The sequence below is a fragment of the Pseudomonas fluorescens genome, assembly GCF_003732425.1.
GTDB classification, from domain to species: domain Bacteria; phylum Pseudomonadota; class Gammaproteobacteria; order Pseudomonadales; family Pseudomonadaceae; genus Aquipseudomonas; species Aquipseudomonas fluorescens_BE.
Genome location: NZ_MOBX01000002.1, coordinates 1 through 57671, shown reverse-complemented (window position 1 = coordinate 57671; position 57671 = coordinate 1). Strand labels below are relative to the sequence as shown.

43 protein-coding genes and 2 pseudogenes (1 of these 45 running past the window's edge) are annotated in these 57671 nt (G+C 60.0%); 15 read left to right on the top strand and 30 right to left on the bottom strand.

From position 1 onward, the window contains the following. Nucleotides 1-1062, bottom strand: the 5' portion of a protein-coding gene (gene waaA, locus BK670_RS01780) for a lipid IV(A) 3-deoxy-D-manno-octulosonic acid transferase (RefSeq protein ID WP_123448366.1). Its footprint begins 213 nt before the window's first position; 1062 of the gene's 1275 nt are visible here — the first part of the coding sequence; the start codon lies at nt 1060-1062; its stop codon lies beyond the left edge, outside the window. Between the two features lie 11 nt (nt 1063-1073). Then, nucleotides 1074-1970: a LysR family transcriptional regulator gene (locus BK670_RS01775; RefSeq protein ID WP_123448365.1), complete on the bottom strand. Its 897-nt coding sequence runs from the start codon at nt 1968-1970 to the stop codon at nt 1074-1076. 109 nt (nt 1971-2079) lie between these two features. Between BK670_RS01775 and BK670_RS01770 the strand changes: the two genes are divergently transcribed. The 4 genes from BK670_RS01770 to BK670_RS01755 all read left to right on the top strand — a co-directional run bounded on the left by BK670_RS01770 (nt 2080) and on the right by BK670_RS01755 (nt 5593). Next, complete coding sequence (locus BK670_RS01770) at nt 2080-2412, top strand: DMT family transporter (RefSeq protein ID WP_123448364.1); 333 nt, start codon at nt 2080-2082, stop codon at nt 2410-2412. Between the two features lie 202 nt (nt 2413-2614). Continuing rightward, entirely contained in the window at nt 2615-3790 is a 1176-nt protein-coding gene (locus BK670_RS01765) for an NAD(P)/FAD-dependent oxidoreductase (protein WP_123448363.1), read from the top strand. Next, nucleotides 3787-4599 (top strand): aldo/keto reductase, encoded by an 813-nt coding sequence (locus tag BK670_RS01760; RefSeq protein ID WP_123448362.1) that lies wholly within the window; start codon nt 3787-3789, stop codon nt 4597-4599. The genes BK670_RS01765 and BK670_RS01760 overlap by 4 nt, the downstream gene beginning before the upstream one ends. Nucleotides 4600-4630: 31 nt before the next feature. Continuing rightward, a complete protein-coding gene (locus BK670_RS01755) occupies nt 4631-5593 on the top strand; it encodes a metal ABC transporter ATPase (RefSeq protein WP_123448361.1) in 963 nt (320 codons plus the stop codon). Between the two features lie 4 nt (nt 5594-5597). Here BK670_RS01755 and BK670_RS01750 read toward each other — a convergent pair whose 3' ends face one another. From BK670_RS01750 to msbA, 7 genes are all read right to left on the bottom strand, one after another. Beyond that, the gene (locus BK670_RS01750; protein WP_123448360.1) at nt 5598-6398 is read right to left on the bottom strand and encodes a hypothetical protein; all 801 of its coding nucleotides are present in this window, start codon (nt 6396-6398) and stop codon (nt 5598-5600) included. 58 nt (nt 6399-6456) lie between these two features. Then, a complete protein-coding gene (locus BK670_RS01745; protein ID WP_123448359.1) occupies nt 6457-7164 on the bottom strand; it encodes a hypothetical protein in 708 nt (235 codons plus the stop codon). Beyond that, nucleotides 7165-8139: a glycosyltransferase family protein gene (locus BK670_RS01740; RefSeq protein ID WP_123448358.1), complete on the bottom strand. Its 975-nt coding sequence runs from the start codon at nt 8137-8139 to the stop codon at nt 7165-7167. 130 nt (nt 8140-8269) lie between these two features. Further along, nucleotides 8270-9691 carry a bifunctional D-glycero-beta-D-manno-heptose-7-phosphate kinase/D-glycero-beta-D-manno-heptose 1-phosphate adenylyltransferase HldE gene (gene hldE / locus BK670_RS01735; RefSeq protein WP_093430139.1) on the bottom strand — a complete coding sequence of 474 codons (1422 nt, stop codon included), beginning with the start codon at nt 9689-9691 and terminating at the stop codon, nt 8270-8272. A 64-nt stretch (nt 9692-9755) separates the two neighbouring features. Further along, on the bottom strand, nt 9756-11156 hold the full coding sequence (locus tag BK670_RS01730) for a PIG-L deacetylase family protein (protein WP_123448357.1): 1401 nt from the start codon (nt 11154-11156) through the stop codon (nt 9756-9758). Between the two features lie 4 nt (nt 11157-11160). Further along, nucleotides 11161-12057 carry a GNAT family N-acetyltransferase gene (locus tag BK670_RS01725; protein WP_123448356.1) on the bottom strand — a complete coding sequence of 299 codons (897 nt, stop codon included), beginning with the start codon at nt 12055-12057 and terminating at the stop codon, nt 11161-11163. Continuing rightward, the gene (gene msbA, locus BK670_RS01720) at nt 12051-13871 is read right to left on the bottom strand and encodes a lipid A export permease/ATP-binding protein MsbA (protein ID WP_123448355.1); all 1821 of its coding nucleotides are present in this window, start codon (nt 13869-13871) and stop codon (nt 12051-12053) included. Before msbA ends, BK670_RS01725 begins: the two co-directional genes overlap by 7 nt. A gap of 125 nt (nt 13872-13996) precedes the next feature. On the opposite strand from msbA, the gene BK670_RS01715 reads away from it, so the two are divergent. After that, nucleotides 13997-14650: a BUD32 family EKC/KEOPS complex subunit gene (locus BK670_RS01715; RefSeq protein WP_123448354.1), complete on the top strand. Its 654-nt coding sequence runs from the start codon at nt 13997-13999 to the stop codon at nt 14648-14650. A gap of 3 nt (nt 14651-14653) precedes the next feature. Here the strand turns inward: BK670_RS01715 and BK670_RS01710 are convergent, their stop codons facing one another. The 12 genes from BK670_RS01710 to glnE all read right to left on the bottom strand — a co-directional run bounded on the left by BK670_RS01710 (nt 14654) and on the right by glnE (nt 29658). After that, entirely contained in the window at nt 14654-16093 is a 1440-nt protein-coding gene (locus tag BK670_RS01710; protein ID WP_259697511.1) for a hypothetical protein, read from the bottom strand. Nucleotides 16094-16169: 76 nt separating this feature from the next. Further along, nucleotides 16170-17078, bottom strand: coding sequence for a glycosyltransferase family 2 protein (locus BK670_RS01705; RefSeq protein ID WP_123448352.1), 909 nt, complete (start codon nt 17076-17078; stop codon nt 16170-16172). Beyond that, nucleotides 17071-18825 (bottom strand): carbamoyltransferase family protein, encoded by a 1755-nt coding sequence (locus BK670_RS01700; protein ID WP_123448351.1) that lies wholly within the window; start codon nt 18823-18825, stop codon nt 17071-17073. The genes BK670_RS01705 and BK670_RS01700 overlap by 8 nt, the downstream gene beginning before the upstream one ends. A 171-nt stretch (nt 18826-18996) precedes the next feature. Then, complete coding sequence (locus BK670_RS01695; protein ID WP_123448350.1) at nt 18997-19332, bottom strand: YceK/YidQ family lipoprotein; 336 nt, start codon at nt 19330-19332, stop codon at nt 18997-18999. A 125-nt stretch (nt 19333-19457) separates the two neighbouring features. After that, a complete protein-coding gene (locus tag BK670_RS01690; RefSeq protein WP_123448349.1) occupies nt 19458-20909 on the bottom strand; it encodes a lipopolysaccharide kinase InaA family protein in 1452 nt (483 codons plus the stop codon). Then, on the bottom strand, nt 20909-21661 hold the full coding sequence (locus BK670_RS01685; protein ID WP_123448348.1) for a lipopolysaccharide kinase InaA family protein: 753 nt from the start codon (nt 21659-21661) through the stop codon (nt 20909-20911). The genes BK670_RS01690 and BK670_RS01685 overlap by 1 nt, the downstream gene beginning before the upstream one ends. Beyond that, nucleotides 21658-22392, bottom strand: coding sequence for a lipopolysaccharide kinase InaA family protein (locus BK670_RS01680; RefSeq protein ID WP_123448347.1), 735 nt, complete (start codon nt 22390-22392; stop codon nt 21658-21660). The genes BK670_RS01685 and BK670_RS01680 overlap by 4 nt, the downstream gene beginning before the upstream one ends. Beyond that, nucleotides 22392-23198, bottom strand: coding sequence for a lipopolysaccharide core heptose(I) kinase RfaP (gene rfaP, locus BK670_RS01675; RefSeq protein ID WP_123448346.1), 807 nt, complete (start codon nt 23196-23198; stop codon nt 22392-22394). Before rfaP ends, BK670_RS01680 begins: the two co-directional genes overlap by 1 nt. Beyond that, complete coding sequence (locus BK670_RS01670) at nt 23198-24319, bottom strand: glycosyltransferase family 4 protein (RefSeq protein ID WP_123448345.1); 1122 nt, start codon at nt 24317-24319, stop codon at nt 23198-23200. The genes rfaP and BK670_RS01670 overlap by 1 nt, the downstream gene beginning before the upstream one ends. Continuing rightward, nucleotides 24319-25380: a lipopolysaccharide heptosyltransferase I gene (waaC, locus tag BK670_RS01665; RefSeq protein WP_123448344.1), complete on the bottom strand. Its 1062-nt coding sequence runs from the start codon at nt 25378-25380 to the stop codon at nt 24319-24321. The genes BK670_RS01670 and waaC overlap by 1 nt, the downstream gene beginning before the upstream one ends. A 1-nt stretch (nt 25381) precedes the next feature. Beyond that, nucleotides 25382-26416: a lipopolysaccharide heptosyltransferase II gene (gene waaF, locus BK670_RS01660; protein ID WP_123448343.1), complete on the bottom strand. Its 1035-nt coding sequence runs from the start codon at nt 26414-26416 to the stop codon at nt 25382-25384. 302 nt (nt 26417-26718) lie between these two features. Continuing rightward, a complete protein-coding gene (gene glnE / locus BK670_RS01650; protein WP_123448341.1) occupies nt 26719-29658 on the bottom strand; it encodes a bifunctional [glutamate--ammonia ligase]-adenylyl-L-tyrosine phosphorylase/[glutamate--ammonia-ligase] adenylyltransferase in 2940 nt (979 codons plus the stop codon). 384 nt (nt 29659-30042) lie between these two features. On the opposite strand from glnE, the gene aceE reads away from it, so the two are divergent. The 5 genes from aceE (at nt 30043) to msrA (ending at nt 40164) form a co-directional block, all read left to right on the top strand. Then, nucleotides 30043-32688, top strand: coding sequence for a pyruvate dehydrogenase (acetyl-transferring), homodimeric type (gene aceE / locus BK670_RS01645; protein ID WP_123448340.1), 2646 nt, complete (start codon nt 30043-30045; stop codon nt 32686-32688). A gap of 11 nt (nt 32689-32699) precedes the next feature. Then, entirely contained in the window at nt 32700-34664 is a 1965-nt protein-coding gene (aceF, locus tag BK670_RS01640; RefSeq protein ID WP_102899482.1) for a dihydrolipoyllysine-residue acetyltransferase, read from the top strand. A gap of 275 nt (nt 34665-34939) precedes the next feature. Continuing rightward, on the top strand, nt 34940-36337 hold the full coding sequence (locus BK670_RS01635; protein WP_123448339.1) for an alkaline phosphatase D family protein: 1398 nt from the start codon (nt 34940-34942) through the stop codon (nt 36335-36337). A gap of 254 nt (nt 36338-36591) precedes the next feature. Further along, nucleotides 36592-39288: a putative bifunctional diguanylate cyclase/phosphodiesterase gene (locus BK670_RS01630; RefSeq protein ID WP_123448338.1), complete on the top strand. Its 2697-nt coding sequence runs from the start codon at nt 36592-36594 to the stop codon at nt 39286-39288. Nucleotides 39289-39498: 210 nt separating this feature from the next. Then, nucleotides 39499-40164, top strand: a complete 666-nt coding sequence (gene msrA, locus BK670_RS01620; protein ID WP_123448336.1) for a peptide-methionine (S)-S-oxide reductase MsrA — start codon at nt 39499-39501, stop codon at nt 40162-40164. Nucleotides 40165-40293: 129 nt separating this feature from the next. On the opposite strand, the gene BK670_RS01615 is transcribed toward msrA, so the two are convergent. The 4 genes from BK670_RS01615 to BK670_RS01600 form a co-directional block, all read right to left on the bottom strand. After that, entirely contained in the window at nt 40294-41133 is an 840-nt protein-coding gene (locus tag BK670_RS01615) for a 23S rRNA (adenine(2030)-N(6))-methyltransferase RlmJ (protein ID WP_007915674.1), read from the bottom strand. Nucleotides 41134-41302: 169 nt separating this feature from the next. Then, nucleotides 41303-41623 carry a hypothetical protein gene (locus BK670_RS01610; RefSeq protein ID WP_123448335.1) on the bottom strand — a complete coding sequence of 107 codons (321 nt, stop codon included), beginning with the start codon at nt 41621-41623 and terminating at the stop codon, nt 41303-41305. A 333-nt stretch (nt 41624-41956) separates the two neighbouring features. Further along, nucleotides 41957-42664, bottom strand: a complete 708-nt coding sequence (locus BK670_RS01605) for a DUF4123 domain-containing protein (protein ID WP_123448334.1) — start codon at nt 42662-42664, stop codon at nt 41957-41959. After that, nucleotides 42654-44669: a type VI secretion system Vgr family protein gene (locus BK670_RS01600; protein ID WP_123448333.1), complete on the bottom strand. Its 2016-nt coding sequence runs from the start codon at nt 44667-44669 to the stop codon at nt 42654-42656. The genes BK670_RS01605 and BK670_RS01600 overlap by 11 nt, the downstream gene beginning before the upstream one ends. A gap of 60 nt (nt 44670-44729) precedes the next feature. Here BK670_RS01600 and BK670_RS29535 point away from each other — a divergent pair, with 60 nt between their 5' ends. Then, nucleotides 44730-44891 carry a hypothetical protein gene (locus tag BK670_RS29535; protein WP_185036714.1) on the top strand — a complete coding sequence of 54 codons (162 nt, stop codon included), beginning with the start codon at nt 44730-44732 and terminating at the stop codon, nt 44889-44891. Between the two features lie 131 nt (nt 44892-45022). On the opposite strand, the gene putP is transcribed toward BK670_RS29535, so the two are convergent. Then, on the bottom strand, nt 45023-46507 hold the full coding sequence (gene putP / locus BK670_RS01590) for a sodium/proline symporter PutP (RefSeq protein ID WP_123448331.1): 1485 nt from the start codon (nt 46505-46507) through the stop codon (nt 45023-45025). Nucleotides 46508-46965: 458 nt separating this feature from the next. Here putP and putA point away from each other — a divergent pair, with 458 nt between their 5' ends. Together putA and BK670_RS01575 are read left to right on the top strand one after the other, a co-directional pair. After that, the gene (gene putA / locus BK670_RS01585) at nt 46966-50919 is read left to right on the top strand and encodes a trifunctional transcriptional regulator/proline dehydrogenase/L-glutamate gamma-semialdehyde dehydrogenase (RefSeq protein WP_123448330.1); all 3954 of its coding nucleotides are present in this window, start codon (nt 46966-46968) and stop codon (nt 50917-50919) included. Nucleotides 50920-51177: 258 nt separating this feature from the next. Further along, nucleotides 51178-52980: an acyl-CoA dehydrogenase gene (locus tag BK670_RS01575; RefSeq protein ID WP_123448328.1), complete on the top strand. Its 1803-nt coding sequence runs from the start codon at nt 51178-51180 to the stop codon at nt 52978-52980. Between the two features lie 146 nt (nt 52981-53126). On the opposite strand, the gene BK670_RS30125 is transcribed toward BK670_RS01575, so the two are convergent. The 4 genes and pseudogenes from BK670_RS30125 to BK670_RS01560 all read right to left on the bottom strand — a co-directional run bounded on the left by BK670_RS30125 (nt 53127) and on the right by BK670_RS01560 (nt 55693). Next, complete coding sequence (locus BK670_RS30125; RefSeq protein ID WP_473086923.1) at nt 53127-53858, bottom strand: methyl-accepting chemotaxis protein; 732 nt, start codon at nt 53856-53858, stop codon at nt 53127-53129. 135 nt (nt 53859-53993) lie between these two features. Next, nucleotides 53994-55019: pseudogene (locus BK670_RS30120) on the bottom strand (cache domain-containing protein); the annotation flags it as partial. A gap of 144 nt (nt 55020-55163) precedes the next feature. Further along, entirely contained in the window at nt 55164-55466 is a 303-nt protein-coding gene (locus tag BK670_RS01565) for a cell division protein ZapA (RefSeq protein ID WP_123448326.1), read from the bottom strand. Then, nucleotides 55463-55693, bottom strand: coding sequence for a hypothetical protein (locus tag BK670_RS01560; protein ID WP_007909525.1), 231 nt, complete (start codon nt 55691-55693; stop codon nt 55463-55465). Before BK670_RS01560 ends, BK670_RS01565 begins: the two co-directional genes overlap by 4 nt. Before the next feature lie 248 nt (nt 55694-55941). Between BK670_RS01560 and BK670_RS30115 the strand changes: the two are divergent. Next, nucleotides 55942-56694: pseudogene (locus tag BK670_RS30115) on the top strand (MCP four helix bundle domain-containing protein); the annotation flags it as partial. Nucleotides 56695-56724: 30 nt separating this feature from the next. Then, a complete protein-coding gene (locus tag BK670_RS30110; RefSeq protein WP_371042268.1) occupies nt 56725-57597 on the top strand; it encodes a methyl-accepting chemotaxis protein in 873 nt (290 codons plus the stop codon). The last annotated feature ends 74 nt before the right edge of the window (nt 57598-57671 follow it).

The window sequence follows — 57671 nt, the reverse complement described above, 5'->3', positions numbered from 1 at the left end:
GTGCGGGCCGCTGATCACCGGTTTCGCCAAGGCTGCCGGTTCCAGCAGATTGTGCCCACCGTTGGCTACCAGGCTGCCGCCGACAAACGCGCTGTCCGCCAAGGCATAGAGAAACAGCAACTCGCCCATGGTGTCGCCGAGCAGCACGCTCGTCTGCGCATCGACATTGGTCCCGGTCGAACGTCGCACCGTGGCAAAGCCTTCGCGCTGGCACAGCTCGAACACCGAGTTGAAGCGTTCCGGGTGACGTGGCACCAGAATCAGCAATGCATCCGGATGATTGGCCAGCAAGCGACGATGGGCATTGAGCACCACTTCGTCCTCGCCTTCGTGAGTGCTGGCAGCGATCCACACTGGACGTTCCAGTGCCTGCCATTGGCCGCGCAGTTCAGCGGCGCGTTGCAGCAGTTGCGGGTCGATGGTCAGGTCGAACTTGATCGAACCGGTGACTTCGACTGTTTCTGGGCGCGCGCCCAAATCGCGGAAGCGCTGTGCTTCAGCTTCTGTCTGCACGGCAAACAAACTCATCTCGGCAAGCATCGGCGCGGTCAGTTTGCTGAAGCGCCCGTAGCCCTTGGCGGAACGCTCGGACAAGCGTCCATTGGCCAGCGCTACCGGAATTCCGCGCTTGGCGCATTGGTGAATATGGTTGGGCCATAGCTCGGTTTCCATGATCACCGCGAGCTTCGGCTGCACGCGATCAAGAAAGCGCGCCGCCGCACACGGCAAATCGTAGGGCAGGTAGCAATGCTGGATGCGCGGCTCGTTGGCGAACAGCGCCTGAATCCGCTCCGAGCCGGTCGGGGTCATGCAGGTCACAGTGATCGGCAACTGTGGATAACGTTGCAGCAAGGCGCGAATCATCGGCGCGGCGGCGATGCTTTCGCCCACCGACACCGCGTGCACCCAGATGCCGCCGGGTTGCAGCGTCGGCAGGCCGTAGGTGAAACGTTCGCCAATCCGTTTGGCATACGCCGGCGCCTTGCGTGCGCGCAGCCATAGCCGAATCGCCACCAATGGCAGCCCCAAGTAAAACAGCGCGGTATAGAGAGTTCTATTCATGGCGGCGGAGTTTATCGACTTTTGTCGCCGATCGCCTGCAAGTGCACGGCAAAACGTTCCGCCAGCCACCTCGCGGCCGGGCCGAGCGGCTCGTCGCGGCGCCAGACCAGCTCCACCACCAGCGCCGGCGGGGTCCATTCGCTGTCGAGTTCGACCATCAAGCCCTGATAGGCCGAGTACTGCACCACATGCCGGGGCAACCAGGCCCAGCCGAGGTCGCGCACCAGCCACTCCGACATCACGTAAAAGCTGTCGGCACGCCACACCTGCGGGCTTGCCGGTTCGTTGCCGGGATAGACGCTGGTTTGCGTCGACATCAGCAATTGCCGGTGCTGCGCCAGTTGCTGGCAGGTCACGTAAGACTGCTTCGCCAACGGATGATTGATGCCGCAGACCGTGACCATTTCCACACTGCCCAACACGCGGCGCTCCAGCGCTTCGGGGATTTCATCGTGATAAAACAACAAGCCGAGGTCGGCACGACGTTCGACCAGTTTGCGCGCAACTTCGCCTTGGGCAGCGCTGGTCAACTGCACTTCCAGGCTGGGGAATTGCTCGGCCAGCGCAGCGAAACTTTCTACCAATGCCTGATAGGGCATCGCCTCATCCTGCGCCACGCGCAATTGCGCTTCCTGGCCACGCATCATCGCCATGGCTCGGCCGTTCAAACGTTCGCATTGGCGCAAGACTTCCCGAGCCTCTTCGAGCAGCGCCTCGCCCGCTTCAGTGAGACTTGGCTGACGGCCGCTGCTACGTTCGAACAGGCTGACGCCCAGATCGTCTTCGAGCATGGCGATAGCGCTGCTGATCGCCGACTGCGCCTTGCGCTGCCGGCGTGCGACGGCAGAGAACGAGCGTTGTTCGGCGACATCGACAAACACGCGCAACTGATCGAGATTCCACTGCATGCTGGCTGACCAACCCATCTTCAAAACAGATAGGTAATGACTTTACCCCATCTGGCGAATCTCTAAAATGCCGCCTCAGCAAGCAACGTTTTACATGAGGATTTGAACCATGAACGCCTACGCCTACCTGGCTATCGCCATTTGCGCCGAAGTGATCGCCACCGTCTCGATGAAAGCCGTCAAAGGTTTCAGCACTCCCCTGCCGCTGATTCTGGTGATCGTCGGCTACGGCATCGCGTTCTGGATGCTGACGCTGGTGGTGCGTACCGTTCCGGTCGGCGTGGCCTATGCGGTCTGGGCGGGGATGGGCATTGTGATGGTCAGCGTCGCCGCACTGTTTATCTATGGGCAGAAGCTGGATATCCCGGCGATGCTGGGGATGGCGTTGATCGTGCTGGGCGTGGTCGTGATTCAGCTGTTCTCCAAGACCGCCGGCCATTAACCGCCAGACCCAATCCCCTGTGGGAGCGAGCCTGCTCGCGAATGCGGTGTGCCAGTCAACACATATGTCGGCTGACATTCCCTCTTCGCGAGCAGGCTCGCTCCCACATTCGGCTCTCTGTTGCCTCTGTTGATCATCGACAAATCCGCCCCTTTCCCGAGTCTGTATACTGCGCCCTCGTCTTGAACACTGAGGTCGCTGCATGCCATCCGTTATTTCCACCGACGTTCTGATTGTCGGCGCTGGTGTCGCCGGCCTCTGGCTGAATGCGCGTCTGCGCCGCCAGGGTTTTTCGACCGTGCTGGTGGAAAGCGCCAGCCTCGGCGGCGGGCAGAGTGTGAAGTCCCAGGGCATCATCCACGGCGGCGCCAAGTACGCGCTGCACGGTGCGCTGACTGGCGCCTCGGAGGCCATCGCCGACATGCCGCGCCGCTGGCGTGAAGCGCTGGCCGGCAACGGCGAGCTGGATCTGTCCGGCGTGCGCCTGCTGTCCGAAGCTCACTACCTGTGGTCGCCGGGTACTCTGGCCGGCAACCTCACCAGTTTCTTCGCCAGTAAAGCCGTGCGTGGCCGGGTCGATCAGGTCAAGGGCGATCAATTGCCGCCAGCCCTGCAGGACAAGCGTTTCAAGGGCAAGGTCTACCGCCTCGCCGAACTCGTTGTGGACGTGCCGAGCCTGATTCAGCGCCTGGCCGATCTGGCCGGAGACGGCCTGCTCGCCGGGCAAACCATCGAGCCACTGCTGGAAGCAGGCGTGCTGATCGGCTTGAGAGTCGACGGTCGCGAGATTCGCGCCCAGCGCATCGTCCTCAGCGCCGGCGCCGGTACCGCCCAATTGCTCGAAGACCTGGGCCTGAGCCAACCGGCGATGCAACGCCGGCCGTTGCACATGATCATCGCTAAAGGCCCGGGCCTCAAACCGCTGTACGCCCACTGCCTGGGCGGCGGCACCAAACCGCGCATCACCGTGACCACGCACCCGGCCGCTGATGGCCAGTGGGTCTGGTACATGGGCGGCGACATTGCCGAAAGCGAAGGTGTGAACCGCGAGCCGGCCGAGCAGATTGCCACCGCGCAGAAAGAGATCGCGCAGTTGTTGCCGTGGATCGACCTCAGCACCACGCAATGGGCGACCCTGCGGGTTGACCGTGCCGAGCCGCTGCAAACCGGGCTGACGCGTCCGGACAACGCCTTCCTCGCCGAACAGGGCCGCTTGCTGGTCGGTTGGCCGACCAAACTGGCGCTGGCGCCGGACTTCGCTGACCGGGTCATCGCCTCCCTGGAGCGCGACGGCATCCAGCCACAATCCACCGAACCATTGCCGGCTCTGCCAAAACCACCGCTGGGCGTTCCTGCCTGGGAGCAACTGCTGCCATGACGATTGCCACCCTGCACGATCTGCATCGCCCGCTGGGCAGCACCGGCCTGACGGTTTCACCGCTGGGCCTGGGCACGGTCAAACTCGGCCGCGACCAAGGGGTGAAATACCCCAACGGTTTTCAGATTCCCGGCGACGATGAAGCGCGAATGCTGCTGCGTCAGGCGCGCGATCTCGGCATCAACCTGATCGACACTGCCCCCGCCTACGGTCGCAGCGAAGAACGCCTTGGCCCGCTGCTACGCGGCCAGCGTCAAGACTGGGTGATCGTCAGCAAGGTCGGCGAAGAGTTTGCCGATGGCCTCTCGCATCACGATTTCAGCGCAGTACACACACGGATGTCGGTGGAGCGTAGCCTGCAACGTCTTGAAACCGATTTTATCGACCTGGTACTGGTGCATTCCGACGGCAACGACATGGCGATCCTCGAGCACGAAGAGGTTTACGCGACACTCGCCGCGCTCAAGGCCGAAGGCAAGATTCGCGGCTTCGGCTTCTCCGGCAAAACCGTCGAAGGTGGCTTGAAAGCACTGGAGCAAGGCGACTGTGCGATGGTCACCTACAATCTGAACGAACAAAACGAGAAGGCTGTCATTGACTATGCTGCTGCCCATGGCAAAGCCATTCTGGTGAAAAAAGCCTTGGCCAGCGGTCACGTGTGTCTCAGCCCGGGCGTGGACCCGGTGCGCGCCAGCTTCGAATTGCTGTTCGCACAACCTGGCGTGGCCAGTGCTATTGTCGGGACGATCAATCCGCTGCACCTCGCCCACAACGTTGCGACCGTTGCCCAGGTCCTACGTGGTCACTGACGCCGCTTCGCGGCCTTAAGCAGGAGCCGATATGCCGCGCACGCTCATCAGAAAGAACCCGAGCAACTTCAAGACCCTGCCGCTGTTCGTCGAAGCCACCCCCGAAGGTCTGACCTACCAGAGCGTCGGCATGCCGCTGAACTTTGCGCAGACCTTGCAGCGGCGCAAACCGGTGAGCGTGGCCGACACCGAGCGCTTCTCGCTGGAGCTGGCCAATCTCGGGGTTTCCGTGCGCCTGACCCTGCATTGGCAGAATCGCGATTACTGGGTGCTGGTGCGCCAGCGCCGGCAGGATCGCGGCGACGTGGTGCTTAAATTGATTTCCGGTTACGTGCCGGCGCATGAACTGAATATTCCGCTGCACACGGCCATTCAGGAAATTGCCGAAGAATGTTTGCTGGAGACACCGGAAGGCTGGCTCGGCGGACGCTTCAACGACACCTGGCTGCCGGCACCCTACTCCGCTGCACTGCATTATCGCGAAGCGCTGCCGTTTCGCCTGACCCCATTGTCCGGCTCGGCGCGTCCGATACGTAGCGCCAATCTGCAATTGCTTGAGCGCCCGCGGGCCTACGTGCATCTGCCGACCGCATCGCTGCAATTGATCTACGACTTGCGCCTGGATGTGCCCAAGGAAGCCAAGTCCCTGAGCCTGTTCCACGTCGACGAGCGCTTGGAAGGCGATCAACTGGTGGCCCGACTCGACCGCAAACGGCCTGACCTGTACTTGATGCCCCTCAAGGACGGCGCGCCACTGGCCGAGTTGTACACGCTCAAGCGCGACAAACTGGTACCGGCCAGCACCCGGGGTCTTTATCTGGCCGAGAGCTTTGCGACCCAAGAGGGCTGGGTTGTGCGCGAAGAGCGGATTCGCTGGAAGGACTGGTTGGTGCAACAGGGCCTGCAACCGGCGAAAGCCCCGCGTCAGGGGCTTAAGCAATTGAGTATCAAGGCGCTGCGATTGGTCGGTCTGGGTAAAAAAACCGCCAAATAGCGGTTTAGCGGCGACGATCCCACCAGGTACGCAACGCAGCGAAGAAATGGAAGTAGCGGTTTTCACGCTTGCCCATGCCGCGCTTGGGTGAGAACGATTCTTCGGCAAAGGCACCGGTAATGCGCACCCGCGATGCCTGCGTCGGCAGCGTGCAGATTTTCGCGTTCACCTGCTGCAAGGCATATTTGAGCAAGCGCTCGGAATGCAGCTTTCTGCCCGTCGCCTTGCAGAAATCGAAAATCCGCTCGACTCGCTTGCCGTACGCAACATAAGTATCGCGCCCGCACACGGCAAAACGGTCGTTCAAGCCGCCCCACCACTGCCAGTCCGGAATATACGCATTGTGCTTGCGCACCTCAGGACGAGCGAAGATATAGCCAGGTAATGCGCTGTGAAAGAAATTGTCTGGCCGCACGAACACGACGAAATCCGGATCGAAGGACTCGATCATGGTGGTCACGGTGTGCAATGAGTTGAGCTGATAGATCAGATTGCGCAGCGACGCATAGTCATCGGCCCAAGTGTCGCCCTGAGCTTTGACCTGGTCAAAATCCCAGCGCTCCAGCACACCCTCGGTCGAGGTCAGCGTGCCAATCATGGATTCGAAGGGCTGGTAGTTATCCGCCGTCAATTCGCCCTTCTCGCCGGAGCGCGAGTTCTGCACCTCATCGATCTTGTACAGATGGTAGAAGCACTTGACGTCGCTGCCCGCAGGCAACTGCGCCAGCACGTTCTGCTCGATGGAGGGGAAACAGATCGGCGAATTTCTCGGGATCCCGAAAAAAGCCACGGCAATTTTCAACACTCAACAGCACCTTTTGAAAGTAGGTCGGGCCCGCTGGCAACCGGATAGACGATGTCGCTCAGTTCTGCCGAAACAGCTTTTGCCACCAGCGCCGGGGTTGCAGGGGCACCACGATGATGTCCGACTTCTGCAGCCAGTCACGCTCATAATCCCAGGCATGGCCGCCCCACAGTTTTCCGGCTTCGTTGGAAAACCCCAGGGTCATGAGCTGATAGGTATAACCGGCATGGCCGCGCAACCAATCGAACACCACCAGCGTGTTGAACCCGGTGGAAGGCCCGACGTAGCGCTTGCCGCCCGGGCGATCGACCGGGTAGTTCCACAGCGGCGGCAATGGAATGCGATCCTGGTACATGGTCACACGTGGCAATGGGCACATGGGTGCGGCGCAGCCCACCAGCATGCTGAAACAGCGTTCGCTCGCCTGCTCGAACATCCGCTGTACTGGCGGCGCGTACGGCAGACCAAAAAAATACGCGTCAGGCGCGTTATAGCCATGCACGAAGACATTGACGCTGCGCTCATTGAGCAGTGCTGCCTTGATGCAGGTATTGAAGCTGACGACGACGTCATCGACGCCAATGTTCAGCGCCTGAAAGTCTGCCGTGGTGATGGCCGGGTTGTTGGCAATCAACACGACCCGGGGCGCGCGTCTCAGGCAGTCGAGAAGCTCGGCGGGCAAAGCGCCAAGAACGGATTGATCACCACCGGGCAGCGCATCCAGCGCCATGTGCTCGCCGGGTTGCGACGATTGATGATCCTTCATTCAGACTGGCACCTTCATCCCGTAACGCAGTTTCACCCAGAATCGCGTGAACGCCGAAGGCGGCTGCCATGGGCGCATCTCGCGCTGGATTTCCGTGGCCAGGGCCTGACCGACACGGGCAAAGGAATAGCGGCTTTGCGCAAATTCCTGACCGTTACGGGCAATGCGTTCTGCCAGTTCCGGATCGCTCTGCAGCAACTGAATCTTTTCCACGGCCTGTTCTTCGCTGCGGTAGAACACGGTGTTGTGCATGTCCTCAAAACCGAGCAAGCGGTCTTCTTCGCCCTGGCTCCAGGCCAGCAACACACAGCCGCAAGCCATGGCTTCAAAGTTCTTGATCATGAACTCGTTCATGCCGATGTCGGCGCTGACGAAAATCCTGATGCGATTGAGCGTCTGCAGGTACTCCTCACCCGACTTGGTGCGGGTCACCAGCATCCCGGTACGCTTGGAGAGTGACTCGAGCATGGCTTTGCGCTCGGCATACTCGGTGCTTTTCAGGCTGCCAAGAAAGCCGATCGGAATGTCCCGCTCAACGCCGGTGTTGTGCAGCATCTGCTCGTCATAACCTTTGGAGACGAACACCGTGTCGATGCCTTCAGCGAGCATCTTGCGCGCGACCACCGCACCGGACACCAGCGCCCGACAACTCGGCAGGCGGCTGTACAGACGGGAATACACGCCACGGTATTTACTGGCAGGCATGTAGTTCTGGTAAGCATCGTGTTCGAGAAAGACCAGCCCGGGAATACACTTGAGCACCCGCAACTGCGGAGCCAGGCGCTTGACCCGGGAGAAGATCACCACACGATCGAAGGTTTGATAATCGACCGAGGCCAGAAACGCCCCCAGATTCAACTGCTGCTGTTTGCTCAGACGATAGATGAAACACTCATCACAGTTCTGATGCACGATGTCGTAGAGCCGGTCGAGAATGACCCGCTGCTCGTCCATCACCAGGAGCATGACTTTCATAGGTTAATTGACCACGCGACGTAGGCAGGCAAGCGCATCGGATTCAAAGCTGCCTACATCAACGGAAACGGTAAAATCCCCAAGGCAAAATCCGTTCACACGCAGTACACAACGGTAAAGATTCATCTGATCAACGACTGCGGATCTTTTCGACAATCGCAGTTGTCGAGCTGTTTTCCACCAGTCCCAGCACCTTCACGGTGCCGCCATAAGCGGTGACGATGTCAGCGCCGACCACCTGATCGATGCCGTAATCGCCGCCCTTGACCAGCACGTCCGGTTTGACCTCGCGCAGCAGGTTTTCCGGGGTGCCTTCAGGGAAACTGATCACCCAGTCCACCGCGCCGAGTCCGGCGAGAACCGCCATGCGCCGATCAACACTGTTGATCGGGCGGCCCGGGCCTTTGAGACGGCTGACCGATGCATCATCGTTGACCGCGACAATCAGCCGGTCACCCTGTGCCCGCGCCTGCTCCAGGTAGGTCACATGACCGGCGTGGAGAATGTCGAAACAGCCATTGGTGAAGACAATCTTCTCGTTGTGCGCACGGGCATCGGCCACGGCGAGCAGCAACTGCTCCAGACCCAGGACACCGCGTTCGGAACCTTCCTCACGCTGAATCGCGCGACGCAGTTCCGGGGCGCTGATGGCAGCCGTACCGAGTTTGCCGACCACGATGCCGGCGGCCAGGTTGGCCAGCGCGACGGCGTGGGGCAGGTCTTCACCGGCGGCAATCGCTGCGGCCAGGGTGGAGATCACCGTGTCACCGGCACCCGTGACATCAAACACTTCACGGGCACGGGCCGGCAGATGCAGCGCGGGCTGATCCGGACGCAACAGGGTCATGCCATGCTCGCCACGCGTTACCAGCAGCGCACCTAATTCGAGGTCGTGCATCAACGCAGCGCCCTTGCTCACCAGCTCATGCTCATCGACGCAACCGCCGACGATGGCTTCGAATTCGCTGAGATTGGGAGTGATCAGGCTGGCGCCGCGATAGATCGAGAAATCCTTGCCCTTCGGATCGGCCAGCACCGGAATGTTCTTCGCACGGGCGGCCTGGATCAGCGCCTGATGGTTTTTCAGGGCACCTTTGCCGTAATCGGAGAGCACCAGCACCTTGATGCCTTCAAGCAAGTCGTCGACCTGCGAACCGAGGGCCAGGGCGTCGGTGGCGAACGGCTCTTCAAAGTCGATACGCAGCAGTTGCTGGTGCCGGCTCATGACCCGCAGCTTGACGATGGTTGGCTGGTGCGCAATGCGCTGGAACAGAGCACGTACACCCGCGCCTTTGAGACTGTTGCTCAGGCTGTCGGCGGCTTCGTCGTCACCGGTCACACCGACCAGCGACGCCGGCGCACCCAGCGCGGCAATGTTCAAGGCAACGTTCGCGGCACCGCCCGGACGGTCTTCGATCTGCTCGACCTTAACCACCGGCACCGGCGCCTCAGGGGAAATCCGTGAGGTTCCGCCATGCCAGTAACGGTCGAGCATGACATCGCCGACTACCAAGACCGGGGCTTGATCGAAACGCGGCATGGACAACTTCATGGAGCAACCCACATACAAAATGAACAGGGGCGCGATATTAACACAGGGTAAAGCGCCGTCCGCCTCAATCTGTAAGGTCGCGTACCCAGAACAATTCATGGCGCCGGACTGCCTTGCGGAAAAACTCGTTACTGCCCGTTTCCGGCCAGCGGCGACCGGCCAGACCCTGCTGGATCCAGCGGCGCAGTTGCCGTTTGAACACTTGCCCACCGTGCAGATCGTGTTCCATAGCCAGCGCCATGGCTTTGTCCAGTTGCACAGCCGCTGACAACAGCGGGCTCCACAACCGGTCGGCCGGCAACGACTCGATCGCCGGCGGCAGCGCGACACCCGCACCGGCAGGCCCCATCGGCCAGCGATCGTTGTCATGCAGGTGATTGGCGTAGAGCAGCAGGGTCGCCGGTTTCCAGCTACTGCGTGCGATAGCCTCAAGCAGCGCTTGAGTCGATGCTACATGATCACTGTGGGGGTCGAGTTCAGGATGCGGCGTCACCACCACCTCTGGACGATAGTGCTCAAGCAAAGCCGTCAGATCTCCGAGCAGATTTTGCCAGGTCGGCTGCCCGTCAACGTCGGCAGGCAGGGCCAACGGGTTATGCCGGCGCACACTGCGAATGTCATTTTCCTGCGATTCCCGGGAGCCGAACGCCTGGGTCGGCGCCTCGGCCATCGAGGGCAGTTGCAGGCAGTAATAGCCCAATTGCACACAACGTTCGGCTGGTACGCCCCCCCACAGAGGAATCACCAGGCTGTCCCAACTGCGCAAACGTCCCTTCAAACGTGCCGCTGCGGCCTGATCAAGGCCCAGGCGCTGGAAGTCTTCAGCTTCGATCTCGCCTTGGGTCAGGGTGACGATGCTGGCCTCTTCGCAACGGCTGTATAGGCCGAAGGCGGCAAGCTCGGCATCATCGGCATGGGGCGCGATGACCATGACCCGCTGGCGGCTGTAGTCCGGATTGGCCATGACCCACAACACACCCGTCGCCGCAGGTACACAATATCGGCCACGCAGCGTCAGACCCCCTTGTGCCAACGCATCGGCCTGCCCCGACAGATTGAGGAAACGCCGCCCTCTGACACCGCGCTCCAGTTCTTGACGATCATCACCTACCTCGACGTAGGGGTCGAGCCAGCGCCCCAGCCAAGTGGATTTCACGTCCAGTTCGAGCACCAATGTCTCGCCCTGCGCCAGCGGCTCGCTCAGATGGACCACACCGTCCGTAAGGCTCACCGCCTGACGCGCGGTGTGTACCGGAAAACTGTATTGATAGTCGTCGGACGGCCGGTAGAACAAATGGTCGGCAAACCAGGCCTCGTGAGCCACCCAGGCCAGCACCAGCAACAGCGGTACCAGCCACCACGCAATCAGCATGCCGATCAGCAGCAGCGCCAGCACAAAGGCGATCAGGAACAGGCGCTTGTTGCGCCGATGGGCCTTGAGAAGCTGTTGCTTGCGAGCGCTCATGAATTCAGACCTTGTAGACCGGCACCGTATGGCACCAGCGATCCTTATACTCACGGTCGGCACGACCGAATGAATAACGCAAAGGCTTGCCCAGCGCCTGCGCGTGAGCCCAGGCCTCTTGGGTATTGACGAAACTCAGCACGCTGCCGGGGCTGAACTCACGGCTCTGCGGATCGACGCCACCGTTGATGTACTCCAGCGAAACCCATTGCGGAGCCTCGACGCGGTACAGCACCTGAATGGCCACGGGCGCCGAATCGAGCATCACCACCGAACCGGTCATGAACTCGCGCAGCAAGGTAAAGACCTCGACCAGTCCGGCCTTGCCCGGCACCTCAAAGCCCCAGCGCCGCTGAAACAGATCGCCGTAAGCGGCAGCCTGCTCCTGAGGGGTAAAGTCGGACATCGGTACCAGCGATCCGCCAGCCTCTTCCAGCAGGCGCTGTTCGCGACGCTGGTTGTAGCGGAATTTCTTCGAATACTCCTCCGGCAGCCGAGCCAAAGCCAAGCCTTCAGGCTGCGGCTTCAGCGTGCTGATCTGCTCGGCATTGAGCTGGGAGACATACGCCACGCGCTGGCGCACCGGCACGATGACATCTGGCGCGATCGGCAGAATGATTTCCGCGTTGCCCATGTCCAGCAAGCCACGCTTGCCCTCGCGCTTGAGCACTTCCTTGGACAAGGCAACATGCCGCCCCCAGCAAGGAATGGCGGCCAGCACATCACCACCAACGACCCAGCCCAGGTAGCGCAATTCGATGCCAAGGAACGTTGACAAGCGCTCGACGACTTCGGGGTGCGTAGCAAAGCTGCCGCCAAAACGTTGCCAGGCACGGGCGTAGCTGTCCCGGTCGATTTCGCTCCAGCCACGCTCGCGAAAGCTGCGAAACATCGTCAGCATACGTCGGTCGCGTGTGCCGGCTGAGGCTCGTCACCCTCTTCAAACTCTTTCGCATGCAGGCGGGCGTAATAGCCGTTCTGCTCGAGCAATTGTGCGTGAGAGCCGCGCTCGACAATGCGGCCTTCGTCCATGACCAGAATCAGGTCGGCTTTTTCGATGGTGCTCAAACGGTGCGCGATCACCAGGGTCGTGCGGTTTTTCACCACATGATCCAGGGCAGCCTGAATATGCCGCTCCGACTCGGTGTCGAGCGCGGAAGTGGCCTCGTCGAGAATCAGCAGCGGTGCATCCTTGAGCAGTGCGCGGGCGATAGCAATGCGCTGGCGTTGACCGCCGGACAGCAATACACCGTTTTCGCCGACCAGGGTTTCATAGCCTTGCGGCATCTTGACGATGAACTCGTCTGCATAGGCCTCGCTGGCGGCTCGCTTGACCTCATCGAACGGCGCGCCAGCCAGATCGCCGTAAGCGATATTGTTGGTCACCGTATCGTTGAACAGCGTGACCTGCTGGGTCACCAGAGCAATCTGCCGACGCAGACTGTGCAAGGTGAAATCCTGGACTCGGACGCCATCGAGCAGAATCTCGCCCTGCTCATGCTGGTAGAAGCGCGGAATAAGACCGGCAAGCGTCGACTTGCCGCTGCCCGAACGTCCGACCAGCGCAACCATTTGCCCGGGTTCGACCACAAAACTGATGTCGTTGAGCACCTGTTTGTCGGTGTCCGGGTACTGAAAGCTGAGGTTACGCACTTCCAGACGACCCTCAAGGCGATCGTGCTCGACCGTGCCCTGATCCACTTCAACCGGCTCATCCAGCTGCTCGAAAATACTCTCGGCACCCGCCACACCCTTCTGGATGGTCGAGCTGACTTCCGACAATTGACGGATCGGCTTGGGCAGCAGGCCCGCCATGGTGATGTAAGCCACCAGATCGCCCGGCGATGCGTCACCGCGAAGGTACAGCACCAGGAACATGACCACGGCCATGGCGCTGTACGTCACCAGTTGCAACATCGGCGTGTAAACGGCGCCGGTCTTGGTCATCGTCAACTGCTTGTCGGTGTTGCTCTGGCTGGCATCGCGAAAGCGATCCTTTTCGTACTGCTCGCCGCCGAAGCTGCGCACAACGCGATAGCCATGAATGGTCTCGGACGCGACGTGGGTGACGTTGCCCATCGAGACCTGAATCTTCTTGCTCTGCTTGCGGAATTTTTTGCTGGTGCTGTTCACCATCAAACCGATCAACGGCAGGATGGCAACCATCACCAAAGTGAGTTTCCAGTTCATCCACAACAGTGTGCAGAACAGGAAAATCACGGTCATGCCTTCACGGATGACGACTTTGATCGCATCCGTTGCCGCACCGGTGACCATGGTCACGTTGAAGGTGATCCGGGAAATCAGGTGGCCGGAATTGTTCTTGTCGAAGAAGCGATTGGGCAACTCCAGCAATTTATTGAACAACACCACCCGCAGGTCATGCACCAACCCCAGCGAAACCCGCGCCAGGAAGAAGTTGCCCAGATACGAACCCACGCCTTGCCAAAGCGCGATGAACACAATCATCAGCGGCACGGATTCGAGCAACTGCAACTTGCCCAGATAAGGGTTGCCCGGAAACAGACTGGCCTCCGGATTGGCCAGACCGTCGACAAAGTATTTGAGGATGTAAGCGAGCATCGGTTGAGTCGATGCGAAAATCAGAAACCCGACGATGCTGAGAAGAAAGAGGCCGGCATAAGGCCGCACGTAAGCCAAAAGGCGGAAATAGATCGCCAGCGTGGACTGGGCTTTCGGTTCAGGACTGCTCATGGTGATCCGCGCAATTCAGTGAGGCGCCGATGATATCACACGCGTTTTTACCCCGATAAACATGACTTCAAGCCAGCCTTGGACCAAGTCGGTTAAGATATCCCGCTAATGATGGGGAGCCCGATATGCAATCGATTGATCAAAGCACTTACGAGGCACTGCGCAAAGGTGCACACGTACTGGAGGCCGACGGTTCCGGCGACAAGGTGCTCAGATTGGCCGATGGACGCATGCTCAAGCTGTTCCGCCGCAAGCGGTTGCTCAGTTCGGCGCTGTTCTACCCCTATGCCCAACGCTTTGCCGACAATACCCGCGCACTCGAACAACGCGGCATCCTTTGCCCGAAAGTCATCGCGGTCTATCGCATTCCGAGTATCGAACGTGACTGCGTGTATTACAGCCCGCTGGAAGGCCAAACGGTGCGTCAGCTGCAGAGCGCTGGTGATGAGGCCGACACACTGAGATTCCAGCTGGGCGGTTACTTCGCCCTGCTGCACGAAAAAGGTGTGTATTTTCGATCGCTGCACTTCGGCAACGTCGTGCAGACCCCCGACAAGCGTTTGGGCCTGATCGATATTGCCGACCTGCGCTGCCAGAAGCGCGCGCTCAGTGACAGTAAACGCCTGCGCAACTTCGCGCACTTGCTGCGCTACAAGGAAGACCGCCAATGGCTGCTGGGTGAGGACGCCGGCGATACCTTTATCGAAGGTTACCGGCAGGCACTGCCAAGCAACCGACAAGCGCCGCTGATCTCACGCCTGCGTCCGCTGCTCGGTTAGACCCTAGCGACCGATGACCACCACGGTGGCACCTTTGCGGTTGGCGAAGTGCTCGATGATGCGCAGCTTGTGCGCCGCCAGCCATTCACTCAGCCACGGCTCGTCACCTTTGGCCTCGATGAGGAAATATTGATAGTCGCCAGCGTGCGCTGCCGACATCGCCTCCTCTGCAGTCAGTACCGGCATCACGTAGCCGCGACCGGCGTAATAGCTGATCCGCCCATCCTCGAAATACGTCTTCGCCCCTGGTTCGACATGGGCCGACAACCAGCGGCCGGCCTCGACGTAATGGGTTTTGCCGGCCCCGGTGGAGATGACGTTCGATAACATCACCAGCAACCCAAAAACCACCAGCCACTTGCCGCAACGCGGAAACTCGCGAACGAACGCCGCCAGCCCCATCGCCAGCACGGGCACAAACAACAGATTCAGAAAACTCAAGTAGCGCGTATTCATGAACTGTTGCTTGATGAAAAACATCACCAGCACCACCAGGTACAACAATGCCGCCCAGGCGAAGGGACGATAGTCACGCCAGTAGACACCCAGCACACCCCAGTTGCGACGCAGAACGAATGGAACGGCGAAAGGCCCCATCAACTTCACGAAACTGATGGTCATGGTTGCCAGAATGCCGAAGAAAATGATCCGCCCGGCTTCGTCCTGGGAGTACTTGTTGATGAGCGAATTGGCAAACTGGTCGCGCAGCATCTGAAACGAGGACAGCACGCTGTGAGGTGCAATCATGTCCAGATAAAGCATTACGCGCGCTGACAGAAGCACACCCGACACCGAGACGACCAGCAGCCCCAGAACCGGCAGTAGTGAAAACTGAAAGAATTGCAGGCGTCGGGCCGGCGACCACAGGTTGGGCAGTTGCCACAATGCCAACGCCGGCACCAGCAACAAGGCCTCGAGCCGGAACAACGCTGCCGCAACAATCGCCAGATGAATGAGCGCCGCACGCAACCAACCGCCCCGGGCTTGCCAGCGCAATGCGAGCCACAGCGTCAGCGTGCAGAAAAACCAGAAACCGCACTCACGGATGATGTCGTTGCGAAAGGAATTGACTGCCGGCATTGCCAGCACCACCAGACAAGCCCAACGGGTAACGTGGGGAGAGCGCTGACGGACGCAGTCCACCATCAACGCGCTGGTGCCGGCAAAGAACAGCCCACACCAAAGATAGGCACTCAGTTCCAGAGGCAAGCGCAGAACGGTATGCGTACCGGCCAGCAGAAAGGAGAACCACGGCCAATCGAAAGCAGCCCAGGCTGCAATGGAGCCCCGCTCCGTCACCTGCTGCGCGATATCAATATAAAGCGCCGCGTCCCGCCCGACTGTTGCAGTCCCCATGACCGCGATCAGCGAGAGCAGCACACTGCCAAAAAACGCCAGCCAGACCGGGTATTCGTCGATGATCCTGGAGACTCGTGCTGCCACTTTACTGCCCGTACCTTTCACCCAGTCACCTCATCGACGCGCGTTACAAGTTACGCGCCTGTTCATCATGAACCATTTACCGAAACAGTAGCCGCAAAGCCTTGCGAGTGTACGACCAACGCGAAAACGTGCGCCAGTCTGCACGCAACGCCTGAAAATAGAAGCCCTTGGCCAGATCGTATTCGCCGTGGGAGTAACAATCGCGAAAAAGCGACAGACAGCGCTGCGCCAGAAATGACTGACGCAGGTCGCGCATCTCTTCAGGCATGCGTCGACTGGAAAACACCTCACTCACAACCTGCTCTGTACCTGCAGCAAGGCTCTGGCGCAAGTCATGACGCATGCTGTCGGCATGCTTGTAGATCAAGGCCAGCGGCATGTTCAGCACACTGCAAGGGAAGCGTGCCAGCACTTGGGCAAACACCGGCAGATCCTCGACGTTGCGCAAATGCTCGGGATAAGTACCGGGGACGAACACGTCCCGATGCATCGCGCAGGCACCGTTGGATATCGATACGGTTTTGTCCAGCAGGTAGCCCTGCAAACACTGCCGCGCCGTCAACGGCAATGGCTTGACTGACTGCAAGCTGCGCCTGCCGTCGGCAAACACCGACCAGTGAGCGCCAATAACCATCCGGGTTTGCGGGTTGCTGACAATATGCTGCGAAAGCCCTGCCAGCGCGCCGGGCGCCATTTCGTCATCGGAATCGAGGAAAACCAGAAAACGGCCGCTCGTCTCCTCCAACCCCCGATTGCGCACGGAGGACAAACCGCCATTGCTTTTACGCAACGCACGAAACCGCCCTCCATGCTTGAGCAGAAGCGTCTCCACTACCTCAGGCGTCTCGTCCGTCGACCCATCGTCGATGACCAGCAGATCCGCCGTCGCCTCATCCAACTGCGCCAACACCGACTCCACTGCACGGGGCAGGGTTCGCGCATAGTTGTAAACCGGAATGACGACGCTGATCAGTGTTTCAGTCAAGTTCGTATCCTTTCACACCCTCTTTTACGACCAGAATATCTTCCATGATCAGGTATTCCAGATCCGAGCCGAAAAACATGTTCAACGCGTCGGTCGGCGAGCAGATCATCGGTTCGCCACGACGGTTAAGCGAGGTGTTCAGCGATACGCCGTTACCGGTCAGGTTTTCCAGCGCCTTCATCATGTCGTAGTAACGCGGGTTGTATTCACGCTTGAGGACCTGGGCACGAGAAGTGCCATCTTCGTGAACCACTTCCGGCACACGGGTCTTCCACTCTTCCGCCACTTCGAAAGTGAAGGTCATGAACGGCGCCGGATGATCGATCTTGATCATCTGTGGTGCAACGGTATCGAGCATCGACGGGCAGAAAGGCCTCCAGCGTTCGCGGAACTTGATCTGATGGTTGATGCGGTCGGCCACACCGGCCACGCTCGGGCAACCAATGATCGATCGACCACCCAGTGCTCGCGGACCGAACTCCATACGCCCCTGGAACCAGGCCACCGGATTACCATCGACCATGATTTTGGCGATCTGTTCCGGCATATTGTCGAGCTTGCGCCAGGTCGGTTTGTTCTCGTGACGGGCGCACGCGGCGATGACATCTTCGTTGCTGTATGACGGGCCGAGGTAGACGTGCTCCATCTTCTCGACCGGCACGCCACGGGCGTGGGACACATAGGCAGCAGCGCCGACCGCCGTACCGGCATCGCCGGACGCCGGTTGCACGAACAGCTCCTTGATGTCATCGCGAGCAATGATTTTCTGGTTCAGCTTGACGTTCAGCGCACAGCCACCGGCGAAGGCCAGCTTGCCGGTTTCCTTGAGCACATCGCCCAGGTAGTGGTCGATCATCTGCAGAGCCAGCTTCTCGAACAGCGCTTGCATGCTCGCGGCGTAGTGGATGTAAGGTTCGTCAGCAATATCGCCTTCGCGCTTCGGCCCCAGCCACTCGATCAGCTTCGGCGAGAAGTAGAAGCCTTTGCCCTTCTCTTTATAGCGGCGCAGGCCGATGACGTTGGCGTAGTCGGTGTTGATCACCAGTTCGCCGTTTTCGAACGAGGCCAGACGCGAGAAGTCGTACTTGCTGGCATCGCCGTACGGCGCCATGCCCATGACCTTGAACTCACCGTCGAGCATCTCGAAACCGAGGAACTCGGTGATCGCGCCGTACAGGCCGCCGAGAGAGTCCGGATCGAAGAATTCCTTGATCTTGTGGATCTTGCCGTTTTCGCCGTAACCGAAGAAGGTCGTGGCGTACTCACCCTTGCCGTCGATGCCAAGGATCGCGGTTTTTTCTTTGAAACCGGAGCAGTGGTAGGCGCTGGAGGCATGAGCCAGGTGATGCTCGACCGGCTCGATCTTGATCTTTTTCGGATCGAAACCCAGTTGTTCCAGGCACCAGACGATCTTGTTGCGATAGCGCTTGTAGCGGCGGTTGCCCATCAGGATCGCATCGAGGGCACGATCCGGCGCGTACCAGTAACGCTTGGCGTAGTGCCAGCGCGCCTTGCCGAACAGGCTGATCGGGGCGAACGGGATCGCTACCACGTCAACGTCGGACGGCTTGATGCCGGCCTGTTCGAGACAGAACTTCGCCGATTCGTAGGGCATGCGGTTCTTTGCATGCTTATCGCGTACGAAGCGCTCTTCTTCAGCCGCCGCCACCAGCTTGCCGTCGATGTACAAGGCTGCTGAAGGGTCATGGCTAAGGGCGCCGGACAGGCCAAGAATCGTCAATGCCACAGGGGTCTAGCCTCTTTAGTCTGCGTGCAGGCGCAAGGCGCCTTGAAAATTGATGTGCCCTCGCACACGGCGAGTGACAGCTAAAGGGCGGGATTATAGCGTAAACGAGTGGGGAATTACCCTGTGCGATTGCCCCCGGGTGAATGGTTTGGAGAAACCTTGCCCCGCTACTCAATAACCGCCCCTGCGCCAGTAAATACCAAGATTGCCGTCGGTGACCTGACGATAAACCGTATAGGGCAACGCTACCGTATCGAATGCTCCGGACAATGGCAGATCCAGCAGCGCCATTGGCACCAGAAATCCGCTCGGATCAGGCGGCGCATTCAACACGCAGAAATCATAGGCCAGACCGCTGTAAATCCGCGGAATGGATTGGCAGTAGGTTTTCTGCTTGCGCATGTCCCTGGCGACGTCGGCATCGTCCTGCAAGACGGTCATGACGCTGCCACAGCCGGTCAGAAACCATAAAAATGCGGCCAGTGTTGCAGTCTTTTTGATGGTCAAGATTCGCCCTCCAACGGTCGTCGGGCAAATTAGCATCGGGACTGGGCAGGGCACAGTTCATGGCTTCTGAAGAAGCTGTAGGACAAGTCGCTGAGTCCTGTCCTCTAATGCGGTATTGGTTTGACTCAGATCGTATTGGAAATTTCTTTCGGCAAACGCTGATCGATGACCTGATACAACGCGCTGCTCTCGGGCCAGTTACGCATGAATCGCGCACGGTCACGAGCATAAGCCTGCGCGAAACTGCCGACAGATCCATGCTGGCACATCGAATCCAGATCGATCAGCGCCCAGCGATCCTGCTGCCAGAACAGGTTGTGCCCTTTGAAATCGCCATGACTGATGCGCTCGTCAATCAAGCGCGCGAAAAGCTGGTCCAGTGCCTGCAGCTCGGCTTCCGGTGCCTCGCCATTTTCCACATACGGCGCGAAACGCTCGATGATGTCCGGTCCAGGCAGAAATTCGGTCACCAGATAGGCACGACTGCGCAGCCACAAGAAGCGCTTCTCCAGCACCGCCAGCGGTTTGGGCGTGGCGATCCCGAGGAACGCCAGGCGATTGCCTTCACGCCACGAATGCCAGGCCCGACTCGGCCGCCAGAAACGCTTGAGCCAATGCGCAAAACCCTTGATGTTGTAGCGTTTGATCACCAGCGTGCGCGCACCCGCCTGAACCTTGCCGACGCTCGCCGCACCACCGGTCTTGTACAGATGGCCCTGATCGAGCAGCGCATCGGCCTGTTCCAGCACCGGCAGCATGGCTGACTCTTCTTCACGACGGATCGCGCGCAGAGCGAACGCTCCACGCTTCACACTGAACAGCGTGCACTCGCGCCCGACCTTGATCAGGAAGTCTTTCAAACGCCAGCGCCGCACTTTGTCGATCTGTTTCTGCAAGGCCTCCAACGGCAACGCATGCTCGCTGTTGCTCAACAGGTAATACACCAACAGTTCTTCAGTGAATGGTTCCAGCGTCTTGGGTAACTGGGCGAAAAACACCCCGAGATTTTCCAGGACTTTTTGCCGTGACAAGGGCTGACCGGCGGTTTCTGCGCAGATCCCGGCACCGTCAATCAAGTACAACTGGCCACCGTGGCGCAGCAGATTGTCCAGGTGCAGGTCTTCCTGCCAAAGCCCTTTGCTGTGCAATTGGCCAATAGCACTCAGCGCCTCAGCCAGCACCACCGATTGCTCATCGGCCAACACCGGCAGCGACTCGACTTTCGCCCAGGCGTCGCCAAGACTTTCAGCACCTTCAAGGAAATCGAACAGCAGCCATCCACCCTCGCCACTCTTCAAGCCATCAGCCAGCAGTAACGGTGTGGTCAGACCTTGCGCAGCCAGCAGGCGCACGCCTTCCAGCTCGCGCTGAAAATGCCGGGCAGCCTTGCCGCCAACGAGTAATTTGGCCAGCACCGGACGGCCGCGCCAGACACCGGCACCCACGTAGCGTTGCCCCGGGAGGACTCGCAGCAGACTCAGCAACTGCAGATCCGCGCTCCCGGCGGCATCAGCCAGAGTCACCGTCAGCGGCAGCTGCGGGGTTCGCCCGACACCGGCCAGCTCGGACAATTGCATCAGCGGGTCTCCTTGTGACTGCGACGCGCGGTCAGCCGGGCGAGCCAGCTGTCCAGCAGCGAGCTGTCAGCGGGCTGATCGAGATAAGCCGCCAGCAATTCACGCAGTTGCGCCTCGTTCCATTCCGGCGCGCGGCGTTGCAGCGGCTCCAGATCCTTGATCCGGTCACGCATGCCGAACAACAACGGCCGGGTCTTTTCCAGGTCGATCAATTGCGCCTGATACCCGTCACCAGTGGCTCGCAGAAAAATATGTTTGGGATAGAAGCAGCCGTGCACCTGACGCACACCGTGCAGATGTCGCGCGAGCAACCCACAAGCCTTGAGAATGGCCGACTGCTGCGCGGTACTGAGCTGCGCCCAACGCTGCAGCAGCGATTCCAGATCACTCCAGCCATCGAGTGCCCGGGTCAGCAGGATCGCGCGGACTTCGCCGTCGACCTTGCGCTCACCGAAGAACGCCGCTTGCAGCGCCGGAATACCGAGCTTGCGATAGCGACTGATATTGCGAAACTCGCGGGCAAAGCTTGGCTCGCCGAAAGGCGCGTGCAAGGTGCGCGTCAGATAATTGCTCTGGCGCTTGAGGTAATAACCCTGCCCTTCGAGGTCCAGACGGAAAACGCTGCTCCAGCCACCACGGGCGGTATTGGGTTCGTCCACAGCCTCAAGCTGCTTGGCCCACAGTGCGTCGAAAGTGCCGAGACCATGGCGCTCAAGCAGTGCGCGGTCTTCAGCAGCGAGAAAATCAGTCATTCACGTCCCTCGAAAAATCTCACCACGTGCCGAATCCGTTTCTTGTCGGCGCTATCAAGCCGATTGCACTGGCGATATTGCTTATAGAAACGCAGGCGTTGGGTATTGGACAGATGGTATTTGGCAAGTTTATCGAGACAAGCCAGATCCTTGGTGATCCGATACTTGAGCCAGAAGCCGCGCCAGAACTCGCCGTTGGGGCAATCGATCAGAAATATCCGCGCCTGGTCGTCAATCAACAGGTTGCGCCATTTCAGATCGTTATGGGTAAATCGGTGATCATGCATCGTCCGGGTATAGCCGGCCAATTGTCGACTGACGCCGTCGACCCAGGCGCGATCCTTGAGTTTCGGATCCTTGCGCTCGGCGAGCGCCGAAAGGTCTTCGGTGTTGGGCAACTCACGAGTGATCATGGCGCCACGATCATACGCCGCGCCACGGCGCTCCAGGCCCCAGGCCACCACTTCAGCGGTGGGAATGCCCCACTTAGCGAAGCGCTTGAGGTTCTGCCATTCCATCTTCACCCGCGGCTTGCCGAGATAACGGCGCAAGCCTTTACCGGCGCCGACATAGCGTTTGACGTAATAGTTGACGCCGTTGCGCTGTACGCGAATCACTTCCGACAGCGGATCACGGGTCAGGCGTTCGCCTTGCAACGCAAACACGGCTTCGAGACTGCCAAAATCTTCGGCGAGCTCGCTGTATTGCGGTTCGAGAGTCCAACCCGCCATCAGAGCGCATCCCCGTAACGCTGCTTACGCGCATAGAGCTTGTTGGCTTTGCCTTCGAGCCAGCTCAGCAACGGCGCTTCTTCGGCCAGAATCTGGCGCAGCGGTTGCTGGAAATAGCCCTTGAGGAAACGCAGCTTGTCGCGGCGGGTCAGGCCAATGTCCAGCGCGGAAAAGTACAGCGCGGCCAGATCCTTGTTGCGCCAGCGCTGCGTGATTTTCGCGCGGGTCTGGGCACGGTGCAGGTCGATCACCGAGAGTTTGAAGTCTTGCGGCGTCACCGGTTTGTCGGTGTGCAGCAGGAAGTGGCAGATGTAGCAGTCGCGGTGATTGACGCCGGCGCGGTGCATCATGCCGGTCATGCGCGCCACTTCGGCGATCAACGCGCGCTTGAGCCTCGGCTCGGGCGGCTGCTTGACCCAGTCGATGCTGAAGTCTTCGAGGCTGATGGTCGGCGCCAGTTCTTCGGTGACGATGAACGAGTGCTGATCCGCCGGGTTGCTGCCCTTCTCGCCGTACGCGACGGCGGTCATGGTCGGCACACCGACTTCCTGCAGACGCTGAATGGCTTGCCACTCCTGACCCGCACCGAGCACCGGCAGCTTGGCGGTCAACAAGTTCTTGAAGATTTCGCCCCAGCCGATGCCGCGGTGAATCTTGACGAAAAATCCGTTGCCGTCGACTTCCGTGCGCAGTGTCCGGCGTGCTTCCAGCTCGCGGTATACCTCGCCCTGCAAGCCTTCGACTTCGGCGAACGGGTCGCGTCCGGCCCAAAGGCTTTTGAACGGTTCAGCCAGCATCAACTTCATTAAGCGTGCTCCGCCAGAATCACATCGGCCGCGTGCTGCGGCATGCTGTAGAGGTCGGCCGTCTCGGCGAAGGCCAGACCATTGCGGCTCCAGGCCGCGCGTGCCGCGTCGTCATGCAACATGTCGGTCAGGTATTGCGTCAGCTGCGCCTGATCGAACGGTTCGTCGAGCACTCGCCCGGCATCCGCTTCGACAATGTAATGGGCATAACCGCAGACCGCGCTGACCAGCACCGGCAGACCGGCGACCAGCGCTTCAAGCAACACGGTACCGGTGTTTTCGTTGTACGCCGGATGGATCAACAGATCAGCGCCGAGCAGGAAACGCGGGATATCGCTGCGGCCCTTGAGGAACGTCACGTTATCGCCCAGACCCAAAGTTGCACTCTGCATCTGGAATAATTTGGGGTCATCCTGGCCGATTACAAACAGCCGGGTGCGTTTCTTCAACTCGGCGGGCAACGCAGCCAGTGCTTTCAGGCTGCGATCGACGCCTTTGGTCTTGAACCCGGAGCCGATCTGCACCAGCAGCAGTTCGTCGTCCTTCAGATTGAATTCAGCGCGGAAACCGGCGCGAATTTCATCGGCATCCGCTGGACGGCGACGGTCTTGGGCAATGCCCGGTGGCAGCAGGTGGAAGCGCTCAAGCGGCGTGTCGTAATGCTTGATGAACAGCGGCTGCTGCACTTCGGAAATCATCAGCACTTCAGTCTTCGCGTCTTTGGCGAACACCGCGCGCTCGTACTCGGCGAAGTGGCGATAACGGCCCCAGCGGCGGTACAGCGAATGACGCAGGTTCTGCGCTTTGTCTTCGAAGCAGCCGTCGGCGGCGTAGTAGACGTCCAGACCCGGCATCTTGTTGAAACCGATCAGGCGATCAACCGGGCGCTTGGCCAGGTCGGCCTCCATCCACGCGCTGAGTTTTTCGTTGCGACGGTGATTGAAGAATGCCTTCACCGGTGCGACCAGCACTTCGAAACCGGGCGGCACGTCGCCTTCCCAGATCAGCGTGTAGACGCGAATTTGATGGCCGCGCTTCTGGCATTCGAGGGCGATGCGCATGAAGTCGCGCTGCAAGCCGCCGAACGGGAAGTATTTGTACAGGACGAATGCCAATTGCATCAGCGCAGCTCCTCAGCCATTAACAACGTGCTCAGTCGGCTGGCGACACGCTCGGGGTTCAGACGCGTGAAGCACAAAGGCTGTTCACGCTTCAGGTCAAACTGACGGGCATCCTGCGCGGTCGGTTGATAGGTACATTTCTTTTGCAGGCACGGCGCGCACGGGAAGTCGCTGGCCAGGTGAATCTGCAGTTTGCCGTAAGCGCCGGTCAGGCCCGGGTTGGTCGGGCCGAACAGCGAGATGGTCGGCACGTCCAGCGCGGCAGCCAAATGGCCGAGCCCGGTGTCCACCGCCACGCAGGCTTGCGCACCGGCGAGGACTTTGCCGACGCCGGCCAGATTGAGTTTCGGCAGCACTTCGGCGTGTTTGAAGCCGGCGGCGATGCGTTCGGCGCGGGCCTTTTCCTGCGGGTTGCCCCACGGCAGTTTGACACCGACGCCGAGATAGCCGACGCGCTCGGTCAGCTCGCGCCAGTAGGCTTCCGGCCAGTGTTTGGTGTCCCAGGTGGTGCCATGCAGGAACACCACGAAGGCGTTTTTGCGCGGCAACTCGACCAGACGCTCGACGTTGAGGCCGTAATCGCCCAAGCCTTTGGGCAAGTCGTATCCGAGGGCGATGGCGAACAACTGCCGCACGCGCTCGACGGCGTGCTGCCCTCGGGCCACGGCCAGTTTGCGATCGTAGAAACGCGAGGCCATCGGCTCTCGCGCCGAACCTTTATCGAGGCCGGCCACCGGGGCTTTGACGTAACGGGTCAGCCAAGCGCTTTTCAGCAAGCCTTGGGCATCGATGACCAAATCGTATTTGTTGGCGCGCACGCTTTGTTTGAAGCGTTTCCACTCGCCGCTGGTGATGGTTTTCCAGATGTTTTTGCGCCAGCGGCGGATCGCCACCGGAATCACCTTGCCAACGGCCGGGTGCCAGGTCGGGATCTCGGCAAAGCCTTCTTCCACCACCCAGTCGAACTTGATTCCGGGGATCGCCCGGGCGGCGTCGGTCAGCGCCGGCAACGCATGAATCACGTCGCCCAGCGATGAAGTCTTGATCAGCAATACCCGCAACTTAATGAACCTCGACCACGGAGCCCTGCAACTTCTGCAAGGCATCGTTGACCGCGTCCGGCATCAGCTGGCGCAGGCAGTTGTAATGGCCGAACCGGCAGGTACGGTCGAAGCACGGGCTGCAATCGAGACCCAGGCGGACGATTTCGACGTGCTCGGCCAGCGGCGGGGTGAAACCCGGCGAGGTCGAGCCGTAGACGGCGACCAATGGACGGTTCAGCGCAGCGGCAACGTGCATCAGACCGGAGTCGTTGGACACCACCGAGTCGGCGCAGGACAGCAGGTCGATGGCCTCGGCCAACGAGGTGCCGCCGCTGAGGTTGACCGATTCTTCACGCAGGCCAGGAATCAGTCGAGCGCGGATGTCTTCACCGACCGCATGATCATTCTTCGAACCGAACAGCCATACCTGCCAGCCTTCGCGAATGCGCGCTTCGGCGACTTTGGCGTAGTGCTCGGACGGCCAGCGTTTGGATTCGCCGAACTCGGCGCCGGGGCACAGGGCCAACACCGGGCGGTCGAGGGTCAGGCCGAATTTGGCCAGTGCCGCTTCGCGCGTCACCGGGTCGATTTGCAGGCTCGGACGCGGATACGGCTTCGGCAATTCGGCGTTGGCTTCATAAGCCAGGGCCATAAAGCGCTCGATCATCAGCGGATAGCGTTCTTTGTCGAGGGTGCGCACATCGTTGAGCAGGCCGTAGCGGAATTCGCCGCGCCAGCCGGTGCGTTTCGGGATGCCGGCGAAAAACGGCACCAGCGCCGATTTCAGCGAGTTGGGCAGCAGGATCGCCTGATCGTACTGACCACGCAGGGATTTGCCGATACGCCGACGCGTCGCCAATTCCAGCGCGCCGTGGCCGAGCGGGAAGCTCAAGGCCTTGCGCACTTCGGGCATGCGTTCAAGGATCGGCCGGCTCCACTCAGGGGCCAGGACGTCGATTTCGCATTGCGGGTGGCGCTGCTTGAGACACTGAAACAGTGTCTGCGCCATCACCATGTCACCGACCCAACTGGGCCCAACGATCAGAATATTCATGTGGTTTCCAAAAACGAACCGGGGAGGCCAATGCCTCCCCGCCTCGAGAATCCAGCACCCTCAGCCTTGGCTAAAGGGTCATTTGGACAAGCCGTTCAGGCTCATCAGATCAATTCGTACACATCCATATCGGCCAGCATAAACCTTTGTGGCGAGGGAGCTTGCTCCCGCTGGGCTGCGCAGCAGACCCACAATCTGACTCCAGTTTATACCTGACACACTGCGCTGCCCGGGTTACGACTGCTTCGCAGCCGAGCGGGAGCAAGCTCCCTCACCACAGAGGCGCATCTACATTGGATGCCTTAGCTTAGCCCCAACTCACGCCATATCCGCAAAACCTGTCGGCGTTCGTCGGCGAACTGGTCGCCCGGTATCACCCCGGCGTCCTTCTGCAAGGCCTGCCGGTGGGCGGCGGAGCGGTAGGCTTTGTAGGCCTCGCGCAGCAGGCTGGCATCTTCGGCGGGCATCAGCCCTTCATGTTCCAGCTCTTCCAGAATGCGGATGTTATCGGTCCAGCGCAGCAATGGCGGGTGGCTTTGTGACCACGCCAGAGCCGCGTATTGCACCATAAATTCAATATCGACGATACCTCCGGCGTCCTGCTTGAGGTCGAAGGGCGCCGTGGCGTCGAAGGCATTTGCCGCCGTACCGGCCGCAGTGCTCTTGGTGCCGAGGTTATCGCGCATCTTCGCGCGCATCTCGCTGACTTCCTGTTGCAACTTCGCCAGATCGCGCGCCTTGCCCAAGATCTGCGCGCGGACTTTCTCGAACGCCTGGCCGACATCCTGACTACCGACCAGCACCCGCGCCCGCACCAACGCCTGATGCTCCCACGTCCAGGCTTCATTTTCCTGATAGCGGGCAAATGCCCCCAGCGAACTGACCAACAGCCCCGAGGCACCGGACGGGCGCAGACGCATGTCCACTTCGTAGAGCTGACCGGAGTTGGTCTGCGCCGTCAGCAAGTGAATGATCCGCTGCCCCAGCCGCGTGAAGAATTGCGCACCATCGATCGACTTCGGCCCGTCGGTTTCCGCCTGCGGATCGCCGTCATGGATAAACACCAGGTCCAGATCCGAACCATGCCCCAATTCCAGACCGCCGACCTTGCCATAACCGACAATGATGAAGCCGGGATCGCACAAGGTGCCGTCGGTGCGCAACGGCGTGCCGTACTTGGCCACCGTCTGGCGCCAGGCCAGGGCCAGCACTTGCTCGAGAATCGCCTCGGCCAGCCAGGTCAGGTAATCGCTGACTTTCATCAGCGGCAAGCTGCCGGCGATTTCCGACGCCGCCACGCGCAAACGGTGCGCCAGTTTGAAATGGCGCAGGGCTTCCATCTGTTGTTCGAGGTCGTCTTCGGGAATCCGTGTCAGACGCTCGCGTAATTCAGCCGCCAGTTCCGGCGCCAATGGCGGCTTGAACAGTCGGCCTTCATTTAACAGCTCATCGAGCAGCAGCGGGAAGCGCGTGATCTGTTCGGCAATCCACGGACTCGCCGCGCACAGCGTCAGCAAGCGCCGCAGGGCGCCGGGGTTCTCCGTCAGCAAGACCAGATACGCCGAACGCCGGGCCACCGCTTCCACCAGCGGCAACACCCGCTCCAGCACCAGATCCGGGTCGGCGTGCTCCACGGCCTGGGCGAGCAGACGCGGAATAAAGGCGTCCAGACGCTCACGCCCCAGCCGCTGCATCGCCCGCAGTTGCGGGCTGCTGCGCAATCCGGCCAGCGCTTTCAGGGCTTTGCCGGCATCGGCGAAACCACCCTCCTCCAACTGCCGGCACGCCGCCTCTTCGTCCTGCGCCTCTTCCCACAGCGGCAGCCATTCACCACCGACCACCACTTCACTTTCGGCGCCTTCATCCTCGTCGGGATCGGCAATCACCTGAGCGAAGTGCCAGGCCACACGGCCACGCCAGAACATCAGCTTCTCGTGAAAGGCGTCCCAGTCGGCGAAACCGAGCATGAACGCAATACGCGCCTGATCCTGAGCGCCATCCGGTAGCATCTGGGTCTGGCGGTCGGCGATCGCCTGAATAGCGTGCTCGGTGTAACGCAGAAATTCGTAGCCCTCGCGCAACTCGCTGATCACCGCCGGCGGCAGATAACCCTGCCCTTCCAGCGTGCTCAGCACCTTTAATAAAGGACGCTGTTGCAGGCTCAGATCGCGACCACCGTGGATCAACTGAAAAGCCTGCGCGATGAACTCGACCTCGCGGATGCCGCCAGAGCCGAGCTTGATGTTGTCGGCCATGCCCTTGCGCCGCACTTCCTGCTGGATCAACTGCTTCATGGTGCGCAGCGCTTCGATCGCCGAAAAGTCCAGATAGCGCCGGTAAACGAATGGCCGCAGCATGTCGAGCAACTGCGCACCCGCGACCTGATCGCCGGCCACCACCCGCGCCTTGATCATCGCGTAGCGTTCCCAATCGCGGCCCTGATCCTGGTAATACTGCTCCAGCGCATTAAAGCTCAGCACCAGCGCGCCGGACGAACCATACGGGCGCAAGCGCATATCGACGCGAAACACAAAGCCGTCGACAGTCATCGGATCAAGGGCCTTGATCAGGCGCTGGCCGAGACGGATGAAGAATTCCTGATTATCCAGCGAGCGCTTAACGCCCACCGTTTCGCCACCCTCGGGGTAGGCGAAGATCAGGTCGATGTCCGAAGACAGGTTCAATTCGACGGCGCCGAGCTTGCCCATACCGAGGATGACCATCTGCTGCGGCAGACCGCTGCGGCGGCCGGTCGGCGTGCCGAACTGTTCGCAATGGCGGCTGTACAGCCATTGATAGGCCTGGTCGATGGTGGCGTCGGCCATGTCCGAGAGATCACGGCAGGTCTGCACCAGATCGGCCTGGCGGGTGAGATCGCGCCAGATGATCCGCACTTGATGGCGGGCGCGCTGGCGACGCAAGGCGCGACCGAGTTCATCTTCACTCTGCGCAGCGTTCACTGCCGCAGCAATCTGTGCACACAATTCACCCGGCGCGAATGGCCGATCAAGCTCGCCGGACTGCACCAGCGACAACAACATCAAAGGGTCACGAACGCTCTGTTCAATGACAAACTCGCTGGCGGCGGTGACGCGGGCGAACTGCGCCCAGCGCTCTGGCGTCCAGGTCGAGAAGCCGTGATCGTCTTCCAGCGCCGCGACGGCCGTACGGAACGACTGCTCGGATCGAGTGACCAACGGCAGGAGAATGGCGGGCAGTTCGGCAAGCACGGGCAGGGTCATGGTCTATCCTTGATCGGCGTGTAAATGGCCGCTTGTAGTGTTTGACGAAAAGCCGCTACCCGGAGGACTGTCGAACAAAAGTTAGAAATAGCTGAAATTTCTTTCTCTTTGGCAGCGAACATCAAAGTTTCACCTTTTTCGGATGGCAAAAGACCAACCTTAACGATTATTCTCACAACGCAGCCGGAGGCCACAAGCCATTCTTCTGTAGTTTTACTACTCGTCTATACATTCGAAAGGCTGAAATGCCAGAAGATTTGTAGTAAAACTACACGCCGCCGGAACAACCTATCGGCAATCCAAGAATTTTAAATCGTCTGCCCACAAGGCCAGTCGCAAACTCAGGCAACCGATTCTGGAAGCCTTTCCGCCCTGGAGCAAGCCATGCAAGACCTCGATCCCGTCGAAACCCAGGAATGGCTGGACGCCCTGGAATCGGTTCTCGACAAAGAAGGCGAAGACCGTGCTCACTATCTGATGACCCGTATGGGCGAACTCGCGACCCGCAGCGGCTCGCAGCTCCCTTACGCCATCACCACGCCTTACCGCAACACCATCCCGGTAACCCACGAAGCACGCATGCCTGGCGACCTGTTCATGGAACGCCGCATTCGCTCGCTGGTACGCTGGAACGCGATGGCCATGGTAATGCGTACGAACCTGAAAGATTCTGACCTGGGTGGTCACATCTCCAGCTTCGCTTCCAGTGCGACCCTGTATGACATCGGCTTCAACTACTTCTTCCAGGCCCCGACCGACGAACACGGCGGCGACCTGATCTACTTCCAGGGCCACACCTCGCCAGGCGTTTACGCCCGCGCGTTCATGGAAGGCCGCATCACCGAAGACCAGATGAACAACTTCCGCCAGGAAGTCGACGGTCAGGGCCTGTCGTCCTACCCGCACCCTTGGCTGATGCCTGACTTCTGGCAGTTCCCGACCGTATCCATGGGTCTGGGTCCGATCCAGGCGATCTACCAGGCACGCTTCATGAAGTACCTGGAGCACCGCGGTTTCATCCAGCCGGGCAAACAGAAAGTCTGGTGCTTCCTGGGCGACGGCGAGTGTGACGAGCCGGAATCCCTGGGCGCAATCTCCCTGGCCGGCCGCGAGAAGCTGGACAACCTGATCTTCGTCATCAACTGCAACCTGCAGCGCCTCGACGGCCCGGTTCGCGGCAACGGCAAGATCATCCAGGAACTCGAAGGCGTGTTCCGCGGTGCTCAGTGGAACGTGACCAAAGTCATCTGGGGCCGTTTCTGGGACCCGTTGCTGGCCAAAGACGTCGACGGCATCCTGCAACGTCGCATGGACGAAGTCATCGACGGCGAGTACCAGAACTACAAAGCCAAAGACGGCGCGTTCGTGCGTGAGCACTTCTTCAACACGCCAGAACTCAAGGCAATGGTTGCTGATCTGTCCGACGACGAGATCTGGAAACTCAACCGTGGCGGCCACGACCCGTACAAGGTCTACGCGGCGTACCACGAAGCGGTCAACCACAAAGAACAACCAACCGTCATCCTCGCCAAGACCATCAAAGGTTATGGCACCGGTGCCGGCGAAGCGAAGAACACCGCGCACAACACCAAGAAAGTCGACGTCGACAGCCTGAAGTTGTTCCGCGATCGTTTCGACATTCCGGTCAAGGACGAAGAGCTGGAGAACCTGCCGTTCTTCAAGCCAGAGCCGAACAGTGCCGAAGCCCGCTACCTCAGCGAGCGTCGTGCTGCCCTGGGCGGTTTCGTACCTCAGCGTCGCGCGCAGAGCTTCAGCGTGCCGACCCCGGATCTGGACACCCTCAAAGCCATCCTCGATGGTTCGGGCGACCGTGAAATTTCCACCACCATGGCCTTCGTGCGGATCCTCGCGCAACTGGTCAAGGACAAGGAAATCGGCCCGCGCATCGTTCCGATCATCCCGGACGAAGCCCGTACCTTTGGTATGGAAGGCATGTTCCGTCAGTTGGGCATCTACTCGTCCGTCGGCCAGCTCTACGAGCCAGTCGATAAAGACCAGGTGATGTTCTACAAGGAAGACCAGAAAGGTCAGATCCTTGAAGAAGGCATCAACGAAGCAGGCGCCATGAGCTCGTTCATCGCTGCCGGTACTTCGTACTCCAGCCACAACCAGCCGATGCTGCCGTTCTACATCTTCTACTCGATGTTCGGTTTCCAGCGTATCGGTGACCTGGCCTGGGCCGCCGGCGACAGCCGTACCCGTGGCTTCCTGATCGGCGGCACCGCCGGCCGGACCACCCTGAACGGTGAAGGCCTGCAACACGAAGACGGTCACAGCCACCTGCTGGCCGCGACCATCCCGAACTGCCGCACCTACGATCCAACCTACGGCTACGAGCTGGCGGTGATCATTCAGGACGGCATGAAGAAGATGACCGAAGAGCAACAGGACATCTTCTATTACATCACCGTGATGAACGAGTCGTACCAGCAGCCAGCCATGCCGGCCGGTGCCGAAGAAGGCATCAAGAAAGGCATGTACCTGCTCGAAGAAGACACCCGCGATGCGGCGCACCACGTCCAGCTGATGGGCTCCGGCACCATCCTGCGTGAAGTCCGTGAAGCGGCGAAGATTCTGCGTGAAGAGTTCAACGTCGGCGCTGACGTCTGGAGCGTTACCAGCTTCAACGAACTGCGTCGCGACGGCCTCGCTGTAGAGCGCAGCAACCGTCTGAAGCCTGGCCAGAAGCCTAAGCTGAGCTACGTCGAAGAGTGCCTGAACGGCCGTAAAGGTCCGGTCATCGCATCGACCGACTACATGAAGCTGTTCGCCGAGCAGATCCGTCAGTGGGTACCGTCCAAGGAATTCAAAGTCCTGGGCACCGACGGTTTCGGCCGCAGCGACAGCCGCAAGAAACTGCGTCATTTCTTCGAAGTCGACCGTCATTTCGTGGTGTTGGCAGCCCTGGAAGCACTGGCTGACCGTGGTGATATCGAACCTAAAGTCGTGGCTGAGGCCATCGTCAAGTTCGGCATCGACCCGGAAAAACGCAACCCACTGGACTGCTGAGGAGACATTTTGTGAGCGAACTCATTCGCGTACCTGACATCGGCAGCGGTGAAGGTGAAGTAATTGAACTGTTTGTGAAGGTCGGCGACCGTATCGAAGCCGACCAGAGCATCCTGACCCTGGAATCGGACAAGGCCAGCATGGAAGTGCCGGCCCCGAAAGCCGGCGTCATCAAGAGCCTGAAAGTAAAGCTGGGCGACCGTCTGAAAGAAGGCGACGAACTGCTTGAGCTGGAAGTCGAGGGCGCTGCTGAAGCGGCCCCTGCCCCTGCTGCTGCACCGGCTGCAAAAGCTGAAGCCAAACCGGCTGCCGCTCCTGCCGCCGCCGCGCCAGCCGCTGCCCCTGCTGCCGCTTCGGTTCAGCAAGTGCACGTGCCGGACATCGGTTCTTCGGGCAAAGCGCAGATCATCGAGATCCAGGTCAAAGTCGGCGACACGGTCGAAGCTGATCAATCTTTGATCACCCTCGAATCCGACAAGGCGAGCATGGAAATCCCGTCGCCTGCCGCTGGCGTGGTCAAGGCCATCAGCGTCAAGCTCAACGACGAAGTCGGCACTGGCGACCTGATTCTGGATCTGGAAGTGGCGGGTGCTGCGGCCCCTGCGGCTGCCGCTCCGGCTCAGGCTGCTGCACCGGCCGCTGCCGCTGCGCCGGCTCCGGCAGCCGCGCCAGCCGCTCCGGTTGCTGACAGCGTTCAGGATATCCACGTTCCGGACATCGGTTCGGCGGGCAAAGCCAAGATCATCGAAGTGTTGGTCAAGGCGGGCGATACCGTTGAAGCCGACCAGTCGCTGATCACTCTGGAATCCGACAAGGCGAGCATGGAAATCCCGTCGCCTGCCGCTGGCGTGGTGGAAAGCGTTTCCATCAAGCTGGACGACGAAGTCGGTACCGGCGACCTGATCCTCAAGCTGAAAGTCAAAGGCGCGGCCCCTGCTGCTGCCCCGGCTCCAGCTGCCGCCGCTGCTGCTCCGAGCGCTCCGGCACCTGCCGCTGCTGCTCCGGCTGCCGCTGCACCTGCTGCCGCTCCAGCCGCCGCACCGGCCAAGCCGGGCGCGAAAGTTCACGCCGGCCCAGCCGTGCGTCAACTGGCCCGTGAGTTCGGCGTCGAGCTGAACGCTGTCGGCGCCAGCGGCCCGCACGGTCGTATCCTCAAAGAAGACGTGCAGGTTTACGTCAAAGCGATGATGCAGAAGGCCAAGGAAGCACCGGCCGCTGCTGCTGGCGCAACCGGTGGCGCGGGCATCCCGCCGATTCCGGTCGTCGATTTCAGCCGTTTCGGCGAAATCGAAGAAGTGCCGATGACTCGTCTGATGCAGATCGGCGCGTCGAGCCTGCACCGCAGCTGGCTGAACATCCCGCACGTGACTCAGTTCGATTCGGCTGATATCACCGAGCTGGAAGCCTTCCGCGTTGCACAGAAAGCCGTCGCAGAGAAGGCCGGCGTCAAGCTGACCATCCTGCCGCTGCTGCTCAAGTCCTGCGCGCACATGCTCAAGGAGCTGCCGGACTTCAACAGTTCGCTGGCACCAAGCGGCAAGGCGATCATCCGCAAGAAATACGTGAACATCGGCTTCGCCGTCGACACCCCGGATGGCCTGCTGGTACCGGTCATCAAGAACGTCGACCAGAAGAGCCTGTTGCAACTGGCAGCCGAAGCCGCTGCGCTGGCCGCCAAAGCCCGCGACAAGAAGCTCACCGCTGACGACATGCAAGGCGCCTGCTTCACCATTTCCAGCCTCGGCCACATTGGCGGCACCGGCTTCACGCCGATCGTCAACGCGCCGGAGGTGGCGATCCTCGGTGTTTCCAAGGCAACCATCCAGCCAGTCTGGGACGGCAAAGCCTTCCAGCCGAAACTGATGCTGCCGCTGTCGTTGTCCTACGATCACCGTGTGATCAACGGCGCCGCTGCCGCACGCTTCACCCAGCGTCTGGGCAGCCTGCTGGCGGACATCCGCACGATCCTGCTGTAACTCGATCGGCCCTCCGGCAACGGAGGGCCGATTGCTGCACCCTTTCGAGCGCCACACGCTCGTACCTCAACCCCGTCAGTTTGGCGGGGCTTTTTTTGCCTGAAGAAACACCCCTCTCGTCTTTTTCCCACACGTCGCGCTGACATCGGCCACAACCCTGGTCGACTTGGCACCGATCTTTTTTATTCGATACGCAACTAACCTAGGCGCAACCAACTCAACTAAGAAAACTTAGTAGAACTCTGTTAATTCAAGTTAATTCGAATGGATTCGACATGTTAAAAGCAACTATCGGACCGATTGTCGGCCACGTTACAACTCATCATGCACGCATCTTCATGCGCGGCGATCGCCTGAAAAACTCACGAGTGTTTGCCGGAGTACGCTATCGCGTTTCTGGCACACAACAATGGCCCAAAGGTAACTTCGCGCATCTGAGCGAATTACGCGATATGTCACATGTGTTCGCCCTCAACAACTTGAGTGCCGACACTGAATATGAATATCAGGCCGGCTGGTTCAGCCCGATGAATCCGGTGCATACGCCGGACAGCGTTGCCGAGTTGCCGCTGCAGTGGCCGCGAGAGATCTACCGACTGCGCACCCGCTCCAGCAAACCCCTGCAACCCAAAGCCTATATTGTCGGCTCGTGCCGCTACCTGCGCATGACCGCCGGCATCGCCTCCCTGCCGCAACTGGGTGACCGGATCTTTGCGTCCATCAATCAAGTGATCGAAGGTATACAACCACCGATCAGCGCGGTATTGATGACCGGCGATCAAATTTATGTGGACGATTTGAACCTGATCGCACCGGATCGCGAATACAAAGACATCCTCAACAAATACCGCGCCGCGTTTTCCCAACCGAACATTCAACGCTTAATGTCCGGCACTTCGACTTACATGATTCTTGATGATCATGAAATCGAAGATAACTGGCCCGCCAATGCCAGCAAGTCCGACGGCGACTTATACCGTAACGCCATGGCCGCCTATGAGTTGTATCAGGCCAGTCATAGTCCGGCACATCCTCTGACAACTAACGGCGAAATAGATCACTCGACACTTGAGCATTACTGGTATCAATTCAGCGACGGCGATATTGAATGGTTTGTCACTGACAGTCGCACACGCCGCAACTTGTCTGCCGATGACCGACGCATCCTCGACGAAGCGCAAGAACAGGCCTTGCTCAAATGGCTGAGCCATAGCAAAGCCCGGGTCAAGTTTGTGGTCACCAGCGTGATGTTCTACCCCGATCGCAAATTCCACGGCGATGATGCCTGGAAGGCCTTTCCCGAGCAGCGCCTGCGCCTGCTGGAAACCATCCGCACCCGACGGATCAAGAATGTCGTGTTCATCTCCGGAGACGTGCATGGCTCGCTGACCGCTCGTTTGACGCACAGCGAAGACCCGGACTTCGAAGTCCACACGGTGGTGTCCTCACCGCTGTGCAACAGCAAACTGCTGCCGTATGCCAAAGCGTCCACATTCATGCTCGATCAGCCGCTGATGCGCACGGCGGCGGGTGATTATCGGCATGAACTGACCAGCGCGGTGGTGAGTGAAGACAATTTCGCCCATGTGGTGGTCGAGGCTGATCAGATTTTGGTCAATTACCATGATCGGGATGGGAAACGGCTGCAGTCGATTGGCCTGAAATTGCGTTGAATGCTGAAAAGATCGCAGCCTGCGCCAGCGCCTGCAAGGGACGCATCCCCCTGTAGGCGCTGGCGCAGGCCGCGATCTTTTGCTCTTTTCTGACAGGCGCTGGAGAAATGCCCGACGCGGCCGACATATTCTTATAGCACTTGGCCTTCATGTCTCTTGTCAGTCGGTGCCGCAATGATGCAACCTTGCCGCAGGCAACAGTAAAGAGGGCGAGAGCCCGGCGCGTTCAGCATATTTCCAAGCGAGTTCCCTTCATGAAGAGCCAACCCGATGCCGCCAGCCGTATGGCGGCCGAGGTAGTGACGCAGTTGCCTGTGCCCTCGCGGCTCGGCATGCTGCGTTTCGAGCGCTTGAATGAAGCCAGTTGGGCCATGCTGTTTCTAGATCCCAACTGTGAACGCCAGTTCGGTCAGCCTGCTGTAGAGCTTTGTGCCTTGGTCGGCTCACCCTACGCCAGCCTGATGGAACCGGAAGCGCGTTATCAACTGCACGACGCGATCCAGCAACAACTGACCGTCAGCCCGCATTATCTGGTGCGCTACACCCTGCACACGGCAGCGGGTGCGCTGAGCATCCTGGAGCTGGGCGAAGCCTACAAACAACACAACCGTCATCTGCTGCGCGGCTATCTGCTGGCGGTCGATCAGGTCTTCGACGAAGCGCCACCCGCCCCCTCCGTTGACCTCGAAACCCAGAACTCGCGCCTGCAAATCGCCCTTGAGCTCAATCAGCGCGCCCAGCAGGAGCAACTGCAGCACCTTGAGCGAGTGCGCGCCCAACAGGATCTGATCCTGTTGTTGGCCCGCCAGCGCTACAGCAGCCACAACTCGCTGCAGGAAGCCGCCGAACTGATCACCCGCTGCGCCTGCGATATCTATCAAACCGACTGCGCCAGCCTGTGGAACCTTGAAGGCCAGCGTCTGCTGCCGATCTCTGCGTACCACCGCGCGACCCAGAAATACATCCTCCCGGACGTGATCGACATCAGCGGCTTTCCGGATTACATGGATGCCTTGCACGGCAGTCGCGCCATCGATGCGCACAACGCGATTCGCGACCCACGCACCCGGGAGATGGCTGAGGCCCTGCGCCCGCGCGACGTCAACGCCATGCTCGATGCCAGTATTCGCGTCGACGGCCAGGTGGTCGGCGTGCTCTGTCTGGAGCAGACCGGCGCCACCCGCGCCTGGCTGTCCGATGAAATCGCTTTTGCCGGCGAGCTGGCCGATCAATTCGCGCAAGTCATCAACAACCACAACCGTCGTACCGCCACCAGCGCCCTGCATCTGTTCCAGCGTGCGGTCGAGCAAAGCGCCAACGCGTTTTTGCTGGTCAATTGCGACGGCGTGGTCGAATACGTCAACCCGAGCTTCACCGCGATCACCCAGTACACCACCGAAGAAGTCCACGGCCAGCGCCTGTCCGAGCTGCCAGCCCTGGAAAACCTCAGTGAACTGCTGTTCGACGCGCCCTCGGCGCTGGCCAAGAGCAACAGTTGGCAGGGCGAATTCAAGAGCCGGCGGAAAAACCTCGAACCGTACTGGGGCCAGTTGTCGATCTCCAAGGTCTACGGCGACAACCGCGAACTGACGCACTACATCGGCATCTACGAAGACATCACCCAGACCAAACTGGCGCAGCAGCGCATCGAGCGACTGGCCTACACCGACAACCTGACCAACCTCGGCAACCGGCCGGCGTTTATCCGCAATCTGGACGAACGCTTCGCCCGCGACAGCGACACGCCGATCAGCCTGCTGCTGGTGGACATCGACAACTTCAAGCGGATCAACGACAGCCTCGGTCACCAGACCGGCGACAAACTGCTGATCAGTCTGGCCCGGCGCCTGCGCAACAGCCTCAGCCCGAGCGGCAGCCTCGCGCGGTTCGCCAGTAACGAGTTTGCGGTGTTACTCGACGACACCGACCTTGCCACCGGTCAGCAGATCGCCAACCAGTTGCTGGCCACCCTCGACAAGCCGATGTTCGTCGACAACCAGTTGATCAGCGTGACCGGTTCGGTCGGCCTGGCCTGCGCGCCGCTGCACGGTCGCGATCCGCAAACGCTGATGCGTAACGCCGGTCTGGCGCTGCACAAAGCCAAGGCCAACGGCAAACATCAGGTGCAAGTCTTCACCGAAGCACTGAACGCCGAGGCCAGTTACAAACTGTTCGTCGAGAACAACCTGCGCCGCGCCCTGACCCAGAACGAGCTGGACGTGTTCTACCAGCCCAAGCTGTGCCTGCGCAGCGGTCGTCTGCTGGGCATGGAAGCACTGCTGCGCTGGAATCACCCGGAGCGCGGCATGATCCGCCCGGACCAGTTCATCAGCGTCGCCGAAGAAACCGGCCTGATCATTCCGATCGGCAAGTGGATCGCCCGCCAGGCCTGCCGCATGAGCAAGGCGCTGACCGCCGCCGGCCTGGGTAATCTGCAGGTGGCGATCAACCTCTCGCCGAAACAGTTCTCCGACCCGGATCTGGTCGCCTCCATCGCCAACATCCTCAAGGAAGAAGCGCTGCCGGCCAATCTGCTCGAACTGGAACTGACCGAAGGCCTGCTGCTGGAAGCCACCGAAGACACCCACTTGCAGCTCGATCAACTCAAGCGTCTCGGGCTGACGCTGGCCATGGACGACTTCGGTACCGGCTACTCGTCGCTGAGCTATCTGAAGAAATTCCCGATCGACATCATCAAGATCGATCGCAGCTTCATCCACGAAATCCCCGACAACCAGGACGACATGGAAATCACCTCGGCGGTGATCGCCATGGCGCACAACCTGAAACTCAAGGTTGTGGCCGAAGGCATCGAAACTGCCGAGCAACTGGCATTCCTGCGTCGACACCGTTGCGACGTCGGCCAGGGCTACCTGTTCGACCGGCCGATCCCGGGCAACGAACTGATCCAGGCACTCAAACGCTACCCGCGCGGCCCGCTCTGCCTCTAAATCCCATCTGTCGAAGCCCCCCTCTGTGGGAGCGAGCCTGCTCGCGAAGGCGTTATAGCCGTCGACATCATCGTCGCCTGACACACCGCTTTCGCGAGCAGGTCGAATCGTCGCACCGTCGCCCCCACATTTGAATAGTGCGAAACCGGGCATCATTGGGCACACTGGCGGTCTGACTTTTTACATCCAACCTGACTGAGAGGAACGATCATGGTTCTGCGCTCGGAAATTCTGGTGAACAAAAACGTGCTCCCGACCAAAGAACAAGCTCTGCCCGGCCGCGAAACCGCGATGACCCTGCCTGAAAAGCACTTCGTCTTCGAAGAAACCCCACTGCTTGGCCCGTTTTTCCAGGACGTCGACTTTGCGATTTTCGGTCTGGGTTGCTTCTGGGGCGCCGAGCGCCGCTTCTGGCAGCGTGAAGGCGTGGTCAGCACGGTCGTGGGTTATGCCGGCGGTTTCACGCCGAACCCGACCTACGAAGAAGTCTGCTCGGGCCTGACCGGCCACGCGGAAGTGGTGCTGGTGGTGTATGACAAGGCCAAAGTCAGCTACGAAGAGCTGCTGGCAATGTTCTGGGAGCTGCACAACCCGACGCAGGGCATGCGTCAGGGCAACGACATCGGCACGCAGTACCGCTCGGTGATCTACGCGACCTCGCCGGAACATCTGGATGCGGCGCTGAAGAGTAAAGCGGTGTATCAGGCTGAACTGTCGAAAGCAGGTCTGGGCGAAATCAGCACCGAGATCGAACAGGCGCCGACCGTGTACTTCGCCGAGGCGTATCACCAGCAGTATCTGGCGAAGAACCCTGAAGGCTATTGCGGGATTGGCGGCACCGGCGTGTGCATGCCACCGAGCCTGGCAGGCAATTAAATCCTCAAAGCAAAAGATCGCAGCCTTCGGCAGCTCCTACAGGAGATCAGTGATTGTCCGCACATAGGTGGACGACGCCGAACCGTGTAGGAGCTGCCGCAGGCTGCGATCTTTTGATCTTGCCGTTGATCAGCTCTCGGCAATCAGCCAATCCATCTGCCAGCCACCCTGGGTCTGCCCCAGTTTCTTCGACAACCACGGCAGCAGCTCCCGCAATTCTTCCTCCAGCCCCCACGGCGGATTGGCAATCGCCATGCCCGAACCGTTCAGGCTGTTCGGCGTATCCAGCGGATGCACCAGCAGTTCCACGCGCAACAACTTCGGCGCACCGGTGCCGGCCAGATCCTGATAGAACCGACGCAACGCACGCTGATCCTTTACCGGATACCAGATCGCCGCCACGGTCTGGCGCATGCGGCCAATCGCCTCTTTCAACGACGCCGCGCAACGCTGCATCTCGTCGAGCTGTTCGAACGGCGGATCAATCAGCATCACTGCACGCTTCTCCTGCACCGGCAACATCGCCCGCGCCACGTGCCAGCCCTCGCCCAGATGCACTTTTACCCGACGATCGCCGGCCATGTTGTCCTTGAGCAGCACGCCGTCTTCCGGGTGCTTCTCGTTGAGCATCACCCGATCCTGCGGGCGGGTCAGACGCCGCGCCAGCTCCGGCGAACCCGGGTAATAGCGCAACTGGCCGTCCGGGTTCATCTCGTGCAGCACCTTCATGTAGTCGGCGGTCAGCGCCGGCAGGTCCGGCTGATCCCACAAGCGCGCGATGCCTTCCAGGTATTCGCCGGTACGGTTGGCCTGATCACCCTGCAAGTCATACAGACCGATGCCGGCGTGCGTGTCGAGATAGGCAAACGGCTGCTCCTTGCGCGACATCAGGGCGATGAGGCGGGTCAAGGTCAGGTGTTTGAACACATCGGCGTGATTGCCGGCATGGAAGGCGTGACGATAATTCATGGCTGCTCCTGCGAAGGGCGCAAAGTTTACCTTTTACCGGGCGGCAAGTCAGGGGTTCGCAGCCGAGCGGGCCTCAACGTCAAAAGATCGCAGCCTTCGGCAGCTCCTACAGGGGATTCTATGTAGGAGCTGCCGAAGGCTGCGATCTTTTGATCTTGCTCCTGAAAATTCAGGAAGGCATCGCGCGCAACCGCTTGCCGATGACATCGAGTACATCACACCCATCACGTAATGGAATCACGCAGAGCTGGGCGAAGTCGCTGAGGATCATTGAGTCGCACTCGATCGAGCCGCGCATGCACAGGTTTTCCAGCACTTGGACGACGGTGCGGATGCGGTGGTTGGCTGCGTCCATCAGGATGTCGGAGGGGACGTGGGTGTCGATGAACAAGGTAGGCATGTCGCTGCAATTGCCGGTGAGGGCCATGAAGCGATTGTCGGGATGGGGGATGATTTTTTCGTAGGGTGGATCGGGATGCAAAGTCGTCATTTTGTTATCTCCATGATTGATGAACGTTGAGCAGCCAACGCACCTTCCTACAGGTTTGGGTGGCAGCTGTGCGCAAGAGTAGGAACCGAGCAATCATGGACCTCGGTCACGCCGAAGCGTGTCCCGCGCACAGCCGCCGCGAACGATTTTACGGACTTGAATCAAGTGCCGTAAAAAGCCAACGAACTGTAACGCCATGAAAGCGAGGGTTCCTACACCCTGTCACCACTCTCGCAGTGACAACGAAAAGACTATCCCTGCAACCCACCGCCCACCAGTTCATGAAAACCGCCGCAACTCGAAGGAAACGTCCGAAGCCTTCGCCCGGAAATGTCACTCCGACTCTGCCAGCAAATACGCCAACAACGCCGATTGCGACGATTCTTCCGACGCTGAACTCTGAAAAAACTGCCCGACCTTGCAGCGCAAAACCGCCTCGGGAAATGCCTCGAACAATGCGGGATGCTCCTCGCTCAGCCACTGCACAGCGTTGCCGACCCAGACTTCATCCCCCGCCGAAGCCAACACCGAGTCAGGCACCGTCCACCAAGGAAAAACACGCCCCGAAACCTGCGCGCGCCCCCCGATTTCCAAGGCCTGACCATTGATCAGTCCGCGTGAAATCACCGGCAACAGCTGCGCAGCAGCCACGGCATCGGATTGCAGGATCGGCAACAAAAACCGGCCATCCCAAAATCGAAAGAACACCGCTTTGCCATCCGGCATCAGCACCTGCGTCAGGCTGCGAAAATGCTCGGCCAGCACTTCGAGGCTCGCCGAAGATACCGCTAACCATCCCCAGTCGCGGGACTCGGTAGCCGCCACCCAATCGAGAAACTCACTGTCCGCCGCGACAATTCCCACATAGGGCATCACCGCGTCCCACTCGGCGTATATCGTGTCCGCCCAGATCGGGCTCTGCGCCACCGGCAGCGGCGGCTTGGCATCACTGGCATTGCTGAAGATCACGAACAACTGCTCCGAGGGCTTCAGCGGCTCACGCGCCAGCCATGCGCGTGGCTCAAGAAAGTCAGGCTGCACAGACACCATCCTTGCAACGCTCACATTCCTCACAGAATGGTGCATCGCCTTTAAAGCTCATGATTTGCGCGGCCGTCAGCATTGCCGCCGGGGCCGCCGCCAATGTATCCGGCAACCCCGGCACACTCGGCGCCGCACTCATCGCCGTCATCGGCGCGCCACCCACAACAATCGGTACGCTGCTGAAAATCCCGCCGGGGCCGATGTTGATCCACTGCCCGCCCGCCTGAATCGTCGCGCTGGCGCCGCCGTCGATCACCACTTGCTGACCGGCGCTGACGTGGAACTGCGCACTGGCGCTGGTCGCCTGATTGCTGACGCGGATATGTCGATCGCCGACTACCGTCAGATGATCGTCCTGCCTGACTTCGGCCTGACGCTGGCCATGAGTGATGCGTTGTTCGTCAGCCTTCAATTCATGCTTGGCCATGCCCGTGACGACGATGCTGCGCGCGTTGTCGACCTGCACCTGTTGATCGTGCAACACATGCTGGGTCCAGTTGCGTTGGGCGCGCAGGTAGATTTCCTCGGCGCCTTTTTTGTCCTCGATGCGCAGTTCGTTGTAGCCCCCGCCACCGGGGCTGCTCTGGCTGCGGAAGATACTGCGGGTTTTGTCGGCGGGGAGATCCAGCGGCACTGGGGTGGCGGCGTTGGGCAGGCAACCCATGACCAGCGGCTTGTCGGCATCGGCATCGATGAAACCGACCAGCACTTCCATGCCGACCCTCGGGATCAGCACGCTGCCGTAGCCGTCGTGCGCCCAACCGGTGGCGACCCGCAGCCAACAACTGGAATGCTCGTTGAGTTCGCCGTCGCGATCCCAGGCCAGTTGCACCTTGACCCGCCCGTGCTCGTCGCAGTGGATTTCGCTGTCCTGCGGTCCAGTGACAACGGCCGGTTGATAGCCGAGCATGCGCGGCTTTTCCGGCCCCAGGGCTGGCCGGAAGAACACATCCCACGGCGTCGCGAGAAAGGTATTACGGTAACCCTGGAATGCGTCCCCATCGCTGGTCACCGATTCCTCCAGCACTTGCGGCTGTCGGCCTCGGTGTTCGATGCCGGTGAGCAACCACAGGTCGTTCCAGTCCTGACGCGGATGCTCGCTCAGTTGCAGGAAATGTCCACAAACCAACGCGGATTCATCGCTGATGCCCTCGGCCTGACGGTAATCGGCGATATGCCGTTCAAGAGCACGCTGGGCCAGGTGCTTGCCGGTTTCACGATCATTGAATTGGCCGGGAAAGTGGTAGTCCTCCAGCACCGGACGTTGCTCGCCGTCGATGCGACTCTCCAGTTGCAGGCGTGGCTTTTCAAAGTTGTAGTCACGCCGGGTGACCACGCTGGTGCGGGTTTCCACGCGCACGTTGAAGCGCTTGATCGCCGGCGCCTCGGCAGACATTCCGCTTCCGGGCAGATACAGGGTGGACGCAGCCAATCGCGGGAATACGGTTTGATCATCGCCGAACACCAACAGGTGACCTTGCGGGCTGTGCTGAAAGTGGTAATGAATGCCGACCTCGGCACAAACGCGCTGGATAAAGGCCAGATCGCTCTCGGCGTACTGCACACAATACTCACGCACCGGGTATTCGCTGCCGAGGCGAAATTCAAAGGCATCACGCAGGATCGAATGATCCTTGAGCACTCGCGCGACAATTTGCGGCACCGTCAGATGCTGGAAGATCCGTTGATTGATCCGCTGGCCGAGGTAGGTCAGACGCGGGACCAGGCTGATGTGATAGCGCGTCAGACGTTTCCCGGAATCGCCCTGCCCGACCTGATAAATCTGACCGTGGATACCGGAACCCTGTGCATCCAGACTCAGAAACGCCTGACAGTGCAGCAGGCTTTCAAGGTCCAGATCCGGCCGCTCGCTGACCAGTTCCAGTTCGAAGCGATAGGGTTGGCTGATGGCTTCCTTGCCCGTGAACTCAAGGACTTTGAGGTCATGTTGGGCGCCTTCGAGGGTCAACGTGAAACGCGGTTGATTGGCAGGCGCGAACATCCGATGTCTCTCTGCAGAATGAAGGGCGGGCGATTCTGCATGAGGGGCAAGGGGTGATGAATGGGCGACGAGAAAATCAGATTTGCCCTACCTTCATTGACGAAAAACCCTGCAAAAAGCGGCGCCTTCAACTACAGACAAGCCTCCAAAACCACCACCGAACCCTGTGGGAGCGAGCCTGCTCGCGAAAGCGGCATGTCAGTCAACACATTCATTGAATGATCAATCGCATTCGCGAGCAGGCTCGCTCCCACAATGGATTTCCACAGGATCCGAGAAATCACAGGCACAAAAAAACGGCCCGTCTCCTGTAGGAAACGGGCCGTTTTCCGGTGAGCATCAGCTCAGAACAATCACTTGTTCAGGTGGAAATCTTTTTCCGCCGCTTCGAAGCGCTGCACCATGCCTTTGGTCGGCTCGCCCATTTTGCTGACGATGTAGATGGCCAGGCTGGCGAAGATGAAGCCCGGGATGATTTCGTACAGACCCAGCAGTTCGAAATGCTTCCAGACCACCACGGTGATCGCGCCGACCAGGATACCGGCGAGTGCGCCGTTGCGGGTCATGTCTTTCCAGACCACCGAGATCAGCACAACCGGACCGAACGCAGCACCGAAACCGGCCCAGGCGTAGGACACCAGGCCCAATACGCGGTTTTCCGGGTTGGCGGCCAGGGCGATCGCGATCAGTGCAACCAACAGCACCATGGCGCGACCGACCCAGACCAGTTCAACCTGGGAGGCGGATTTACGCAGGAAGGTTTTGTAGAAGTCTTCGGTCAGGGCGCTCGAGCACACCAGCAACTGGCAGCTCAGGGTGCTCATCACCGCAGCCAGAATGGCCGACAGCAACACACCGGCAATCCAAGGGTTGAAGAGGATCTTGGCCAGTTCGATGAACACACGCTCGTGGTTCTCGGTCACGGGACCGGCCACTTCCGGGTGTGCCGAGAAGTAAGCGATGCCGAAGAAGCCGACGGCCACGGTGCCGCCCAGGCACAGGATCATCCAGGTCATGGAAATGCGACGCGCCTTGGCGATCGATTTCACCGAATCCGCCGCCATGAAACGCGCGAGGATGTGCGGTTGGCCGAAGTAGCCCAGACCCCAGCCCATCAGCGAGATGATGCCGATGAAAGTGGTGCCTTTGAGCATGTCGAAGTTGCTTGGATCTTGCGCTTCGATGGCCAGGAACGTGGTGTCGACACCACCGGTGGCCAGCAGCACGATGATTGGCGTAAGGATCAGCGCGAAAATCATCAGCGTGGCTTGTACGGTGTCGGTCCAGCTCACTGCCAGGAAACCGCCGATAAAGGTGTAGGCAATCGTCGCCGCAGCACCGGCCCACAACGCCGTCTCGTAGGACATGCCGAAGGTGCTTTCGAACAGACGGGCACCGGCCACAATGCCGGAAGCGCAGTAGATGGTGAAGAACACCAGAATCACGATCGCCGAGATGATCCGCAGCAGGCCGCTTTTGTCTTCAAAACGGCTGGCGAAGTAGTCCGGCAGGGTCAGAGCATCGCCGTTGTGCTCGGTCTGCACGCGCAGACGGCCGGCAACGAACAGCCAGTTGAGGTAGGCACCGATGACCAGACCGATGGCGATCCAGCTTTCAGACAGACCGGACATGTAGATGGCGCCCGGCAGGCCCATCAACAACCAGCCGCTCATATCGGAAGCACCGGCCGACAGCGCGGTGACGACGCTACCGAGGCTTCGACCGCCGAGGATATAGTCAGAAAGGTTGTTGGTGGAGCGATAGGCCATCAAGCCAATCAGCACCATTGCTGCGATGTAGATCACGAACGTGATCAGGGTTGGATTGCTTACGCTCATTGAGTTACGCCCTGGCTTTGTTTTTATGTAGCGGCGGTGGTGAACCGCTCGCAAACGACGACGTTTGGCAGACGATCCGGGATCCCGCGCATTTAGGACTGATGTTTCCCCAGGAAAGCCATCAGCCGGTACACCGGGTTATTCCCGGTTGCACCTAGGGCGCGAATGCTATGCAACAAATCAAATAAGGTGCAACCAGTTTCGTGAGAATAAGTTGCACCCAGTCGGATTTATCGACAATCACCCCGTTTTTGCTCCCTTTTGTGGCAGTCATGGCCCTTTGCTAGAAGCAAAAGCACCAAGCGGGAGCGGTACTTTCGTACCGGAAAATAATTCCTGACGAGCTGCCTATTATTCCGACAAAAAAAGGGTTGCACCCGGTTGCACCTCTTTCAGCGCACGGCTAATCTTGCCGCCAGCTGATGCCACGCAACTGTGGCAACCATGAGGATAAAAATATGGCTACCACCACCCTTGGGGTCAAACTTGATGACCCGACCCGCGAGCGCCTGAAGGCGGCCGCGACCTCGATTGATCGCACACCGCACTGGCTGATCAAGCAGGCAATTTTCAATTACCTGGAAAAACTCGAGGGTGGTGCAACCCTGACCGAGCTGAACGGTTTGACCGCCAAGGACGCCGATGAGGCGGGCGAAGTCCACACCGATCACGCCCACCAATGCTTCCTCGAATTCGCCGAAAGCATCCTGCCGCAATCCGTACTGCGCGCTGCGATCACCGCCGCTTACCGTCGCCCTGAGCCGGAAGTGGTGCCGATGCTGATTGAGCAGGCTCGTCTGCCAGCCCCGATGGCTGAAGCCACTAACAAACTCGCCGCTTCCATCGCGGAAAAACTGCGTAACCAGAAAAGTGCTGGCGGTCGTGCAGGCATTGTTCAGGGTCTGCTGCAGGAATTTTCCCTGTCGTCCCAGGAAGGCGTGGCTCTGATGTGCCTGGCCGAAGCGCTGCTGCGTATCCCGGACAAGGGCACTCGTGACGCCCTGATCCGCGACAAGATCAGCACCGGCAACTGGCATCCGCATTTGGGCAACAGCCCTTCGCTGTTCGTCAACGCCGCCACTTGGGGTCTGCTGCTGACCGGCAAGCTGGTGTCCACCCATAACGAAGCCGGCCTGACTTCTTCGCTGAGCCGCATCATCGGCAAGAGCGGTGAGCCGATGATCCGCAAGGGCGTCGACATGGCCATGCGCCTGATGGGCGAGCAGTTCGTCACCGGCGAAACCATCGCCGAAGCACTGGCCAACGCGAGCAAGTTCGAAGCCAAGGGTTTCCGCTATTCCTACGACATGCTCGGCGAAGCGGCACTGACCGAGCACGACGCGCAGAAGTACCTGGCGTCGTACGAACAAGCCATTCACTCGATCGGCAAAGCCTCCCACGGCCGTGGGATTTATGAAGGCCCGGGCATCTCCATCAAGCTGTCGGCACTGCACCCGCGTTACAGCCGTGCGCAGTACGAGCGCGTGATGGACGAGCTGTACCCGCGTCTGCTGTCGCTGACCCTGCTGGCCAAGCAATACGATATCGGTCTGAACATCGACGCCGAAGAAGCCGACCGCCTCGAACTGTCACTGGATCTGCTGGAGCGCCTGTGCTTCGAGCCGCAACTGACCGGCTGGAACGGCATCGGTTTCGTTATCCAGGCGTACCAGAAGCGTTGCCCGTACGTGATCGATTACGTGATCGATCTGGCCCGTCGCAGCCGTCATCGCCTGATGATCCGCCTGGTAAAAGGCGCGTACTGGGACAGCGAAATCAAACGCGCTCAGGTCGAAGGCCTGGAAGGCTATCCGGTTTACACCCGCAAGGTGTACACCGACGTTTCCTACATCGCTTGCGCACGCAAACTGCTGTCGGTGCCGGAAGTCATCTACCCGCAGTTCGCCACGCACAACGCCCACACCCTGTCGGCCATTTACCACATTGCCGGTCAGAACTATTACCCGGGCCAGTACGAATTCCAGTGCCTGCACGGCATGGGTGAGCCGCTTTACGAACAAGTTGTAGGCAAGGTTTCCGAGGGCAAGCTGAACCGTCCGTGCCGCGTGTACGCACCGGTCGGTACTCATGAAACCCTGCTGGCGTACCTCGTACGTCGCCTGCTGGAAAACGGCGCGAACACCTCGTTCGTCAACCGCATCGCCGACCAGTCGATTTCGATTCAGGAGCTGGTGGCCGATCCGGTGGCGCAGATCGAACAGATGGCGACCGTGGAAGGTGGGTTCGGCCTGCCGCACCCGCGCATTCCGCTGCCGCGTGATCTGTATGGTTCCGAGCGCGCCAACTCCAGCGGCATCGACATGGCCAACGAACATCGTCTGGCTTCGCTGTCCTGCGCCTTGCTCGCCACTGCGCACAACGACTGGAAAGCCGCGCCGATGCTCGGTTGCGCCTCCAGCAAGGAAACGCCGGCAGCTGTTCTGAACCCGGCTGATCACCGTGATGTAGTCGGTCATGTTCAAGAAGCCACCGTCGAAGACGTCGACAACGCCATTCAATGCGCATTGAACGCCGCACCGATCTGGCAGGCCACCCCGCCCGCCGAGCGTGCGGCGATTCTGGAACGTGCCGCTGATTTGATGGAAGGCGAGATCCAGCCGCTGATGGGCCTGTTGGCTCGCGAAGCCGGCAAGACCTTCGCCAACGCCATCGCCGAAGTCCGCGAAGCGGTCGACTTCCTGCGTTATTACGCGGTGCAGGCACGCAACGATTTCAGCAACGACGCCCACCGCCCACTGGGCCCGGTCGTGTGCATCAGCCCGTGGAACTTCCCGCTGGCGATCTTCAGTGGCCAAGTCGCTGCCGCACTGGCTGCCGGTAACCCGGTACTGGCCAAACCGGCCGAACAAACCCCGCTGGTGGCTGCTCAGGCTGTGCGCCTGATGCTTGAGGCCGGCATCCCGGAAGGCGTGCTGCAACTGCTACCGGGGCGCGGTGAAACTGTCGGCGCAGGTCTGGTTGGCGATGAGCGCGTCAAAGGCGTGATGTTCACCGGTTCCACCGAAGTTGCGCGCCTGCTGCAACGCAACATTGCCGGTCGCCTCGACAACCAGGGCCGTCCGATTCCGCTGATCGCCGAAACCGGTGGCCAGAACGCAATGATCGTCGACTCTTCGGCACTGACCGAACAAGTTGTGATCGACGTGGTGTCCTCGGCTTTCGACAGCGCCGGTCAGCGCTGCTCGGCGCTGCGGGTACTGTGTCTGCAGGAAGATTCCGCCGATCGCGTCATCGAAATGCTCAAAGGTGCCATGGCCGAAAGCCGTCTCGGCAACCCTGAGCGTCTGTCCGTGGACATCGGCCCGGTGATCGACGCCGAAGCCAAGGCTGGCATCGACAAGCACATCCAGGGCATGCGCGACAAAGGTCGCAACGTCTACCAGGTCGCTATCGCCGACACCGAAGAAGTCAAACGCGGCACCTTCGTCATGCCGACGCTGATCGAACTGGAAAGCTTCGACGAGCTGCAACGCGAGATCTTCGGTCCGGTGCTGCACGTGGTTCGCTACAAGCGCAAAGAGATCGATCAGTTGATCGGCCAGATCAACGCTTCCGGTTATGGCCTGACACTGGGTGTGCACACGCGCATCGACGAGACCATCGCCAAGGTGATCGACAACGTCAATGCCGGTAACGTCTACGTCAACCGCAACATCGTCGGTGCCGTGGTCGGCGTGCAGCCGTTCGGCGGCGAAGGCCTGTCGGGTACTGGCCCGAAAGCCGGTGGCCCGCTGTACCTGTACCGCTTGCTGTCGACGCGCCCTACTGACGCCATCGAACAATCCTTCGCTCGCGGTGATGCTGCCGTGGCCCCGGATGTTCGTCTGCGCGATGCCATGAGCAAACCGCTGACCGCGCTGAAAGCCTGGGCTGACAGCAACAAATACGCAGACCTGAGCACCCTCTGCGCGCAATACGCTGCGCAATCGCAAAGCGGTATCACCCGCGTGCTGGCCGGTCCGACCGGTGAGAAGAACAGCTACGCCATCCTGCCGCGCGAACACGTGCTGTGCCTGGCGGACGTTGAAGGTGATCTGCTGACGCAATTGGCGGCGGTATTGGCGGTAGGTGGTTCGGCGGTGTGGCCGGAATCCGACATCAGCAAGGCCTTGTTCGCACGCCTGCCGAAGGAGATTCAGGCGCGGATCAAGCTGGTTTCCGACTGGAATAAAGACGACGTGGTGTTTGATGCGGTTCTGCATCACGGCCATTCCGATCAGTTGCGCGGCGTTTGCCAGCAGATTGCCAAGCGTGCCGGCGCGATCGTTGGGGTTCAGGGCTTGTCCCAGGGCGAGACCAACATTGCGCTGGAACGTCTGGTGATTGAGCGGGCGTTGAGTGTTAACACGGCTGCGGCGGGTGGTAATGCGAGCTTGATGACGATCGGTTAACACCCGATAAACCGGGCCGCCGCAATGGCCGCCCGGTACGAAATATCATGTGGGAGCGAGCCTGCTCGCGAAGACGGAGTGTCAGTCGACATCAATGTTGCCTGACTTACCGCTTTCGCGAGCAGGCTCGCTCCCACAGTTGTTATGGGGTGTCTGTTAAGTCGGCGCTCTGGCCCAACATCACGCCCATCAATCATCCTGTTCAGCCTTTATCCGCACGCCTAGACTCGGCCCAACCCCAATTTCAGGTAGGCCGCCATGTCCGAGACGCTGCTCAGTTCCCGCAATCTGGCTTTCGAGCTGTATGAAGTCCTTGATGCCGAGGGCCTGACCCGGCGTGAGCGCTTTGCCGAGCACAACCGCGAGACTTTCGACGCCGCCATTGGCACCGCGCGCAGCATCGCCGAGAAGTACTTTGCGCCGCACAACCGCAAAGGCGACGAGAACGAACCGCGCTACGAGGACGGTCAGGCGATTCTGATTCCTGAAGTGAAACCGGCGGTGGATGCTTTCCTTGAAGCCGGATTCCTCAACGCCGCGAGAAGTTTCGACGCCGGTGGCATGCAACTTCCTACATTGCTGTCGCAAGCCTGCTTCGCCCATTTCCAGTCGGCCAACGCTGCTTCTACTTCGTACCCGTTCTTGACCATGGGCGCGGCCAACCTGATCGAGAGCTTCGGCACTGACGAGCAAAAACAGCGCTTCCTGCAGCCGATGATCGATGGCCGCTTCTTCGGCACCATGGCGTTGACCGAACCCCACGCCGGTTCATCGCTGTCGGATATTCGTACGCGCGCAGAGCCGGCGTCCGACGGCACTTATCGCCTGAAGGGCAACAAGATCTTCATTTCCGGCGGCGATCATCCGCTGTCGGAAAACATCGTGCACATGGTCCTGGCCAAGCTGCCGGACGCTCCGCCGGGGGTGAAAGGTATTTCGCTGTTCATCGTGCCGAAGTTTCTGGTCAACGATGACGGCAGCCTCGGCCAGCGTAACGACGTGCTGCTGGCTGGGTTGTTTCACAAGATGGGCTGGCGCGGCACAACCTCCACTGCGCTGAACTTCGGCGATAACGGTGAGTGTGTCGGTTATCTGGTGGGCAAGCCGCATCACGGTCTGAGCTACATGTTCCAGATGATGAACGAGGCGCGGATCGGTGTCGGCATGGGCGCGGTGATGCTCGGTTATGCCGGTTACCTGTATTCGCTGGAGTACGCCCGCGAGCGGCCGCAAGGCCGGGTGCCGGACAGCAAAGACCCGACCACCGCGCCGGTGGCGATCATTCAGCACGCCGATGTAAGACGCATGTTGCTGACGCAGAAATCCTACGTCGAAGGGGCATTTGACCTCGGCCTGTACGCCGCACGTTTGTTCGATGACACCACCACGCTTGAAACCGAAGCCGAACGCAAGCAAGCACACGAACTGCTGGACCTGCTCACGCCGATCGTCAAATCCTGGCCGTCGGAGTTTTGCCTGAAGGCCAACGAACTGGCGATCCAGATTCTTGGCGGCCACGGTTATACCCGCGAGTACCCGGTGGAGCAGTATTACCGCGACAACCGCTTGAATCCGATTCACGAAGGCACTCACGGCATTCAGTCGCTGGATTTGCTCGGGCGCAAACTGGCGCAGAACGGTGGCGCGGGGCTCAAACAACTGATTCGCCTGATCGCCAACACCGCTGAACGCGCGACGGCGTACGAATCGCTGACCGCACTGCGTGAGCCGCTGGAAAAACTGGTGGCGCGCCTGCAAACGGTGACCATCGGTTTGTTGACCGATCTGGCGCAGGGCAAGGTCAACAGCAGTCTGGCGAACTCGGCGTTGTACCTGAAGGTGTTCGGGCACACGGTGATTGGCTGGCGCTGGCTGGAGCAGGCGACTCGTGCCGAGGAAGGGCTGGCCAAGGGTAATGCGGCGGATGCTGACTTCTATAAAGGCAAGTTGCAGGCGGCGCGGTATTTCCTGACATGGGAAGTGCCGGGCTGCCACCATGAACTGGCGTTGCTGGAGACGCGGGATGATACGTGCCTGGCGATGCGGGATGAGTGGTTCTGATCCAGGATATCTTTAGCGGCTGAAATCCAATCGCGAGCAGACTCGCTCCCACAGGGTTTTGTGTTGTTCACAGGGTTTGTGGACACACCGGACCCAATGTGGGAGCGAGCCTGCTCGCGAAGGCGTCAGTTCAAACAACATACCTGTCAGGACAGTTTGAACCCACCCATCTGCCGCGCCAGATCATCCGCCAGCTTCTGCAACATCTGGCAGTCTTCGCGACAAGCCCTGACCTCTCCCGCCGTCGCCCGCGCCAGATCGGAAATACCCTGCACGTTGCGATTGATTTCTTCAGTGACCGCCGACTGCTCTTCGGTCGCCGTCGCCACCTGATGGTTCATATCGCTGATGCGCTCGACCTGCCCGGTAATCGCCGTCAACGACGCGCCGGTACGCTGGCTCGACTCAACCCCGGTGCCGGTCGCCGCCTGCCCGGTGCGCATCGACGATACGGCGTTCTCAGCGCCCTGCTTGAGGCTGCCAATCATCTGCTGGATTTCATCGGTAGATGCCTGCGTGCGGCGCGCCAAAGTGCGTACTTCATCGGCGACGACGGCGAAACCGCGCCCCATATCCCCGGCCCGCGCCGCTTCGATGGCGGCATTGAGCGCCAACAGGTTGGTCTGCTCGGACACGCCGCGAATCACCGCCAGCACCGAATCAATAGAAGCCACTTGATGCGCCAGCTCCCCGACTGCCCCCGCCGCGACGCCAATCTCATCGGACATGCTTTCAATATGCTTGATCGAGCCGCCAACCACTTCCCGCGCCAGCATCGCTTCATCCCGCGCAGTTTGCGAGGCCAGCGCCGCGTTACCAGCGTTCTGCGCAATCTCCTGCACGGTCAGGCCCATTTCGTGCACGGCGGTCGCAACCATGTCGGTCATTTCCTGCTGACGGCCAGAACGTTCGGCGGTGTTCTCCACCACTTTCGCCACTTGCCCTACGGCCGTGCGCAGACGCTCGCTGGTGGTCAGCACTTCGCCGATCATCCCGCGTTGACTGTCGAGGAAACGGTTGAAGCCGCGAGCGAGGTCACCCAGCTCATCAGCGCGGCTGGAATCTAACCGGTGGGTCAAATCTCCCCCACCGCTACCGATTGCTACCAGTGCGGCTGTTACTTGGCGAATCGGCCGCACCAAACCTTGTGCCAGCCACACCACCAAGGCGAGGCACACCAGCGCCACCGCCAGACCGATGCCGCCACTCATCCACATCGCTTTACGGGCTTCGGCATAGATCTGCGATTGCGGCACTTCGGCCACCAACGTCCAGCCCAAATCACGCAATGGCAGACTGAAGGCGAGGAAGTCTTCGCCATCCCTTTGGAAGTTACTGCTGATGGCAGTTTTTTGCCCCATGAGCGCCTGCGCGGCTGAAGCACCAATCTGCTCCGTAAGCGTGCGTTTACCGCTGAACTGCGCCTCGGGATGCACCTGGATCAAACCGTCGGAACGCACGAGATAGACCTTGCCGCGCTCACCAAAGCTGAAGTTGTGAATCAGCTCCGACAGCTCTTTCATGCTCAAACCAAGTCCGGCCACGCCGACCACTTTGCCGGCTTGCTCGACCTTCAAATCGATGAACAGCGCCAATTCTCCGGTCGCCCCGTCGTTGTCGATATTGAGGGTGCGCGGTTGATTGCTGTCGAGGAAGGAATAGAACCAGGCATCGGCCTGTTTGGCGCGACTGAGGGTGCGGTCCAGGCCTTTTTCGGTGATGTAGTGATTGGATTCAGTGCCGATGATCAAAGCAGTGAAGGCTTTATGTTCGGCGCGGATGCCTTCCAGATACTGCGCGAAGCCCGCTGTTTTGCTGCTGTCTTCGCCAGTGGCGAGCCAGTCACGCACCATGGTGTTGCTGGCGATGTCCTTGGCCGCCGTCAGCGGTTGCACGAGGATGCGTTCGATATCGTTGCGCGTCGCTTCAATGCTCGACGGCAGGGCTTGTTCGACCAGATAGCTCTGGGCGAGGCGGTTGACCACCAGGGTATAAATGCCAACCACGATCAGGATACTGACCAGCAGGGCCGTGCCCATGCTGAGAATCAGCTGCCATTGAATACTGCGTCGCCACAACTGCATGGAGCACCCCCAAAGAATAAGTGGCCGAAACAATGCAACAGCCGTGCCGATTGTATACAAACAATTCGACAATCTATTCTTTGGTTGTGCGCATCTCCATTAACCCTGGTTGATGGTCTTGGCGATGGTGTCGACCGTGGCGCTGACTTGCTCTTGGTAACGGTCGAGTTCTTCCTGGTGTTGCTTCTTCATTTCGATCTGCTGCGAGCACAGATTCATCGCCGCCAGTACCAGCAAGCGGTCACCGATAAGTGTCGGGTATTTGCGCTTGGTGTCTTCCAGCGCTGCCTTGAGCATCATGGCCGCGTCCAGCAGGGTCTGTTCTTCCCCGGCCGGTGCCTTGATCGAATAGTCCTCCCCGAGAATGGAGACGACTTTTACCCCTGCTGTGTGGTGGTTCATGCGCTGACAGGACCTGCGTTGACGCGATCAACCAGAGCTTGAATGCGTGCAGCGGTGGCGCCGTGCTTTTCTTCCTGCTCCATCAGGTTCAGTTGCAGGCTTTCGTTTTCATCCTTGGCCTGGGCCAGTTCCGTGGACAGGGTCTGGTTGGTTTGCGCGAGGGTCTGGTTCTGTTGCACCAGGTCGCTGACGAGCTGTTCCAATTGGCTGAGGGATGCTTCCAACATTTTGATCTTCCAAGCGTTTTTCAAAGGGCGCGTACGATAAAGAAAAGTCATCACGGATGCCAGGGATAAACCGGCGCAAAGCCTTGATTTTCCTGGTGGCCGACCGTTCTCGCGAGTTTTAAAGACTGTGATCTGCCGATCTGGTTCCTGCACTTCGTCGCCCAGGCCTTTCTGCGACAAATACGCACACTGCCTCAAGACTTAAGTCGTATGACCGATAAGTCATCCATACAGCAGTCTCTGCCCGCATGGATGCGGCCCTCTCTTGGTATCCGTCCATGTCCCTTCGCAATATGAATATCGCCCCACGGGCGTTTACCGGCTTTGCCCTGATCGGCGGCCTGATGCTGATTCTCGGCGTGTTCGCGCTGAACCAGATGAGCAAAATCCGCGCTGCTGGCGAAAACATCGCTACTGAAAGCGTGCCGTCGATCAAAGCCCTCGATGAATTCACTCAATTGACGCTGCGCCTGCGGGTGTTGTCGTACCGGTTGCTGATCAACCGTGAACCGGACGTGCAGCAGAAAACCATCGAGCTGTTCGATTTGCGCAATCGGCAGATTGCCGACGCCCAGCGTGCCTACGAACCCCTGATCGATGGCCCGCAAGAGCGTGCGGCCTACGACCAATACGTGCAGCTCCTGGGGCAGTACCGTCAACTCGAAGACCGGATGAAAACCCTGTCGCGCAACAATCAGATCGATGAACTGCGGCAGATGCTCAACGCGGATTTGCTGAGCAACTCGGAAGCGGTGAACACCGCCCTGGCGCGCTTGCTGGAGATCAACACTCAGCAAATCGCCGAGACAGATAAAGGCGCGAGCGATCAGTTTGCGATGTCTTTCAACCTTGTGGTCACGTTGCTGGTGATAGCCACTGGCCTGACGTTTCTCTTCGCCTGGCTGCTGACCGTCAGCATCACCAAGCCGATTTCCGAAGCACTGGACGCTGCGGAAACCATCGCCGAAGGCAACCTGACCCAGCCGATCCACGTTGACGGCAGCGACGAGGCCGGACGCTTGCTGGCAGCAATGGCGAAGATGCAATCGAAGCTGCGTGACACCCTGCAGCGCATTTCCGGCTCGGCCACTCAGTTGGCTTCGGCGGCTGAAGAGCTGAACAGCGTCACCGACGAAAGCGCCCGTGGCCTGACCCAGCAGAACAACGAAATCGAACAGGCGGCCACGGCGGTCAACGAAATGACCAGCGCCGTGGAAGAAGTCGCACGCAACGCGGTGAGCACTTCCGAAGCCTCGAAGAACGCCACCACCTCGGCGGGCGACGGTCGTGATCTGGTGCAGGAAACCGTCAGCGCCATCGAACGCATGAGCGCCGACGTGCAGAGCACTGCCAGCCTGATCGGTGATCTGGCCAACGAATCCCGCGATATCGGCAAGGTGCTGGATGTGATCCGGGGTCTGGCCGATCAGACTAACCTGCTGGCGCTCAACGCGGCGATTGAAGCGGCACGTGCCGGTGAAGCCGGTCGTGGGTTCGCAGTGGTTGCAGACGAAGTACGTGCCCTGGCGCACCGTACTCAGCAGTCGACCAGCGAAATCGAGCGGATGATCGGCAGCATCCAGAGCGGCACCGAACACGCCGTGGATTCGATGCGCAACAGCACCGAGCGTGCCGAGTCGACGCTGAACATTGCTCGGGGTGCCGGCATGTCGCTGGACACCATCAACACCGCCATCGTCGAGATCAACGAGCGCAACCTGGTGATCGCCAGCGCCGCCGAAGAGCAAGCGCAAGTGGCGCGGGAAGTGGATCGCAATCTGGTCAACATCCGCGATCTGTCGGTGCAATCGGCGACGGGGGCGAATCAGACCAGTGCGGCGAGTAACGAGCTGTCGCGCCTGGCGCTGGACCTGAACAACATGGTTGGGCGGTTCAGCCTGTAAATTTTGAGATCAAGATCAAAAGCCCCTCACTGTAGAGACCGGTACATCCTTTACAAATTAGACCGGGGACATCG

Bases quoted from the DNA above. Each gene is read 5' to 3' on its own strand.
- BK670_RS01775 (WP_123448365.1), bottom strand. From the start codon at position 1,970: ATGCAGTGGAATCTCGATCAGTTGCGCGTGTTTGTCGATGTCGCCGAA.
- BK670_RS01770 (WP_123448364.1), top strand. From the start codon at position 2,080: ATGAACGCCTACGCCTACCTGGCTATCGCCATTTGCGCCGAAGTGATC.
- BK670_RS01765 (WP_123448363.1), top strand. From the start codon at position 2,615: ATGCCATCCGTTATTTCCACCGACGTTCTGATTGTCGGCGCTGGTGTC.
- BK670_RS01760 (WP_123448362.1), top strand. From the start codon at position 3,787: ATGACGATTGCCACCCTGCACGATCTGCATCGCCCGCTGGGCAGCACC.
- BK670_RS01755 (WP_123448361.1), top strand. From the start codon at position 4,631: ATGCCGCGCACGCTCATCAGAAAGAACCCGAGCAACTTCAAGACCCTG.
- BK670_RS01745 (WP_123448359.1), bottom strand. From the start codon at position 7,164: ATGAAGGATCATCAATCGTCGCAACCCGGCGAGCACATGGCGCTGGAT.
- BK670_RS01740 (WP_123448358.1), bottom strand. From the start codon at position 8,139: ATGAAAGTCATGCTCCTGGTGATGGACGAGCAGCGGGTCATTCTCGAC.
- hldE (WP_093430139.1), bottom strand. From the start codon at position 9,691: ATGAAGTTGTCCATGCCGCGTTTCGATCAAGCCCCGGTCTTGGTAGTC.
- BK670_RS01730 (WP_123448357.1), bottom strand. From the start codon at position 11,156: ATGAGCGCTCGCAAGCAACAGCTTCTCAAGGCCCATCGGCGCAACAAG.
- BK670_RS01725 (WP_123448356.1), bottom strand. From the start codon at position 12,057: ATGCTGACGATGTTTCGCAGCTTTCGCGAGCGTGGCTGGAGCGAAATC.
- msbA (WP_123448355.1), bottom strand. From the start codon at position 13,871: ATGAGCAGTCCTGAACCGAAAGCCCAGTCCACGCTGGCGATCTATTTC.
- BK670_RS01715 (WP_123448354.1), top strand. From the start codon at position 13,997: ATGCAATCGATTGATCAAAGCACTTACGAGGCACTGCGCAAAGGTGCA.
- BK670_RS01690 (WP_123448349.1), bottom strand. From the start codon at position 20,909: ATGCAATTGTCCGAGCTGGCCGGTGTCGGGCGAACCCCGCAGCTGCCG.
- BK670_RS01685 (WP_123448348.1), bottom strand. From the start codon at position 21,661: ATGACTGATTTTCTCGCTGCTGAAGACCGCGCACTGCTTGAGCGCCAT.
- BK670_RS01680 (WP_123448347.1), bottom strand. From the start codon at position 22,392: ATGGCGGGTTGGACTCTCGAACCGCAATACAGCGAGCTCGCCGAAGAT.
- rfaP (WP_123448346.1), bottom strand. From the start codon at position 23,198: ATGAAGTTGATGCTGGCTGAACCGTTCAAAAGCCTTTGGGCCGGACGC.
- BK670_RS01670 (WP_123448345.1), bottom strand. From the start codon at position 24,319: ATGCAATTGGCATTCGTCCTGTACAAATACTTCCCGTTCGGCGGCTTG.
- waaF (WP_123448343.1), bottom strand. From the start codon at position 26,416: ATGAATATTCTGATCGTTGGGCCCAGTTGGGTCGGTGACATGGTGATG.
- glnE (WP_123448341.1), bottom strand. From the start codon at position 29,658: ATGACCCTGCCCGTGCTTGCCGAACTGCCCGCCATTCTCCTGCCGTTG.
- aceE (WP_123448340.1), top strand. From the start codon at position 30,043: ATGCAAGACCTCGATCCCGTCGAAACCCAGGAATGGCTGGACGCCCTG.
- BK670_RS01635 (WP_123448339.1), top strand. From the start codon at position 34,940: ATGTTAAAAGCAACTATCGGACCGATTGTCGGCCACGTTACAACTCAT.
- BK670_RS01630 (WP_123448338.1), top strand. From the start codon at position 36,592: ATGAAGAGCCAACCCGATGCCGCCAGCCGTATGGCGGCCGAGGTAGTG.
- msrA (WP_123448336.1), top strand. From the start codon at position 39,499: ATGGTTCTGCGCTCGGAAATTCTGGTGAACAAAAACGTGCTCCCGACC.
- BK670_RS01615 (WP_007915674.1), bottom strand. From the start codon at position 41,133: ATGAATTATCGTCACGCCTTCCATGCCGGCAATCACGCCGATGTGTTC.
- BK670_RS01610 (WP_123448335.1), bottom strand. From the start codon at position 41,623: ATGACGACTTTGCATCCCGATCCACCCTACGAAAAAATCATCCCCCAT.
- BK670_RS01600 (WP_123448333.1), bottom strand. From the start codon at position 44,669: ATGTTCGCGCCTGCCAATCAACCGCGTTTCACGTTGACCCTCGAAGGC.
- BK670_RS29535 (WP_185036714.1), top strand. From the start codon at position 44,730: ATGGGCGACGAGAAAATCAGATTTGCCCTACCTTCATTGACGAAAAAC.
- putP (WP_123448331.1), bottom strand. From the start codon at position 46,507: ATGAGCGTAAGCAATCCAACCCTGATCACGTTCGTGATCTACATCGCA.
- putA (WP_123448330.1), top strand. From the start codon at position 46,966: ATGGCTACCACCACCCTTGGGGTCAAACTTGATGACCCGACCCGCGAG.
- BK670_RS01575 (WP_123448328.1), top strand. From the start codon at position 51,178: ATGTCCGAGACGCTGCTCAGTTCCCGCAATCTGGCTTTCGAGCTGTAT.
- BK670_RS30125 (WP_473086923.1), bottom strand. From the start codon at position 53,858: ATGGTTGCGACCGCCGTGCACGAAATGGGCCTGACCGTGCAGGAGATT.
- BK670_RS01565 (WP_123448326.1), bottom strand. From the start codon at position 55,466: ATGAACCACCACACAGCAGGGGTAAAAGTCGTCTCCATTCTCGGGGAG.
- BK670_RS01560 (WP_007909525.1), bottom strand. From the start codon at position 55,693: ATGTTGGAAGCATCCCTCAGCCAATTGGAACAGCTCGTCAGCGACCTG.
- BK670_RS30110 (WP_371042268.1), top strand. From the start codon at position 56,725: ATGGCGAAGATGCAATCGAAGCTGCGTGACACCCTGCAGCGCATTTCC.